Origin of the sequence: Hyphomicrobium sp. DY-1 (genome assembly GCF_047497105.1) — a bacterium.
Classification (GTDB): Bacteria; Pseudomonadota; Alphaproteobacteria; order Rhizobiales; family Hyphomicrobiaceae; genus Hyphomicrobium_B.
This window is the reverse complement of sequence record NZ_CP134870.1, coordinates 4,317,408-4,371,211: the sequence shown is the minus strand read 5'-3', so window position 1 is coordinate 4,371,211 and position 53,804 is coordinate 4,317,408. Positions and strand designations below refer to the sequence as shown.

The following is a 53,804-nucleotide window of genomic DNA, read 5'->3' as shown; positions in this document are numbered from 1 at the left end:
GCGCATCGCGCGGATCTCCCATCCGCGCAGCTTAACCTCTTTGAGGCAGCGAATAACAGCGGTCGTGGCCATCAGATTGGGGATCTTCGGCACCTCCACGCTTGCTTCCCCATCTTCTTCAACGCGTTGGATAACTGCGTCGTGGACGATAACTCGCAGACCAACAATTGCCGTCGCGTCAAACTCGTCGAGCCTGATTGGCCCCCGATTGATCGACAGTTCCACTTTTTTCTCCTGACCATTCTTGCTTTTGTCTCTTTTACGCATGGCTTCCTCCAACCCTGCGAATAAAGCTGGCTCCCTTAGAACACGGTGATGATTTTGATCCTTGGCTCATTCGCAAATACCGCAACGACAGCCGTTATCACCCGACCGTCCAAATCCTTTCCCACCGCTCTCCATAACTGATCCTTTTTGAATTCGACCCACGTTATTTGACAATTTGTCAACATGTGTTTAATATCGGCTTGGGTACAAGGAGGTTCCATATCCCGTGACATTTCATCCAGGGCATGGAGCGTGAATACCCACCGACAAGCAGGATCCTTCGCTATTTTTCGGCAAATCAACCGCTCGGCATCAAATTTCTGTTCTGCCATATCTTTTTCCAAAACCCTGTGTCCCCCCTAAGGGGGGATTAAGGGGCAAGTTTGACATTTTGTCAAATGCTGATTTTGCAGAGCAGCGATCGCTAGTGACGGCCTTATCTAACGGAATGCCACCGTTAAACCTCGATCTTCGCGCCGAGCTTGTCAGGCCACGCTTTTACGACACGGAGCTCAATGCGGTCCGTAGTGATCTTCGTCATCACGACATGCCCCCCGACTTGGGCGACTGGCTCGCCGCGCCCAAATACTGGAGATTTGATGCCGCGAGCGCGGTCCATCACCCATTCAAGATTGGACAACCTGCCGCCGCCCGTTTCTTCACAACGCTTCTCGAACTCGTCCGCGATCTCGGGCGTGAACGGTCCAAACATCGCGTCTTCTTCGTCGATATCTTCGATCGACCAATCTAACCCGGTGGCCGATTGGGTGACGCGCATGACATATGCGCACGGTCCTCGCGTCTCGGAGATGCCAGCGACGTAGATCTCACAGTCGGGCGTGGCGCCCATAGCGGCCAGCGTGCTCGTCAAGGTGGGATGCGGATCGGTGAAAACTGGTCGCAGCGCGCTTTCCGCGTTTGCTCTGATTTCATCGAACGCCGTGCCTGCTCTCTGCAGGTTGGCAACGGCAATCCCCAGCGCCAGCGTGTGGCCACGAACTGCAATGACAAGGTTCGCGTGCGGTATAGGGCAGACTTTCGCGGTGAAATTCGACACTGTGCCGTCGTTCGCGGTCACCGCTGTATCGCTGAGGACGTGGACCTCATCTTGCCCTACATGGACGATAATCGCTGTCACGAATGGCCTCGCAAGACTGAACTGCGGTAGCTGATGCCTACAGCAAGACCGATATCGACGACTGCGGTGGCCACGGTGGTGACGGCCCCGAGACCGCCGAGCCCTGCCAGACCGACGATCGCGGCCGAAATTGGATCGGCGCAAGCCGCCGTCGTCATCGCGACTAACAGAGAAACGGCGTAGGTGAAAATACGTCCCATAATTTTCCCCTCAATGCGTAAGTGTTGCCGCGAAGATCACAACGGCGGATCCGGCGCAGATCACCCTCAGCAGGCGATTTTGTAGGAATATCCTAATGGCCGGCGGCATCAGACACCCTGTCCTATTGACGGCGCCGGCAGCGCACGAACGCCAAGCGTGATCGCATCATCGAACCAATGAGCTTGTGACTGAGGCTCAGCAACGGGGCCGAGATTTCGATATTCGCCGTCATCTGTTTCGGCGATCAAGACGCCGCTCCGATTGATCGTTATCGATGCAACGCGGCGGCTGGCAGATTTTTCCACTTTTAGCTTTGTGACGGCAGCGGCGACTTCGGACTCGATCATCGGACGAACGTCGTCAACTGTGATCGCAGGGATCGCCGCAACGGCTTCCTGAACGCGCTCATCGATGTACGGCCTCACGGCATTGATTGCGCGAGAGACGATGGCGGTTTCGTCAACGACATTTGTCACACCGCGCAAGGCGATGGCGTCAATGCGATTGTCGAGGCGATCGAAACGCTGGTCGGCACGATCAAGCCTCTCTAGGACAGGACCGAGCTTCTTCTCAACATGTGAGCGCACAGCTTTCACGATTTCTTCGCCCAGTGCTTTGCCGTCGAAGCTCATCGAAAACCGCCTCCTATGCCCCTTCGTGTTTCATGTCTAACCCCGCCGGGCGGGCCATTCGCTCAAACCCGCCCGGCGGGTAATGCCACGTCGCGATGGCTGCGACGGGCGAACCAATATCATCGGCCTCGTCTCGCACGGCGAAGATCTTCGGCGGTGAGTTTCACAACGCACCTCGTGATGCCAGTCGCTGCTCGCCGTCGTTGGGAGGCCAATTGTTCTTTCACCATAGCGATTTCCAGCTTTTCTCGCTCGGTAAGCCGTGGCGATTTCTCGCTCGATGATGGCTCGTCCAGCTTGACGATGCGCCCGTTTTTGCCTGCTGATCGCATTACATCGACGGTTCCTCGCAAGCCCAGCCTGTCGTACTTAGAAATCTCGCGTGTGGCGTCCGCCATCGATTTGGCGGAGAAAATCAACGCCTCGGCATTTGCCGGAACGCTCACGAGTGACAGCTCAAGCCACTCCCACCGCTTAAATCGCACTCCTCCGTTGGGCATGATTTCGACCCCATCTGCCAACGAACGGAAGCCGATCGATACAGCTGCGCGCAACTTGGCTTTTACTAACTCCCAAGTGCCGTCCACGAGATCTTTAGCGGGACCTGGCGTCGCTATTTTCGCGATCCGCGCGCGAAACTCGATGCCCTTGGATGTGGCGCGGGCAAACTCAACCTGTCCCACGGCCGCTCGACTATCGTGGTCGAGCAACAAAGGCAGCGGCGTCTTGAATTGGCCTCCGAGGGGCTCCACGACGTCGCCTTGCCTGTCAATCGTGGGCGTCGATGCGATACCCTCGATGATCCTCTCATCGTCGCTCACGCGCTTGATTGTCAGTGTCGAGTATGCGCGATCCATTCTAGTTGCTTCCTCCCAGCAATTCGGGCGCGACGCGCTCGATGACTGCCGCCTCTATCTCGCGCGCTAAGTTCGCGATGAAAACGCCCCGATTTTGTGGTTCGCGAAATGTTTCTGGGGTGAACCCAGCGGTCTGCCAGCGCTTCACAAGGTCATTGTGAATTCGCTCAACGTCCCTGTCAGAAAGCACCTTCCCCGCCATCTTCCGCCCCTCGGAAAGCCGTCTTCAGCAGTCATCGCACGATGTGAAATGCGGCGGCGTAACGCGTTACATGCCGGCTGCGCCATCTAGGATTGCGCCGCGCACGAACTGTTCGAGTGCTTCCCGAACGGCAGCCTTGTCGTCGGCAAGCTCTGCCGAGAGGAAGCCGAGTTCAATGAGGACGTCCTCCGTCTCGGCGGCCGGAAGCTGCAGCGTGACACAAAATTCCCCCGCATCTCGCCGCCGTCGATGACGGGTCACACGCACGCGGCTCTGCGATCGGCGAGTGTCTTCGGGCAGTGAGATCGCGGTTGGGACGAGGTCATTTGCCATCGGTTTTCTCCGGAAGGTACGCGCCTGGTACGCAGATGCGTGCGCTGCGTACTGAATTTTGATTTCGGCTCGTCTTTGGATTTTTCAAAAGGAGAAAATCTCTTTTAAATTTCGTGGCTTGGCCGTTTGATTTCACGTCGCCGTTTGATTTATTTTTCTTAGGCGGGAAAAAAATCTGTAAGTGAGAGGACCCGCGGGTCCGCTCAAATGACGGTTGCAGAATCAAGGCGCCCCCCCCCGGTCTCATCTTGGCGGCGCGCGTTCGGAGGATTGTTTCGCCGAGTCATGGCATCCCTTGCATACGCACTGCAGGTTTGATTCATCCCAGAACTTCTGCTCGTCACCACGATGCGGCTCGCGATGATCAACGACGGGACTGCGCGGGTCTGGATACTTGCGGGCGGCCATGCATCCGCACAGAGCGCACGTGTACAGGTCGCGACGCAGGACGTTCTGCCGAAGGTCTCGCCATCGCTGCGTGCGGTACCATGCGCGCCACTCGTTGCTCGCATCGCGATCCTTGAACCGCTGTCTCTCTTTCTCGACACGGCTGCGCTCCAACCGCTGCGGCATGGTCGGGATGAGCGGCTTCAACACGCCAAGGCGTGACGGCTTTCGCATATCACTGCCTCCGTAAATGGGGTGGCTCAATCAGCCGCTCGGGAACGCCGTGCCGCCGCTGTATCGAGACCCAGATCTCGTCTGCCTTTTCGTCAGGGCAATCGAAGCCGCCGGCTGCATTGATCCCGTTCCGAAGCTCGCTGGCCATTACCTTGACGACATCCGGAGCCAGGCCGGTGGCCGCGGCGACGTCTTCAAAGATGTCGTCCGCCTCGGCGGTAATCGTGCCGTCCTCCATGATTACTCTCGACATCAGTGCCTCCGAGCTGTGGGGTTGGTAAGACCGAAAAAATCGCTGATCGCAGCTGCTAGGATCAAGGCCTCGGCCTCATCGGGTGGCCTGCCGAAGTGCGCGACGAAGCGCATGAGCGCTATACGGGTCGTGGTTTCGATGGTGTCGCGGAAGTTGTTGGTGTCCATTGTGATCCTCATCAAAAGGCGATGGCGTCATCTGCTGTTGAGCGTCCGCTTCAATGCACGCGCGCGATCTTCGGCGTCTCTCTCAGCTCTTCCGTATGTCCGGGGTGCGAAGTACGTTTCGCCGTCCTCGAAATCGTATCGGTAAAACGCCTCACCCTTTGCCTCCGCTTCGGCCTTCGCTGCGATCACGACTGCAAGACGTTTGTGCGTTTCGGTCATGATTTGGTCTTCGGTCCAGTCCGCCCGGTCTTTCGAGTAGGCTAACATCGAGCGAATGGCGCGCACCTCTTCAGGAAGGGAATTGAGGTACGCTTCGTGCTCGGCTGCCTTGCGAGCGCGCTCGGCTCTGTCAGCTCGGATTTTGTGGATTTTCTCAAGCACACCTGGGGGGAATGCCTCTTCTGGCATTCGATCCAGAACGTCGTCGGGTCGCGTCAAAAGTAACGCGTCACTATAGCCTTGGCGCGTTCGATCGTCCGCCGCTTCGATATCGGGAAGTTGGCGCTCGATCTCTTCGCGAAGGTAAATGATCTGCAGATCACGAGGGACGATGCAGCCAGGCTCACTAGGATCGCCGAATTGTCGAGCTGCGGAATACCGCTCTAGCAGATCGCCGTTGTTCTTTTTTAGAAATTCATCAGTGGGCGTCTCCGCCCACTTGCCACCGAGCCAGTACCAAACAACCCAGCGCCGCCACAGTCGATCGGTTAGCGCGCAGGCTTCACGGACGTCCTGTACAGTCGGCAAACTCGCGAAGTTGCGAGTATTCCTAGGATTGTGAAAGACAAGCCAGTCCAATGTCCACAAGGCCACGGCCAAAGCGAAACCTGCGACAGCTTTGATGTAAAGACCGAGTAGTACGCGCTTGTCTGCCTCCGTCATTCCCGGCGTCGGGGACGCGGTTAAAAGCTCCACTGCGGCGCGGGTGACAGCGGCTTGCGGCCGATCAGTAGGAACGATAGCCGAACCGTTCTCGGGCATCAGCGTTACTGATTGAGGTTTGATGGCAGGCAGCGTGGTTTTTCCGAAAGCCATCAGAGATCTCCGTCAAGACCAAATTGTTCGGCAGCTATTTCAGCGAAGCCTTTGCGCCCAGCGCTACGGCTCGACCGTGGCTGAAACCGCGGGTCCCCGAGCCATTGCAGGAGCGATGCTTCCCAATCGGCACTAACGGATTTATGGATGCGCTGATGGTTATCGAAGGCGACGAGACGGTCACGGAGATGTCCGGTCGGCCAGCTACGCTCTAAGGCATAGGCCTTGCAAATCTCGCCGAGACGCTCTCTCTCGCTCTCGTGAACCCAATCCCAAGGTCGCTTTCCGGTAGATCGAGATTTGCGTTTCGTTGGCCTTCCTTCATCAATGACAAGAAGCGGAGTTTCCGGCGCGTGCGAACCTTCGTTCGCAAAAGCACTTTCTTCACTATGAGTTCTTGCTTTGAGATCTTGCAGTGAGTTCTTGCAGTCGGAAGCACTGTAGTTCCGGGGTTTATCGATTTGACTTCCGGGGTTTTCGTCTTTGACTTCCGGGGTTTTTTGATCTTCGGCGTTATACTCCGGAACATATGAGTTCCGGGGTTTTCCGTTTGATGCGGGACTATCCTCAGGAAGACATGACTTCCGGGGTTTTTCTACAGACGACGGCCGACCAGGCGAGCGCCGCGGCGGCGCAATCGCCTCAGAGATCTGCATCGGGCTGGCTGCGATGATTGCGTGCGGATATCGAAGCCAGAGTGCTGGCGTCTGTCCCGGTCTGACTTCAATATGGATGATGCCGTCATTGACCATTTGGATGATCAGAGAGCGGCATTGCCGCTCGGAGCAGCCCATATATTCGGCGTGGCGCTGAGCACCAATCGTGCATCGACCATATGGATTATCGGACCAAAGAGCGATGTGATGCAGAAGCGGACCGATCAAGCGGCTGTTTATTCGATCCGCGATCGGTTGGCGGCCAACTGAAGACATCGCGTGAGCTTCCGCGGATCTTATGGCGCTTGCCCTGGAATACCCAGGAAGTTGTCCGATTTCGTCTGGACTGTATTCAGGGGGTGCACTTTGGACATTCGATCGATTCCATGCGGCTTCGATCGCATCTATCAGTGAGATCTCGCCGGCAGCGTTGCCGCGAGCGATCACAGCATCTGCAATTTCCATCGCCATGAGCCGCTCGAATTCCTCGCCAAAATCGGAATAGTCATCGAGAACGCTCTCTCGCAGCGCCATTTCTTCCATCCTCATGGCATCACCTCGAGGAGCGCCGCGAACTCGTTTGCAAGCCGAAGGTCTTCGGCCTCTCGGGGAACAATTTCGGCGAACGTCACCGCCGCCGAGCAGAGCTTCAGCGTGCGAGCCTCATCTGCCGACAGCATAGGCAGGCATCGGTCTGAGATGCGGTCGAGCGTATCGACGGTCGATCTTCCGAACTGAAGCGCGACGGGATGACGAAGGATTTCCGCTGCGAGCGACGATTCAGTGAGCTGTTGAGAAACAGGGCGTGCCATCGGAAACCTTTACGGTTTGGATGGCTTCGCAACTTGCGAAAGAACGCGGGATCAGATAATGTCCCACCATCGACTGAGATTGAATTGAGCGATTGAAATTCGAGGCCGCGCAGCGCCAACTGCGACGGCCTTTTTCTTTGGTGCGCATGATCACGCAGCCTCGCCGTCTGACGCATCACCGCATGCGCGATCTCTCAGCGTCTTCAGCCACGCGTGCAGATCGTCGCGCATGATCAGCCGTTTCCGGCCACACTTAAGACTCGGCAAATCACCCCTGCCGATTGCTTCGTAAAGAAAGGTCTTGCCGCAGCTCGCGGCGATTTGCGCCTCAGACGGCGAATACGCCAGCTTTTCGATCATATCGTCCTCCAACGAACTTCGTTGCGTTCGTAGAGGGACGATGATGACAATATCCGGGACTTAAAACGGGGAGGGGTAATTCCTTCCCGATTTTTTATCGATTCCTACCTTTTCGAACCGATTTCTTTATTGTCTCGTCAGTGAGGCCCCTAAAGGCTTCATCGAGGTCGGGGTTCGACCTAATTGCAGCGTCGCGCGCCGCCTTCCGACTTATGCCCTTCGCTTCTTGCTCAATAACCGCATCGGCGGCGGCGGCATTACGGTCCTTTGTGGTGGCTGGTCTTCCTCGGCGCCCGGCGCCCGTCCTTAATTTTTTTAGTCCATCCGAGGTAAGCTGGCGCTCAAAAGCTTCGGCCAGGAAATGCTTGCCTTCTCGCAAGGCCGCAGTGGCGTACTCTGCCTCGCCACCGTCAAGCGCCTCTAGACCACGTCGGGCGTGCTCATTCGCCGCGCGAAATGCGACGGCGCCCGAACGAAGGTCATCAAAGGCTCGACGCTCGTCTGCTTTATCGCCGTCCATCCAGGAAGGCTCGGAGACCCTATTGTCGGAAATTGCCAACAATTTTTCGAGTTGATCTCGAAGGATTCTGAGATCGCTCATGCCGCCTCGCGAGCAATCATCACAATGCGGCCGGTGGTTTTGATCTGCTCAAGCCAGTCGCTCCACCACTGTAACATCGAGCGCCGGCCAGTAAGGTATTGGGCCGAGTTGTAAGCTCCGCGCACCTCATCACGTTCGTCGTGGGCAAGCTGCCGCTCAATCCAATCACGATCAAAGCCAGCTTCGTTGAGCAACGTCGAGGCGACGCCTCTAAATCCGTGCACGGTCGCGCGGCCGTGAAAGCCGAGGCGGTACAGGGCGAACAGCATCGTATTATTCGACATGCAACCCTCGCGCGACGGCGACGGAAACAATGGGCCGTCTCTCTCTCCGCCCGGCAACGTGCGAAGCTCTTTCAAAGCGATCAGCGCTTGACGTGAGATCGGCACGAGATGTTCGAAGCGCGCTTTCATCCGCTCCGCAGGGATGCGCCATAGCGGCTCGTCGCCGTCAAGATTTTCGAACTCTTCCCAGCGCGCCAATCGGAGCTCGGTCGTCCGCACCATGGTGTGCACGATCAAGCGAAGGGCCAAGGCGGTTCGCGGATCTCCGTCATAGCAATCGAGCGCGCGAAGAAAGCCGGGGAGTTCCTGTCGCGGCATGGTCGTATGGTGCTGCTGGCGGCCTTTAGGCTTCAGCGCGCCCTTCAATGCAGCAGACGGATCGTGCTTTGCTCGGCTCGTAACGACGGCATAGCGGAAGATTTGTCCGCACGTCTGTCGCAAGCGCTTCGCTTGCTCGATAACGCCGCGCTTCTCGACCTTGCGCAAAACGTCGAGTAGTTCCGGCGCGTCGATTTCCGCGATCGGGCGATGTCCCAGCGCAGGGAAAATGTCTCGGTCCAGCCGGCGGAGAAGTTGGTCCGCATAGTAGGGCGTGAGAGCGTGTCGGCGATCTGCAAGGTATTCGAGTGCGATTGATTTGAACGTCGCATTCGCTGAGACCTTGGCGGCGATCTTGTCACGCCGCTTCTGGGCGCCGGGGTCAATGCCATCGGCCAGCAGCCGCTTGGCCTTTTCTCGTCCTTCGCGCGCCTTTCCGAGCGTGACTGTAGGGTAAGCGCCCAGCGCCAACGTTTTCTGCTTGCCGGCGAAGCGGTAGGCCAGCCGCCAAAGCTTTGCGCCGTTGCTCTGCACGAGTAGGTGCAGGCCTCCACCATCGCTAATCTTGAAGGGTTTGTCGGCCGGCTTTGCAGCGCGGATCGCGGCATCAGTCAGTGGCATCGCGGCTTCCCCCAAAGCTGTTGGTATTTCGGGACGCAACGCCAACAAAAACGACAACAAATTTTGTGGATGTCCACGAACGTCAGGGAACGTCCACGGGCAAATAATGCCAATGTTTGCTGGGAAAATCAATGGACGTGGTGAACGTCAGGGAACGTCAGCGGACGTCTATTTGGTGGGCCCGCCAGGACTCGAACCTGGAACCAGACGGTTATGAGCCGTCAGCTCTAACCATTGAGCTACGGGCCCACGCGGTGCTTCTCATACCAGATGTTTGCCGGGCGGACAGCCTCAACGACGATTTTGTGTCAGGCATTCTGTCGCCGCTCGGCAAGCGCTAGCAAGGCTATTTCGTCCGGTTCCGCGCGCCCCGTTTGCCGTAGCGTTCATCGTACGTCTGCCCCGTCGCGATCCGGTAGGCCGTGTTCCGCCCCGCCCGGAAATAGCGCTGCACCCCCCGCCGCAATGTCCAGGCCGGACGCGTCTGATCGTGAATGCTGTCGTGCACGACGACGGCGTCGGTCGGCGCGTCATGCAACTCAATTCCGGCATACTTGAGCGGGAGCGTGCCGACGGCATAGCGTTCGGGGCTGTCGCCCATCACCTCGATCAGGATTGCTTCCGCGGAGTCTCCCTTGCCTGCGTACTGGGTTCCGGCCTCCCAGGCGGCAATGAACGCATCTGCGCCGGCCGTGGGGCGAAGCAGCAGCACGCGCGTCGTCGGCTTCAAGGCGCGCCGCGTTGTGCCAAGCGCCGTGCCCTTTGTCCGCATGGCAAGATCGCCGGGCGATTGCAGGATGCCGCTAATGTCGCCGCGCACGGTGCAATCGACGTCCATGAAAATTAGCGGCCGGTCCGGATAGTCGCGGCGTGCATCCGCCATGACCGTCGGCTTCTGTCGCGTCTGCGAATACCAACTGTCGCCGAGAACAGGGCGCGCGTAGAGATGGTGCGAGATGCGATGCTGGATAAGATTTTTCGAGAATGCAGCCGCCGCCGGTTCGTAATTCGGCGTGAAAAAACCAATGACCACGAAATCCGCACCGAACGATTGGCGAATATCGTTTCCATGGTTTCTGCTGTCACTGTCTGCGCGCGGCTTCGTATCGACCATTCTGACCGTCTCGGTATCCTTGGGAAGCCATGACGCCGCCCGGTCCGGCCCCAATAGCTGCAAATGCTATAGCAGGAGATCCGGGCGTCGCAAGGCGGCGAGCCCCGCTTTGCAACGGCCCGCGACGTGTCATTCATCCGAACGACAGTATTTCGCCCTCATTTGTCCTCGAAGCGACTATAGCCAGCGGGGAAAACTGGCGGAGACACCCATGCTTAGCGCTTTGCGTCCTCGAGATATTGTTTTGGCTCTCGCAATTGGCGGCGTAGCAGCGCTGCTGATGTTCTCGCCCGCCATGGCGCGCGCGGAGGATAGACCATTGGAACGGACAATTACCGTCTCGGCGACAGGCACGGCCGAGGCCGAGCCCGATCGCGCGCGCATCACGTCCGGCGTTTCGACGGAAGCCGAGACCGCGCGTGACGCGTTAACGAAGAACAGCGAGACGATGACGAAGATCATCGACGAGCTGAAAGGCAAAGGCATCGATCCGAAAGATATCCAGACGGCTTCGTTCAACGTCGAGCCGGTGATGGACTATAAAGAGGGCCAGCCGCCGAAGGTGCGCGGCTATCGCGTCAGCAATCAGGTGATCGTTCTGGTTCGCAAGCTCGATCAGCTCGGCGAGATCCTCGACAATGTCGTGAGCGCAGGCGCCAACCAGATTCAGGGCCTCGCCTTCGAGGTGTCGAAAGAAGATACTCTGAAGGACGACGCGCGCAAGGAAGCCGTCGCCAACGCGCTGCGCCGTGCCAAGCTGCTCGCCGCGGCTGCGGGTGCCGAAGTCGGCGACGTGATCCAGATTTCGGAAGAGACGTCGTCGAACGGCCCGGTGATGTATGCGCCGCGGCTCGCAAAAGCTACCGCGTCCTCGGTGCCCATCGAAGCCGGTACCAGCACGCTCGAAGCGCGCGTGACGATTACCTGGGCATTGAAGTAAGAAATCGGCTTCCGGCCCGCTCCTCGGAAAGGAGTCGGAAGCCGAAACTAAATCAACTTTACGACGTCGACGTCGACCTTCGGCGTCGGAGCGCCGGGCTGAACCGACCAATCGCCGAAATTGTGCATCTCGGCCGAAACGCGCAAATGCGTAAGCCGCGCTATGTCGATCTCGGCGACGACCCACTCGGCCGCGTTGAGCGTGCCTTGCGCAAGCACGCCCGTATCGGAAATGCCATGCTCGGACGGCACGTAAATGCCCGCTGCACCGGCATTGAAGTCGACAGCCGGAGACCACGGCGCATCGCCGACGGTTGGGCTCTGCACGGCCGCAATGGTGTTTTCGAGTGCACGCGCCATCGAGCCGGTGCGCACCCGGTGATAGCCCGAGACTCGCTCGGTGCATGATGGGACGAGCAGCACTTGTGCGCCAGCTTCCGCCATTGCGCGAGAGATCAGCGGGAATTCGCTATCGTAGCAGATCGCGATGCCGAACGTGCCGATCGACGTCTCGAACACGCGGACCGTCTTGCCCGCCGTCACGCCCCAGTTCTTTTCGAACGGCGTCATGACGAGCTTTTCCTGCACGCCGACCGAACCCTTTGGCGTGACGAGCTGCGCCGAGTTGACGAACAATCCGTCTGCGGTCTTCTCAGGTCCCGAGCCGACGAGGATATGCACCTTGTACTTCTTCGCGAGATCGACGTGAAACTGAACGCGCGCGTCCTTGATCTCGGCAACCTTGGCAAGCGTCGCCTGCAGGTCGCTATAGACCTCCGGACCGAAGCACGCCGCCTGCTCGATCGCCGCGTACTCCGGAAAGACCAGAAGCTCTGCGCCCGTCGCTGCGCCATTCTTCACCCAAAGCGCAATCTTCTCTTCCCATTCGGCAAGCGTCTTCGGCTGGCCGATCGGGTACTGAGAGCTTGCAACTTTGAGTGTCTTCTTGGTCATCAGAGTTTCTTCATCCAGAATTGCATGTCGTGGGTCGTTTCGGCGGTCTGGTCGATATCCTGCCAGTCGTAGGTGGCGACGATGCCGTCGACCGGCTCATAGCCGCGCTTTCTCCAGAACGGATCAAGTGGGGCGTAATCCGCTGGTTTCAACGGATGGTCGTCAGGCCGAACGACGCGGCAGAACGACGAGTATTCAAAGCCGCCGAGCTTCTTCGCCTGCGCCTCGCGTCCGTCGAAGAATGCATGGCCGAGGCCGTGGCCGCGATGGCTTTTGAGCAGCACGCTCTCGCCGCAATAGAAGATCTTGGAGATGTCGTAGCCCGCTTTCTTGAACGGCTCGCCGAACTCGTCGGCATGCTCGATCATCGGCGCGCCGGTCGAAGCGCCCACCATCTGATCTCCGTCATAGGCGCAGACGACGACCGCGCCCTTCGCCTTGGCGAACTTTTCAAGATACTTCTGCTCGTATTCGAGCGTGCCTTCGTAGAGATAAGGCCAGTCCCGAAAGACGATCATGCGCAGGCGGCTGAGATCGGGCAGGACCGGAAGGATATCCGCTCCTGTCACCGATTTGACCTCGAGCTTCTTCTTTTCGTCAGCGGCCATTCGCTCTCTAATCCTTAGCCTGCGACCTGTGCGATCCAGTCGGTCAGATTGTAATAGGTGGTGACGCGCGCAATCTTGCCGTCGCGGATGGCGAAGAACGTGCCGGCCGGGAGAACATACTTCTGGCCGACTGCGTCGGGCAGACCTTCTTCCGTATTCTTGTAAACGCCGTGCACGTTGAATTCGGCCGAAGCGCGCAAGCCGTCCTTCGACACCATGACGACGATGTCTTTCAGCTCTTCCTTGTAGTTGTGCGTCATGCGCGCATTGAAGGCCCGGAACTTCTCGATGCCCTGACGGCGCTCGCCCTGGTTGACGTCGTGAATGACGTCGTCGGTCAGAAATTCGAGCATCGCGTCGGTGTCGCCGCGGTTGAAGGCCTCGTAATAGTCGCGGATGAGGGCGGCGGTTGCGACGCGGGCTGCAGATTCAGCGGACGTTTCGGACATCGGTCTTTCTCCGGTAGGCTTTTCGATTCGATCTGCCGGGGGTCTTAGCAGGTCGGGTCCCGGCCTTCCATGCGCAAGGATGCTGCGGTAAACGCGACATTTCACCTACCATCTCGAAGCCGGAAAGAGGCCATGGCGCGCATTCAAGAGCTTTTCGTTACCCACGTTTACCGTGAGGAGCTTCAGCGCGGCGCGACATCCGCGCTCATGGCCGAGCTTCTGGATGCCGCACACGAAATCGCTGCCGCCGACCGGGCGGGGCAGGGATGGTCGAAAGCCAATGATTATCCTGGATATACATCCTATGCCTCGCTCAACGACCTCCCCGATCGGCATCCGGCCTTTGCCGATCTCGTCGCGGTGCTGGATCGCCAGGTCGCGGCCTTTGGCCGGACGCTGGAATTTGACCTCGATGGCCGCCGCCTCGTGCTCGACAGCCTCTGGATCAACGTCCTGAAGCCCGGCGGCTATCACACGGCACACATTCACCCGCATTCGGTCATCAGCGGCACGCTCTATCTCGCGGTGCCGAAGGACGCGAGCGCCATCAAATACGAAGATCCGCGGCTGGCGATGCTGATGGCCGCCCCGCCGAAGAAGCCCTCGGCGAAGGACAAGAACAGGACGTTCGTCTCAGTCGCGCCCGCGCCGGGTACGCTGCTGCTCTGGGAAAGCTGGCTTCGCCATGAAGTACCGGTCAATCACGCCAAAGCCGAGCGCGTGTCTGTGAGCTTCAATTACCGATTGGATTGAGGACGCTCAATCCGCGGTCCCGTCGTCAGGCAACGGCACGTCGAAGCCATTGAGGATGACCGATACGGCACAATAAAGCCCGACGAGATAAATGAATTCCGCCGCTCCATCCTCACCGAACGCGCCGACGGCGCGGTTATATGTCAACGCCGGAAGCGTGCTCCCCGTCACGAGGCTCGACGCCAGATCATAGGCGACAGCTTCCTCTTCCGTCAGATCGTTCGGCCGGTTTCCCGCAATTATGGTCGTGATTTTTTCGTCGGGAAGCCCGCGCAGTTCCGCGATAAGCACATGCGCGTAGAGTTCATACGCCGCGTGAAACTCCGTGCCGGTGACGAGAATGGCGATCTCGCGCACCTGCCGCGGTAGCTTCGGCGATGCCGACATCGCCTTGGTATACTCCCACACCGCGCTGCCGAACTGCGGAAAGCGCAGCCACGGGTTCCATGGCCCGATAAGCTGGCCGGTCTCGTTGATCGCGGTGAAACCTTTGAAGTTGTTCTGGATGCCGTTCTTCATGTCGGCATAGAGCGTTTTCTGCTCGGGCGTCAGCGTATCCAGCGGGATCAGAGGCAGGCGCATCGCGGCACTCCTTTGGAGGAAGGGGAGGGGGGCAGTCTCGGCACCGTTAAGCTAGAGATGTTTCAGGCTGATGCCAAAGCGCAGACGTTAATCGCCGATCACATGCACGATGACATGTCGGTCGTGCGGATGCGCGCGATGCTCAAAAAGGTAAATGCCTTGCCACGTCCCGAGCATCAGCCGCCCGTTGGCGATCGGGATCGTCAGCGTCGTCTGCGTCAGCGCACTCTTGACATGCGCCGGCATGTCGTCGGCGCCTTCCGAACGGTGAACGAAGTGCGGATCGCCGTCCGGTACGAGGCGCTTGAAGAAGGCAATGAGATCGCGCTGCACGTCCGGATCGGCGTTCTCCTGGATCAGCAGCGACGCCGACGTGTGGCGGCAGAAAATGTGCGCCAGTCCCACCTCGATCTCCGCGTCGCTGACGATCTGCACCACGTCGAGCGTAAACTCGGACAGACCCTGTCCACGGGTGTTAAGGGTCAATGTTTGCTGGTATTGCCGCATTCTGGTACCGGCCTCGAAAAATGCTTATATTGGTTTGATGAGCAGAGCATTTGTCAGAGAATCCGATGCCGTCGAAGAGCTTCCCGAGAAGCTCGTGTCCGAGCATCGCAACCTCGTCACCCCGGAAGGCTTAGCGCTGATCCAGGCTGAGGTCGAACGCCTTCAGGATGAGTTGGCCGAGGGGCAACGCTCCGGAGATCGTGACGCCATCCAGCGGACGTCACGCGATCTGCGCTATTGGAACCAACGTCTGACGACGGCGGAAGTCCAGGCCGCACCCGCGAACGCCTCCATCGTTTCGTTCGGCTCGACCGTCACGCTTGAGCGCGACGACGGCCGCGTGCAGAAATTCCGCATTGTCGGCGAGGACGAATCCGATCCCGCCAAAGGCAAGATCTCTTACGTTTCTCCGCTCGCCCAGGCGCTGATGGAAAAAGCCGTTGGCGACACCGTCGCGGCCGGCGCGGGCGAGGCCGAGATCATCAAGATCGAGTAGTGCGATCCGCTCAGGACGCGTGGTCGGACGACGGCATGAATTTCTTCATCGCCTCTTTGATTTCGCGCTCGCTCATATCGCGTTTGTGCGTCGCGACCGACCACTTGTGCCCGAACGGATCTTCGATGATGCCGTAGCGGTCGCCCCAGAACATGTCTTCGACCGGCATGCGCAGAATCGCACCGGCCTTCACGGCACGCTCGACGAACGCATCGACGTCGGCGACGTAGAGGTGAATGGTGACCGGGCTGCCGCCAAGCGTGATCGGCGAGGATGATCCCCATTCCGGCAACTCGTCGACCAGCATGAAGCGGGCGTTACCGACGCGAACGGCAGCATGCATCAGCTTCCCGTTGGCACCCACCAGCCGCATTTCTTCTTCGGCGCCGAATGCCTTTTTGTAGAAGTCGATCGCGTCAGCCGCCCCCGCGCAGACGAGATGGGGGGTGATCGCTTGGCAATTTTCGCTTCGGATGCCGCCGGCATTCTCCTGAACTTGGGACACGGTTTCCTCCAATTCTTATGGGGCTGCCGTACAGCTCAAATCCGGGAAAAGCTGAGGTTTTTGACCTCGCCGCAGCCGATTTTCCCGGCTGTTCAGTCTCAATAACAATGACGGCGACTTAAAGAAGGGACAAGACCTCTGTTTTCGCTAGTCGCGAACGAAGTTCAGCATAGGCAGCAAATGCCCGAAAGTTCGATAAACTATTGGAAAAACATTCGAACGCGTGACGGCGTTCCGGTGCCCCGTGGAGAGTGCTCAAAACGAGAAAGGGCCGCTTTCGCGGCCCTTTGAAATTCTGGATCAGTTATCCAGGAAGCTTCTGAGCTTCCGAGACCGGCTCGGATGTTTCAGCTTCCGTAGCGCCTTGGCTTCGATCTGGCGAATACGTTCGCGCGTGACCGAGAACTGCTGGCCGACTTCTTCGAGCGTATGGTCCGTGTTCATGCCGATGCCGAAGCGCATGCGCAGCACGCGTTCTTCGCGCGGCGTGAGAGACGCGAGCACGCGCGTGGTCGTATCGCGCAGGTTCGACTGGATCGCCGCTTCGATCGGCAGCACCGCGTTGCGGTCTTCGATGAAATCGCCGAGGTGCGAATCTTCCTCGTCGCCGATCGGCGTTTCGAGCGAGATCGGCTCTTTCGCGATCTTCAGAACCTTGCGCACCTTTTCGAGCGGCATCGCGAGCTTTTCCGCCAGCTCTTCCGGCGTCGGCTCGCGACCGATTTCGTGCAGCATCTGGCGCGAGGTGCGGACGATCTTGTTGATCGTCTCGATCATGTGCACCGGAATACGGATCGTGCGCGCCTGGTCGGCGATCGAACGCGTGATCGCCTGCCGGATCCACCATGTCGCGTAGGTCGAGAACTTGTAGCCGCGGCGGTATTCGAACTTATCGACCGCCTTCATCAGACCGATGTTGCCTTCCTGGATGAGATCGAGGAACTGCAGGCCGCGGTTGGTGTATTTCTTCGCAATCGAGATGACGAGACGAAGGTTGGCTTCGACCATTTCCTTCTTGGCCTGACGGGCCTCGCGCTCGCCCTTCTGCACCGCTTTCACGATGCGGCGGTATTCCGGAATTTCCAGACCCGTTTCGGTGGCGAGCTGATGGATCTCGGCGCGGATCTGTTCGACCTGGGCGCGTTCGACTTTGACGAACTGGCCCCACTTCTTGCCATTGTTGGCGACGCGGTCGAGCCACGTCTGGTCGAGTTCGTTGCCGTAATATTCGTCGATGAAGTGCTGGCGCGGCACGCCGTAGCTGTCGGCGAGGCGCATCAGGCGGCCTTCGAGACCGATGAGACGCTTATTGATCGCGTAAAGCTGCTCGACGAGGCTTTCGATACGGTTGTTGTTGAGCGACAGCGATTTCACGTCGACGATGATCTCGTCGCGAAGCTTCTCGTAAGCTTTCTGCTGCTGGCGCGAACCCTGCTCACCGACGAGCTGCTGTTCGAGCTTTTTGTCCTGCTGCTTGCGCAGTTTTTTATAGGTGCCTGCGATCTGATCGAAGGTTTCGAGAACCTTCGGCTTGAGTTCGGCTTCCATCGCCGCGAGCGACATGGCGTTCTCGAACTCGTCGTCGTCATCGCTTTCGCCCGACTGCGATTCCTGTTCGCCCTCGGATTCCTCGCCTTCGCCGGACATCGCCGGCACTTCTTTGGCTTCCGGCCCTTCATAGGTTGCTTCGAGATCGATGATATCGCGAAGCAAAATCTTGCCGTCGTTGAGTTCGTCGCGCCAGATGATGATGGCCTGGAACGTCAGCGGGCTTTCGCAAAGACCGGCGATCATCGCTTCGCGGCCGGCCTCGATGCGCTTCGCGATGGCGATTTCGCCTTCGCGCGACAACAGCTCGACCGAACCCATCTCGCGCAGATACATACGCACCGGATCATCGGTACGCTCTGCCGGTTCGGCTTTGCCTTCCGACTTCGTCAGCGCGGAGGAGCTCTGCGTGACGAGCGAACGGCCTTCTTCCTCGTCAACGAGGTCCTCGCCGCCTTCTTCCTTCTCTTCGCCTTCCTCGTTCTCGACGACAGTGATGCCCATGTCGGAGAGGGTGGCGTAGAGATCCTCGATCTGGTCGGATGAAACTTCCTCCGACGGCAGCACCGAGTTGAGCTGATCGAGCGTAACGTAGCCCTTAGCCTTCGCCGACTTTAGAAGACGCTTGACCGCCTGGTCGGAAAGATCGAGGAGGGGGCTGTCGCGTTCTGGTGCATCGGCTGCCTGATCTTTGTCTTCTGTCTTCTGGACTGCCTGCTGGGCGCGTGCCATTTTCGTTCCTTGTCGTCTGCGCCGCTTCCGCACGGAAACGGCTCAATCCTGATTTAGGCTCCGGACCGCTGCCTGCCGCAGCGCGCCGAAGCCGGAATGCGAAATACGCGCCTATACAGCGCGCTTTACCTCAGAAGCGTCGTCGTCGGGTTGCTCGAACTCTTCGTCCATTTGATCCATCGCCGCCTCGCGGGCGATCTGGCGTTTGATGTCGAGAAGGCGCATCTCGGCCTCTTCTGTGCAATCCCGATACCAAGCCTCCTCAGCTGCTTTCAGCGCAACGCCGAGCGCAGCCTGTCGCTGATGCAACGCCAGAATATGGTGCCAGGCGGCTTCGACATCGGCGGCGGAGGCATCGGGCTCGGCAAAACGGTCGCTGGCGTGCGTAATCGTTTGCGCGACGAGGTCCACCACCTTTGCAACCCCCGATTTGCTCAATTGGGTGCGTAAAGTTGCGCTGTCAAGTGAATTTTGGCGTGCATGAACCCCTAAAATTTCGTCGCGAAGCACCGAAAGCGCTGGTGCGGCAAACTCGATCGCCGCAATCGCCTCGGAATACTCATCAATCAACCACGGATGGTTAAGAAGGGTTTTCATGATCAGAGCTTCGCGCGGAGATATGCTCTGAAAATGGCTAGTGAGCTCGGGGCTGGCAAGGGGCAGGGTGCTGACTGCGTCACGCCGGCTTGCAAAGCGCCGCTCGCTGGATGCCCCCCCGAGCCGAGTGCGGTCGCGCTGGCGCCAGTCGGGTGCCGCGACAGGCCGCGCGTAGGACCCTTGGCCCTTGCCACCGTCAAAGCGTCCCGCCGAAACTGCGCCGCCGCGCATGGGCGAGCGTTGACGCCCAAGCTGATACAACCTGTCGCGAAGCTCCCGCGCGTAATGGTTGCGGACCGCCGCATCCTGGATGGAGTTGGTCAGCGCCCCAAGCCGGGCTTCCAAGGCCGCACGCTGCTCGGGCGTCGTCGTCGGCTGGGCGTTAAGTTCCCGTTCCCACAGCACGTCGATCAGCGGTCGTGTTTTTTCCAGAACCTCCGACATGGCGGCCGCGCCCTGCTGGCGGATCAGATCGTCGGGGTCGAGACCATTCGGCAGAAAGGCAAAGGCCACGCTGTGACCAGGTTTGACCCAGGGCAGGGCGACCTCCACGGCGCGGTTAGCAGCCTTCTGCCCGGCGCTGTCGCCGTCAAAGCAAAGGATCGGTTCTGGTGCAATACGCCACAGAAGTTTCAACTGATCTTCCGTCAACGCCGTTCCCAGCGGTGCAACGCTTTCGCCGAAACCGGCCTCGCTAAGCGTCACGACGTCCATATAGCCTTCAACGACGATGACACGGTTCTTATCGTGCCCCGCCGACCGGGCGCGGGCAGCGTTGAACAGGATATGCCCCTTATGAAAAAGGGGCGTCTCGGGCGAATTGAGGTACTTGGCCGGGGCGTCCTTATCGAGCGCCCGGCCGCCGAACGCGATGACGCGCCCTTTGAGATCAAGGATTGGGAACATCACCCGGTTGCGGAACCGGTCATAAGGCTCGGGAATATCGGCCCCGGCGATCAACATTCCGGCCGTCGCCATGTCGGCGGCGGAAAAGCCTTTGCCTTTGAGAAACGCGCTCAGCGCCGTCCGCGAATTCGGAGCGAAGCCGAGCCGGAAGCTTTGGATCGTCTCGGCGGCCAGTCCGCGCTTTTCGAGATAGCGGCGCGCTTCACTGCCGGGACCTGCACGTAGCGAAGTCTCGAAGAATTCCGCCGACGCTTCGAGCAGCCGGTAAAGGCGTTCGCGCTGGTCTTCCTGCTCGATGTTGCGCTCGGGCTGCTTTGGCATCGGCACGCCCGCTTCCGCAGCGAGGCGCTCAACCGCTTCGGGAAATTCCAGCCCCTCCGTCTTCATTACGAAGGTGAAGATGTCGCCGTGCTCGCCCGACGCGAAGCAATGATAGAAACCCTTCTGGTCGTTGACGAAGAAGGACGGGCTTTTCTCTGCCTTGAACGGCGACAGCCCGCGGAATTCCCGGCCCGCTTTCTTCAGCGCAACTTTCCGGCCGACCACCTGGCTGACCGACAGCCGGGACCGGATTTCATCCAGAAAGTTTGGACTGAAGCGCATGCGCGTAATAAGGCCTCAGGAGAGCGACGGACTGCGCCGTACCATCTTGCGAAGGCCCGCAGCGGACTGATCAATAGGTGATTCGCTCAGAAGCCCGGCTATTCAACGCCTTGTTGCGTAAAGCCATACCCGCTTTCCACAGTGCCTACGCATTAGGCATTCCCGTCGCAGGTGTCGTCATCCTCGAGCTTGGCCCGAGGATGACAGGATATGTATGTCTTTTTCTAGCCGGCGATCAGCCTAGCGCCGCCTTGACTGCCGCGCTGGCCTTCTGAAAATCCATTTGCCCGGCGTACTTGGCTTTGAGCACGCCCATCACCTTGCCCATGTCCTTGGGCGACGCCGCACCCGTTTCCTTGATGGCCTCGGCAATGGCCGCAGTGACGGCAGCATCGTCCATCTGCTTCGGCAGGTACGCTTCAATAATGTCGATCTCGGCCTGCTCTGTCGCAGCCAGCTCCGGACGGCCACCGCTCGTATACTGAGCGATTGAATCCCGCCGCTGCTTCACCATCTTGGTCATGACCGCAAGGATCGCCGCGTCGTCGAGGTCTTTCTTCGCTTCGATTTCAGCGGATTGAATGGCCGCGTTGATGAGCCTGAGGGTGCCCACCTTCTGTTTTTCGCCGGCTTTCATGGCCGTTTTGATGTCTGCGTTGATCTTCGCGCGCATGGGTAGGTCTCCTTGAGGTCGAAGGGCTGGTTTACGGTCTGCGCGCAGGCCGGGGCAAGCCTTTAACAAAGCACGGACTTTCTTGCCGTGTCCGGAATTGACGTTGTAAAGCTGTTCCCCTAGGTTCCGCCGCGACGAGCGACCCGCGCTTGCAATTCCTTGAATGGACGACAGATGACCGCACCTGAACCCTGGACAGAAGTGCCTCTAACCGCGCGCCTTGTGCTTGATGACGGAACCGTCATCGCCGGACGCGGCCTTGGCGCTACGGGTACGGCCGTCGGCGAGGTCTGCTTTAATACGGCTATCACCGGTTACCAGGAAATCCTGACCGATCCGAGCTACGCCGGTCAGATCATCACCTTCACCTTTCCTCACATCGGCAACGTCGGCGCCAATCCGGAAGATACCGAGACGTCGAACCTGGCATCGCGCTCGGGCGTCCGCGGCAGCATCCTCCGCGCCGACATCACCGACCCGTCGAACTACCGCGCCGCTGAAAATCTCGATGCCTGGCTGAAGACCCGCGGCATCGTCGCAATCGCTGGTGTCGATACCCGCGCCTTGACCGCACGCATCCGTGAGCGCGGCATGCCGAACGGCGTCATCGCGCATCATCCCGACGGCAAGTTCGATATCGAAGCACTGAAGGCCGAGGCCAAGTCCTGGCACGGTCTGTTGGGGCTTGACCTCGTCCCGGAAGTGACGAGCGGCCAGAGTTATTCCTGGGACGAGCAGCGCTGGGTCTGGAACAAGGGCTACCCGCGCAACGAAAACCCCGAGTTCCATGTCGTCGCTGTCGACTATGGCTTGAAGCGAAACATTCTGCGCTGCCTCGCATCCGCCGGCTGCAAGGTCACCGTCGTTCCCGCGAAGGAAAAGGCCGAGGACATCCTGGCACGCAATCCTGACGGCGTCTTTCTGTCGAATGGTCCTGGCGATCCTGCGGCGACTGGCGAATACGCCGTGCCGGAAATCAAGAAGCTCGTCGACAGCGGCAAGCCGGTGTTCGGCATTTGCCTCGGACATCAGATGCTGGGCCTCGCGCTGGGCGCGACGACAAAGAAGATGCATCAGGGCCATCACGGTGCCAACCACCCCGTGAAGGACTTCACGACCAACAAGGTCGAGATCGTGTCGATGAACCACGGCTTCGCCGTCGATCGCGACAGCCTGCCCGATGGTGTCATTGAAACGCACATTTCTCTGTTTGACGGTTCGAACTGCGGCTTGGCCCTTGAAGGCCGTCCCGTGTTCTCCGTCCAACACCATCCCGAGGCATCGCCCGGACCGCAGGACAGCCACTATCTCTTCACGCGCTTCGTCAACATGATGCGCGAGCAGAAGGGGCTGCCGACGAGCCGCGAACGCTGAGGGGCTCGCTCCCTGGGAAAGTAATGCACGTCGTCCATCGTCTTATCGCTGCGGCCCTGCTGTTGATCGGCTGGGCCGCCGACGCGAACGCCTGTTCGTCAGCCGAACGCGGTCCCTTTTTGAAAGAGATCGCGCTGACATCGAAGTCATGCGCCCATCCGCTCTGCGGGCAAATCTACGCCACCGCCCGACCGGAGGCAGAAGATCCCAAAACGCCGTGTCCGGACGATCAATGGCAACGTCTCGATGCGGCCGTGACGGCTGCGCTCTCGGCCGGCGGCGTCCTGATCCTCGGCGAGATGCATGACAACGCCACACACCATCTCTTGCAGGCGGCAGCCATTCGTGAGTTTGCGCTGTCGGAGCCTTCGAACGAAACCGCGATCGTATTCGAGCAGCTTCGTGACGATCAGCAACCCGGCATTGACAAATTTACCGCCAAGCAGCGCAGCGGCGGGAAAGTAACCGTCGCCGACTTCAAGCTCGCCGTAGCCTGGCAGAAGTCGAACTGGCCGGACCTCTACGATCCGCTGTTCGAAACCGTGATCGCCGCCAAGAGACCGTTCTATGCAGGCGACGTGTCGCGCGCCGAAATCATGAAGGCGGCGAAAGACGGGGCAGGGGCGCTCCCGGCCGACGCTAGCAAGCGCCTTGCGCTCGACATCCCGCTGGGTGCGAAGTTCGACGCCGCGTCCATCAAGGAAATCGAGGACGCCCACTGCGGCGCGTTGCCGAAGGAAGCGTTCGACGGCATGGCGTTCGCGCAGCGGTATCGCGACGCGCATCTGGCCGATGCTGTCTTGAAAGCCTCGCAGCAGCACGGCTCCGCCATTCTAATCGCCGGAACGGGTCACGCCCGGACTGATCGCGCCGTGCCGTGGTATATCCGCAAACGGACGCCGGAGAAGAAAGTCGTGTCGGTGATGTTCGTCGAGGTCGAGACGGACAACACCGATCCAGAGACGTATGTGCCCCGCGATCCCGATGGCCTGCCGGCAGCGGACTTCATCGTCTTCACACAACCGGCCGAGCGCGGCGATCCGTGCGAGAAAATGCGCAAGAAATAGCCGGAACGCGCCGCTGCTCATTTTTATGGCGCACACTCATCAACCTTGCTGAACTTTAAGGTCGCGTCTGCGGCAAATTTGCTTATAACCCAGGGAAAAAATCTGGGAGGAATTTGATGCGCCTTTTCTTTGTCGCCGTCGCGGCACTCGCGGTTGCGACCCCGGCAGCCGCCGCCGGAACGGATTGCTCGGCTGACGTTCTTACCGCCATCAGGAAGCAGCTATCGTTGAAAGCTTTCCGGGTCGAATTTTCGCAGGAAACCGCCGAGGGCGAGGCCCACATGCGGATCGACTACATGCCGCCGCTGCGGATGCTCCAGACCGTGACGTCGCCTGCCATGCCGGGTGAGCAGCAGACGATGCTGGTCGACAACCGGGCATTCTCGGGTTCGGGTGGCAGCTTCGAGGAACTGCAGCCGCAGTTCACCCAGTCGATCGTCGCCGAAGTGGCGGAAGCTTTGGCGCGGCCGAGCAAGCTCGAAGGTTACGACTGCATCGGCACGGTGAAGTACGAGAACCAGGACCTTGTCGGCTACCGCTTCGAGGACAAGACGCATCCGCAAACGGATCGCGCGAAGATCATGACGCGCACGATCTACGTCGATCCAAAGACCGGGCTGCCGGCTTATAATGTCATCGCCACCCTGGCCGAAAACGCCAAGCCGCTGCGCGAGGTCAAATATTCGTATCCGACAGACATCAACATCGTTGCGCCTCAAAACGCGCCGGTGCAAAAGCTCCGTTAACGCCGCTTATCCGGCTTCGTTTGGGATATTTCCATGCGCCGCAGTGCATTTGCTCTTATTTTAGTTGCCGTTTTCGCGGGTGACGCGGCGGCGCAAGTCCCGCCGACGGCGCCTGCAAAGCCGAACGCCAATCCATGTCGCGACGAAGTTTCGGCCGCGCTCCAGAAGCTGCGCAAATCATCGTGGTTCCGTATGGACACCCAGATGATCACGGAGAACGGTCCGACGTCGATGCAGGTCGATTACGTCCTGCCTGACCGGATGCGTCAGACAGTGACCGACAAGCTCACCAACAAGACCACGCAACTCATCCTGGTTGGTGACCACGCCTGGGCGGACCAAGGAAGCGGTTGGCGGCCGGTACCGCAACAGATTGCAGCGCAGCTCCGCGAGCAGATGGACGACACCGTCGTCAGACAGCAGACCGACGTCGGCGATTACTCCTGCAAAGGCCGCGCGCAGATCGATGGCCGCGATGTGCTCTCCTACAAGCTCGAAAGCGAGCCGGAGAAAGGTTCAAGCTCGCCGCAGAACCAAGCCTTCCGTATGTTCTACGTCGACGCGCTGACGGGTCTGCCGGCAAGCAATGCGCTGCTTGCGCCGGGCCACGAAGACAAGCCGATCTTCAAGACGACCTATTCGTTCCCGATCGACATGAAAATCGAGCCGCCGAAGGATGCTTTGCCGGACAAGGCACCAGAGCCTGCGACACCGGCGCCTGCTGAAGGCAAGTAGCGGTATTTTCCGCGCTTTTCAGAACGATGTGCACGCCCATGCGTGGCCGGATGGCTGCCATGCCGGCGTGCGCGATGTGTTTCGCGTGCTCCGGCGTTAGAAGCCCGACCGGAGATTCCCATGACCGTCATCGATTCATCCCGCGCCGCGCTTCGCGCGCCGGTCGCCAGCGCCTCTCTCGCTGTCCTGCTCGCCGTGAGCTTCAGTCATATGCTCAACGACGTGATGCAGTCGCTGCTCGTCGCCATTTATCCGATGCTGAAAGCCACCTACCGGCTTGATTTCTGGCAGATCGGCCTGCTCACGATGGCGTTCCAGATCACAGGCTCGCTGCTGCAGCCGTTTATTGGTCATTTCACGGACAAACGCCCGGTTCCCTATTCGACCAGCGTCGGCATGGGCTCGACGTTTGCGGGTCTCATATTGCTCGCTTTCACAACCAGCTACCTCGGTTTGCTGATCGGCGCTGCGCTGGTGGGTGTCGGCTCGGCGATTTTCCATCCCGAGTCCTCGCGCATCGCCCGGCTCGCATCGGGCGGACGCCACGGCTTCGCTCAGTCGCTGTTTCAGCTCGGCGGCAACTTCGGCACCGCGATCGGCCCCTTGGCGGCGGCATTCATCGTCGTCCCGCGCGGACAGCCGAGCATCGCCTGGTTCGCAGCCATCGCGCTGGTCGCCATGGTGATTTTGTGGAAGGTCGGCGAATGGGCATCAAGCGCCGCGCCGAAGCGCAAGGGCGCATCGCTCGGCCCTGGCCTCATTCATTCCCGCGGCCGCACGGCCGTCGCGCTGGCGGTGCTCGCTGCACTGATGTTCTCGAAGAATATCTACACCGCGAGCTTTGCGAGCTTCTACACCTTCTATGCCATCCATCAGTTCGGCGTCTCCGTGCAGACGTCACAGCTCATGCTATTCGCGTTTCTGGGAGCGTCCGCCGTCGGCACGATCCTCGGCGGCGTGTTTGGCGACCGCTTCGGCCCGAAGATGGTGATGTGGTTCTCTATCCTGGGATCGCTGCCATTTTCTCTGGCGCTGCCCTACGCGGATCTCACCTGGACCGTGATTCTGTCAATCATCATCGGCCTGATCATGTCGTCGGCTTTTCCGGCCATCGTGGTGTTCGCGCAGGAGCTTATCCCCGGGCGAGTCGGCATGATCTCCGGCATTTTCTTCGGCGCAGCGTTCGGTATCGCAGGCATCGCCGCAGCGGTGCTTGGCCTTGTCGCGGACGCCAAAGGGGTCGGCTACGTCTACGAGATTTGCTCGTACCTGCCATTGCTCGGACTTTTGACCGTGTTCCTGCCCGGCGAACGGACGGAATATGACAAAGTAAAAACAGCTTAAATTGCTTTTGAGGCGAAGAACGTCGCAGCGCGGTATTTTCGGGGGTTCCCCCGGCACGATGCTTTGCCTATAAGGCCCCCTTAGCCCGTCGTTCCATCCACCCCTGAGCCGACCGCGTCACCACGCGAGCCTCGGCCAAATTTTTGCGCCGCATGCCAAAACGCACTGACATCAAATCCATTCTTATCATCGGCGCAGGCCCGATCGTCATCGGCCAGGCGTGCGAGTTCGACTATTCCGGCACGCAGGCCTGCAAGGCGCTGCGCGACGAGGGCTATCGGATCATCTTGGTCAACTCCAATCCGGCGACCATCATGACCGATCCGGACCTCGCTGATGCAACCTACATCGAGCCGATCACGCCCGAAGTCGTGGCCAAGATCATCGCCAAGGAAAAGCCCGACGCCATCTTGCCGACGATGGGTGGCCAGACCGCGCTCAACACCGCGCTGGCGCTGCACAAGCAAGGCATTCTGCATCGTTATGGCGTCGAGTTGATCGGTGCCAAGGCCGAGGCCATCGACAAGGCCGAGGACCGCAAGCTATTCCGCGAGGCGATGGAAGAGATCGGGCTCGAAACGCCGCGCTCGCGCCTAGTGCATAACCGCGACGAGGCGGCGTCGGCCATTGAGCACGTCGGCCTGCCGGCGATCATCCGTCCGTCGTTCACGCTCGGCGGTACGGGCGGCGGCATCGCCTACAATCGCGAAGAATATTTCGAGATTATCGACCGCGGCCTTGATGCCTCGCCGACGTCCCAGGTCCTCGTCGAGGAAAGCGTCATCGGCTGGAAAGAGTACGAGATGGAAGTCGTCCGCGACAAGGCGGACAACTGCATCATCATCTGCTCGATCGAAAACATCGACCCGATGGGCGTGCACACCGGCGACAGCATCACCGTCGCACCGGCACTGACGCTGACGGACAAAGAATACCAGATCATGCGCGACGCCTCGATTGCCGTCCTGCGCGAGATCGGCGTCGAGACGGGGGGCTCGAACGTTCAGTTCGCGGTCAATCCGGCCGACGGCCGTCTGATCGTCATCGAGATGAACCCGCGCGTGTCGCGCTCGTCCGCGTTGGCTTCGAAGGCGACGGGCTTCCCGATCGCGAAGGTCGCGGCGAAGCTCGCCGTCGGCTACACGCTCGACGAAATTCAGAACGAGATCACCGGCGGCGCGACGCCCGCGTCGTTCGAGCCGACGATTGATTACGTCGTCACGAAAATTCCCCGCTTCGCGTTCGAGAAATTCCTCGGTGCCGACACGACGCTGACCACGTCGATGAAGTCGGTCGGCGAAGCGATGGCCATCGGCCGGACGTTCGCCGAGAGCATGCAGAAAGCGCTGCGTTCGATGGAAACGGGCCTGACCGGCTTCGACGACATCCAGCTCGAAGGCCTGGGGCAGGGCGACGACAAGAACGTCGTCCGCGCCGCCGTCTCGCGCCCCACCTCCGATCGCATTCTGAAAGTCGCGCAGGCCTTCCGCGAAGGCTTCTCGCTCGACGAGATCCATCAGTATTGCAAGATCGACCCGTGGTTCCTCAGCCAGATCAAGGCGATTACCGACACCGAAGCGCGCATCATCGCGCACGGCCTACCGAAGACTGCGCCGCAACTGCGTGCGCTGAAGGCCCAAGGATTCTCCGATGCGCGCTTGGCGAAGCTCGGAAAGGTCAGCGAGACCGATGTCCGCAAGCTGCGCAAGGATCTGGGCGTCACGCCCGTATTCAAGCGCATTGATACGTGTGCTGCCGAATTTGCGTCGCCCACGGCCTATATGTATTCGACCTACGAAACCGGCCTCAGCGGCGATCCCGTATGCGAAGCCGATCCGAGCGCAAAGGATAAAGTCGTCATCCTTGGCGGAGGCCCGAACCGCATCGGCCAAGGTATCGAGTTCGACTACTGCTGCTGCCACGCCTGCTTCGCGCTGACGGCCGCTGGCTTCGAAACAATCATGGTCAACTGCAACCCCGAGACCGTTTCGACCGACTACGACACGTCCGACCGGCTGTTCTTCGAACCGCTGACCGCCGAAGACGTGCTCGAAATCATCCGCGTCGAAAGCCAAAAGGGCTCTCTAAAGGGCGTCATCGTGCAGTTCGGCGGCCAGACGCCGCTGAAGCTTGCCAGCGCGCTGGAAGAGGCAGGCGTTCCGATCCTCGGCACGTCGCCCGACGCCATCGATCTCGCCGAAGACCGCGACCGGTTCAAAGCGCTGATCGATAAGCTCAACCTCAAGCAGCCCAAGAGCGGCATCGCCAAGACGCCGGAAGCCGCCCGCGGCATTGCCGAAGAAATCGGCTATCCCGTCGTCATCCGTCCGTCCTACGTGCTCGGCGGCCGCGCGATGGAGATCGTGCACGACGGCGCCGAAGTCGACCGTTACGTCGCGCGCCTCTCCGCAACGCTCGACAGGCCGTCCGAACTCGTCGTTTCCGAAAAGCGCCCGTTGCTGATCGACAGCTATCTGACCGACGCTGTCGAAGTCGACGTCGACTGCTTGTCGGACGGCAAGGATACGTTCGTCGCCGGTATCATGGAGCATATCGAGGAAGCGGGCATTCACTCGGGCGACAGCGCCTGCTCGCTGCCACCGCACTCGCTCTCGACGACCATCGTCGCCGAGCTTGAACGCCAAGCCCGCGAGCTCGCTCTGGCGCTCCGCGTTGTGGGTCTGATGAACGTGCAGTTCGCCATCAAGGACGAACAGGTCTTTATTCTCGAGGTGAATCCGCGCGCGTCTCGCACGGTGCCGTTCGTTGCGAAAGTCATCGGCCTGCCGATCGCCTCGATCGCGGCCGAAGTCATGGCTGGCAAACCGCTCGCAGATTTCAACCTCGCGAAACCGACCTACACGCACATTGCGGTCAAAGAGGCGGTCTTCCCGTTCGCGCGTTTCCTCGGTGTGGATCCTATTTTGGGACCCGAGATGCGCTCGACAGGCGAAGTCATGGGCATCGACCACGACTTCGCGATGGCCTTCGGCAAGAGCCAGCTCGGCGCCGGGCAGAAACTCCCGTCCAAGGGCACGGTGTTCGTCTCGGTCAAAGAAAGCGATAAATCCCGCGTCGTGGCCCCGGTCCGGGAGCTGGCCGCCATGGGCTTCAAGGTCGTCGCGACCCGCGGAACCAAGCGCTTCCTGGAAGCGAACGGCATCCAGTGTGATGCCATCAACAAGGTTCTGGAAGGCCGTCCCCACATCGTGGACGCCATCAAAAATGGCGATATCAACCTCGTTTTTAATACAACCGAGGGTTCGAAAGCTCTGAGCGATAGCAAGGACATCCGGCGCACGGCCTTGCTTCACCACATCCCCTACTATACAACATTGGCGGGGGCGGTAGCGGTTACACGGGCTATCAAAGCACTGGCATCGGACACCCTGGACGTGGCTCCGTTGCAGGCTTTCGCGCATCGCTAAGCCGTTTGCCGACCAGACGGGGCACCCGAGATCGGCTGCCCCTTCATTGCTTTCCTAATTGCCAAGCTTACTGTTAGCGTGTGTCGGGGCCATCCCCGCAATTGATTGAGACGTTGAAGACGTTGGAGAAGATGATGGAACGGGTGCCGATGACGCTTGAGGGCTACAAGAGCCTTGAGGAGGAATTGCAGCGGCTGAAAGCCGTCGAGCGCCCGCGTATCATTGCGGCCATTTCGGAAGCCCGCGCACATGGCGATCTTTCCGAAAACGCGGAATACCACGCCGCCAAGGAGCAGCAGGGACTGAACGAAGCTCGCGTCGCCGAGATCGAAGATAAGATCAACCGTGCAGAGATTATCGACGTCACCAAGCTGTCGGGCGATACCGTCAAGTTCGGTGCGACCGTGACACTGGAAGACGAGGATTCCGGCGAGAAGGTCAGCTACATGATCGTCGGCGACACTGAAGCCAATCTGCGCGACCGCAAGATTTCCATCTCCTCGCCCATCGCCCGCGCGCTGATCGGCAAGTCGAAGGGCGAAAGCGTCGACGTCACCACGCCGAAGGGCGTCCGCACGTTTGAGATCCTGCAGGTGAAGTGGGGCTCAAGCCCGCCTGCCTGAAGCTAAGCAGACGTTCGAGGGCGGCTAGTCGTTGCCGCCTTCGAAAAACGCCGCGGCGTCCTGGCATTCCTCTTTTGACGGCACAAGGTCGAACGTCTTGTCGATGCCGTCCTTGCCGGACAGCTCGACTTCGGAATCGCCATCATCAACCGAAATGCCGTCGTCGCCGGTCACGAGTTTCAGACCGGTTTTCTGAGGGCTGAGCCGGAAAATGCCGCCGTCGCTTTCGAGATAGCATTCGAAATCGTCGTCGTTGGTTTGACAGTTTGCTCGCTGGCCGAACCAGTCTGATCCCGACGCCAGCATGACGGCGAACCCGAGCGTGAAGCGATCCGGCGTATTCGGCGTGCCGTCGGAGTTCGTCTTGGCAAGATCGATCTCGATCTTGCGCACGCGCTGCTGCGGATTAGCGTTCAGCGCCCTATCGTCGAACGTTTGGGCGAAGCAGGGGAGTCCGCCGAGCACATTGCCGAAATAAGTATTGAACAGTTCGTCAGACGTCGCTGCGACGGCAACTGAGGTGCTTGGAATTATCGAAAGGAGGACAGCTTTTGCCGTCCAAGACGTCCATTCAGAAAAGGTCCGCATCAACCCTCCAAAATACGCCGCGCCGGGTTACGTCCCCTCAGGCCCCGCGACGCTGATCGGAACGCCGGGTTCGCGCTTGGCACGCCGGATCGTAAGGTATGTCTTGACGCTTGCGACATTCGGCGCAGCCGTCAATTCTTCCAGCACGAAGTTCTGAAACCCCTGCAGATCGCGTGCGATGCATTTCAGTATAAAGTCGCTCTCGCCGGACAGCATGTAGGCTTCACGGACGAGGGGCCAGCCGAGAATGCGGTTCTCAAAGGCGTGAAGGTCCGCTTCGGCCTGATTGTGCAGTCGGACCATGGCGAAGGCCGTCAGCCCGTATCCGAGCCTAACTTCGTCCACCAACGCGGTATAACGTGTGATAAGCCCGGCTTCTTCGAGCGCCCGGACGCGGCGCAGGCAGGGCGGAGCTGAAAGACCGATGCGATTGGCAAGCGCAATGTTGGTGATGCGGCCGTCGGCTTGCAGCTCTCGCAAAATTCGCCAGTCTGTTTCGTCGAGTTCTAATGCCATGGACCGCGCCGTCGCAGGAAACGTTAGAGTAATATCAGGAATGGTCCCCAGCGCGCAAAGTTTCGCAAATTTCTTTAAATGCCGTTCCGGCATAAGCGCGATGGCGATGAGCGGGAATGGTAGTCGTGTCTGACCCAATCCAAGCCGATAGCGATCCCGCGGTGATTACCGGCCGATCCGCGTGGATTTTTTCGGACGGCAAGGCTGGCCACGAAGCTCAGTGTCAGGGCGTCGTTGAAGCGCTCGGCCTGAACGCCATCGTCAAGCACAGCAATCTTTCGGGCATATACAAGCTGGCGGCTCCGTGGGGACCGCTTCCGGCCGGGGAGCAAATGGGCGCGAGTGGCGGCCCGCTCGGTCCGCCGTGGCCAGCGTTCGCGTTTGCAACGGGCCGGACGACCATTCCCTACATCCGCGCGCTGCGGCTTCACGCCGGGCTGCAGACATACACCGTCATTCTGATGGACCCGAAGACCGGTCCGAATAGCGCCGATCTCATCTGGGTGCCGCAGCATGACCGCCGCCGCGGTCCGAACGTCGTCACGACGCTGACCTCGCCGCACCGCTTTTCTCCGGCTCGGCTCGAAGCGCTGAGGGCCAATATCCCGGCCGCGATCGCCGCGCTGCCGACGCCGCGGATTGCCTGCCTCATCGGCGGTCCGAACGGCGATTACCACTACACGGACGCTGACGAAGAGCGCCTCGTGGCTTCCCTCGGCGCGCTTATCGACAACGGCGCCGGTTTGATGCTGACCACCTCGCGGCGGACGCCGGAACGCTTGGCCAAGCGCCTTCAACAGACCATCGCCGGTAAACCCGCCATCTTCTGGAACGGGAACGGTCCCAACCCTTATCCGGACTTCCTCGCGCAAGCGGATGCTTTCGTCATCACCGCCGACAGCGTCAGCATGATCTGCGAGGCCGCCGCCACCGGCCGTCCGATCTTCCTGTTCTCACCGACGGGCGGCAGTCCGAAGTTCGACCGTTTCCATGCAGCCCTTGCGGCCTACGGAGCAACCCGGGCGCTGCCCGCTGCCGGCGGGCCATTATCGCCGTGGAGCTACAAGCCGCTTCACTCCGCTGACACGATCGCCGACGAAATTCGCAGGCGCTGGCAGAAGCGCGCCGCGATGCTGCCGGGGCTCGTCAACGCCACCCGATCCTAAGCCGTTCAGCGCGGGAGTTTGGATGACAGCCTCTTTCTCAACAAAAGACGTCATCGGAGCCACCGGCGGGATAACAGCGGCCGGAACTGTCGATGATGGCGCCGCCATTCCGCCGCTCTCCGACGCGCGTCGATTGCAGCTGTGGCTGGAATTCGGGCTCATCTACATCGGCCTACCGCTGCTGATGCGCATCGCCGTGTTCGATTACCGTGTGCCGCTGTTCTATGCGCTCCCGCCCGTGCTAGCCGGTTTCGTCGCGTTTCTCTATTTCGACAAAAGCTACAGCCTGAAACAGGAACTGGCACGCTGGCCCGATCGCGCCACGCTTCTTTCGATCTTCCTGATCTTCGCAATTGGAAGTCTCATTGTGGCCGGGCTCGTCGCGGCGATCATGCCCGACAGGTTGTTCTCCCTCGCAGCTGAGCGCCCAGGCCTTTGGCTGAAGATCATGGTGCTTTATCCGTTCACGTCGGTCTTAGCGCAGGAGTTCGCGTATCGCGTCTTCTTCTTTCATCGCTACGGCGCGCTGTTCAACTCACGCTGGACGCTCATTCTCGCAAACGCATTGGCGTTCGGCTTCGGCCATATCCTGTTCCGCAACTGGATCGCCGTCGGCGGAACGTTCGTCGTCGGATTGCTGCTGGCGTGGCGCTACGAACGCACGCGCTCGTTCTGGGCCGTCTATATCGAGCACGTCCTGTGGGGCTGGCTTGTTTTTACGATCGGCCTCGGCGTCTACTTCTTCACCGGCGTGAAGAACCCGGCGTGGTGACAATGTGCTGGCGGCCGGCTCCCCGTAGGGGAGTCGCCAGCACAAAATCAAAAGTGTGCTGGCGGCCGGCTCCCCCTAGGGGAGTCTCCTGCACCCAAAAAAGCCATGCGGGAGGTGGGCTCGCGGACTGTCAGTCGCCAGGCCCCAACCAAAGAGCCCGCTACTTTCTACGCTCCGCCAATTTGTCGAGCTGCAACGACTGAATCTCTGCCAGCCGCTGCCATTGTTTATTGATCAGATGATCGATCTTTTCGTGCAGATGCCGGATCTCTAGCTCGGCCTTGAGATTGACGCGGTAGTCGTTCAGCGACCGCAGCCGGTCTTTCTCTTCTTGGCGCCGCTGGCTCATCATGATGATCGGCGCCTGAACGGCCGCGATCGTTGAAAGAATAAGATTCAGCAGAATATAGGGGTAAGGATCGAACGCGGCTCCTGCGCGATAGGAATTGTAAAGCATCCATATGCCGAGGAACGCGGCAAACACGATGAGAAACGTCCAGCTGCCGCCGAACTGAGCCAAGCCGTCCGATAAGATCTCGCCCACAGAACGCTTGGCCGAAAATTCTTCTTCGACGTTCTCGGCAAGCGTTTCATGCGTTGCAAGACTTTCCGCAACTTGCTTCTCGATCTCGCTGACATCGCCAGATTCATCCCGAAGGAGTTCCGTCACATAGAGCGTGCGATAGCGATCAAGTTCCTTGCGCGAAACGAACGCATCGTCTTTCAGATCGGGGTAATCTTTACGTATGCGCTCGACCAGCGAGGGCATAACCGTCGCAATACTGACCACGGCGCCGCGCGAATATTCCTTGCCCGTCAAGGAGCAGACGATTTTTGGCTTCGATGCCTTGCCATTTTCGGGCACTTTACCGTTTTCGGGGATCTGATCCGCCATCCCTGTCCTCTTTTGGAAACGCGTTCCTATATATCCGGGGTACCCGGCCGCGGCACGTCGCGCACGGGCTCAATGATACAATTGAGCAAGCCGCCGCAATCGGCTAGAAGGCCGATTAAATCCCTCGAACTTAAGGTCATAGAGGCGCCGTTCATGGCTGCACATCAGTACGTTTATCATATGCATAAGCTTTCCAAGACCTATCCGGGCGGGAAGCAGGTGCTGAAGGACATTTCGCTATCGTTCTTGCCGGGCGCCAAAATTGGCGTCGTCGGCCTCAACGGCGCTGGGAAATCGACGCTGCTGAAGATCATGGCGGGCCGGATCGACGATTTCACGGGCGAGGCCTGGGCCGCCGACGGCATCAAGGTCGGCTATCTGCCGCAGGAGCCGGAACTCGATCCCGAAAAGGATGTGCTCGGCAATGCCATGGAAGGCGTCGCGGAGAAAAAGGCCATCCTCGATCGCTACAACGAGATTGCGGCGAACTATTCCGAAGAGACCGCCGACGAGATGACGGCGCTTCAGGACCAGATCGACGCCCAGGATCTCTGGGACCTCGACGCCCAGGTCGAACAGGCACTCGATGCTTTGCGCTCGCCGCCGGGCGACGCCGACGTCACGAAGCTGTCGGGCGGCGAAAAGCGTCGCGTTGCGCTGACGAAGCTCCTGCTGTCGAAGCCCGATATTCTGCTTCTCGACGAGCCGACCAACCATCTCGACGCCGAAAGCGTCGCTTGGCTCGAACGCTACCTGAAGGAATACGCGGGCTGCGTGATCCTCGTCACCCATGACCGCTACTTCCTCGACAACATCACCGAATGGACGCTCGAACTTGACCGCGGGCAGGGCGTGCCGTGGAAGGGCAACTACTCAGGCTGGCTCGAACAGAAAGCCAAGCGCGAAGCGACCGAGAAGGCTCAGGAAGAAAGCAAGCAGAAGGCGCTATCCCGCGAGTTGGAATGGATCCGCTCGTCGCCGAAGGCCCGCCAGGCCAAGTCGAAGGCCCGTATCACAGCTTATGAGAAGCTGGCTGACGAAGCCGGCCGCGAGGAGAACGGCCGCGCCTCGATCCAGATCGCGACCGGCCCGCGGCTTGGCGGCGTTGTGATCGAAGCCGACGGCCTGACGAAGGGCTTCGGCGATCGCCTGCTGATCGATGGTCTCTCGTTCAAGCTGCCGCCCGGCGGCATCGTCGGCGTCATTGGTCCGAACGGCGCCGGTAAGACGACGCTGTTCAAGATGCTGACGGGGGCGGAACAGCCCGACAGCGGAACGATCCGCCTCGGCGACACGGTGAAGATTGCCTACGTCGACCAGTCGCGTGCCCATCTGGACGACAAGAAGACCGTCTGGGAGGAGATCTCCGGCGGCCTCGACCAGATGCTGCTCGGTGGCAAGAAAGAAGTTCCAAGCCGTGCCTACTGCGGCTGGTTCAACTTCAAGGGTGCCGACCAGCAGAAGAAGGTCGGCATGCTGTCAGGCGGCGAACGCAACCGCGTGCATCTCGCGAAGCTCCTGAAAGAGGGCGGCAACCTGCTGCTGCTCGACGAGCCGACGAACGACCTCGACACCGAGACGCTCGGCGCGCTCGAAGCGGCACTCGAAGATTTCCCCGGCTGCGCCGTGGTGATCTCGCATGACCGCTTCTTCCTCGACCGCCTTGCCACGCACATCCTCGCCTTCGAAGGCGATAGCCACGTCGAATGGTTCGAAGGCAACTTCGCCGACTACGAAGAAGACAAGAAGCGCCGCCTTGGCGACCAGGCCGTTGAACCGCACCGCATCAAGTTCAAGCGGTTCGAGCGATAGGGCAGAGGGGAAATGTGGCTTCCGACCGGCTCGACGAAGGAGAGTCGGAAGCCACACTCAAAAGCTTCACCCGTTGCTGTTGTCGATGATCGGAAGCTGCTTGGCTTCCTCCGAGGTCAGCGACAGCTTCACGCCGTCCGCGACGCTCGTGATCTTATCGGCCGGAACTTCGAAGACTTTGGCGTTGATGCCCGCGGGCATGCCATCGGTAACGAGAATTTCCTGCACCTTGCCGCTGTCGTCGGACTTCACGCCGTTGACTTCGCCGATCTTGGCGCCATCTGAGCCGAACACTGCCGCGCCGATCTGAATTTGACTGGCGTTGATTGCAGCACCGCCTTCTGCAGGCGCGCCTTCGGTTGCCGTTGGTTGCTCTGGCTGAGCCGGCGCCTCTGTTGCGCCGCTGTCGGCAGGCGGCGCTTCCGTCCCGCTATCCGCAGGAGCTTGCTCCGACGGCGCGGCTGATGGTTCTGCACCGTCGTCGCTGGGCTGCGCTGCGGCACCGTCGTCTGCCGGAGCGGTCTGCTCGGGCGCTGGCTGCTGCTCGCCCTCGGCGGGAGCCTGCTGTTCCTGTTCCTGGCTCCAGACCGGCTGCGTTTGAGACACGCAAAAACAAGACATCGAGACGACGAGAGCCATTCCCGGCGCCAAACGCAATTTCGAAAACGTCATAACCCTGGACCCCAATTCCATCCCCACCACCAAAACGTAACCCGCGTTTCATATAGAACGTATGCGGGCTTTTTGCTCCCCTATGCTCGGCGGCGATGCAAGGGTGCGGCGCTTTGTCGATGCAAAGCTGGACGTAAATGGGGCGAACAGCGCCGATGTCGATAAAGAACAGGCGTCGCCCGAAGAGCGACGCCTGAAAGGCACACTTCCGGGCAATTGGCGCAATGTCAGATGCCAAAGCTGCCCGAATGGAACGGTATCGTCTTAGCGGCTCAGCGCCAGGACGAGTGCCCGCGGATTATTGCCATTCTCGGTGATGTAATTCTGGAAGAGGTCATCCAGGAAGGTCGTCATCCAAAAGCCGACAACCTGCGCGTCACGAACCTTGTAGCCCTCTTTGGTCTTCATCACGAGCCAGCGAATATCGTAGCCCGAGCCGTCGGACAGTGTGATGTGGCTGTCGACGTTCGTGCCGCCCGCATCGCCCGGACCCTGTCCGGTGACGACGGCGCTGGTGACGATGTATTTCGGGCCCTGCGTGGCGGCGTACTTCGCGATGAAGTTGATCATGCCGTTGTAGTAGGCGGGCCGATCGGCCTTCGGCAGCGTCCGCGCGTGCGGGCCGAGCGCCGTCAGGCCGATGTTCGGAACATCCATGTGTCGGCGCAGCACGTTGGCGTAAGCGGAAATGCCGCCCTGACGCTGCGCGTACATGAGCTCATTCTGAACACGCTGCATATAAACGGCGGGCGACTCGGCGCGAGCACCGGTCGCGGAAACGCCTGCAAAACAGGCAAACAAAACAGCCAGCCAACTGGCGGAGCGAATTCGCTGTGAAATTGCCCACCCCATGTCAAACCCTCGCATTCGTCGTCCCCAAAACCATCGCGAAGTAGCAGGGGCTCTTGGCCGATTCTGCTACTGTCGCCCTATCGAAACAAGCCTCTCGTCACGCTACAGAGGCAACAATCACGTCAAAACAATGCTGGATGGCTATGCGGCCACAGCATTTTGTCGTTCGCGAGGCTTATCGCCGAGATCGTAGAGCCGCCCCGCCGACACGACGGGAAGGCTCAACGCCAGACAAAGCCTATCGAATTCCGTTCCACCGATTCGATCTGCCGCCATCAGAATGATGCTGCGATTTTTGTTCGGGTGCACCAATACAGCTTCCTGGTGAACGCCCGACAGCGACGTCCGCGTGTGCAGCGCGACACCCTCGAAACTCGCCAACGGCATATCCCAGAGCGTCGTCGAAAACGGCGTCCGGTCGATGACCTTCACGCTTCCATCGCGGATATCGACCAGACGGCTGGAAATCAACGCGATCAATATGTTGCGCAGCGGCCAAATGATCAGGCCGACCCAGAAGACCAGCGCCAGCGCCAACTCGATGGCCACAACCGGGTTCGAAACCAGGGCGCGGCGCACATCCGCGGAGGTAAGTGCGTAAACCGCAAACCCGAGCTGGGGCAGCACGATCAAGGCCGCCAGCGCAGTCATCAGCAAGAGGCCGGGAAGTTTTGCCATTTTCGAATTGGTCTGCCGGATCGTGATCGGAAGGCAACCGGGATCGCCTGAGACTTCAATGACTTCAAAACCACGACGCTGCATGACGCAACTCAACCCCCGCGCGAGCACTGTCGGCGACCTTATGGTAAATTTCTCTAAAAGGCGGTTAAGCACCGTACTGTTTTCGCGACCGCCAAACGCCCCTTGACATATAAACATATCTTTATATCTTCCCGCGCATGTCCAGCTCAGAGGAAATGCGAACGGCTGACTTGGTGGCGGCGCTGAAGGCGGCCGCCGAGCCGACGCGCCTGCGCATTCTCCTGCTGCTTGCTGGCGGCGAACTGAACGTCAAGGATCTGACCCTGATCCTCGGGCAAAGCCAGCCGCGCATCAGCCGCCACTTGAAGCTGCTATGCGAGGCGGGGCTGATCGAGCGCTTCCGCGACGGCAGCTGGGTCTACTTTCATATCTCGGATCGCCAGCCTGGCGGGCGCTTGGCGCTGCGCCTCGTGGCCGATGTTGATCCCTCGGAAGCCTCCGTCCGCCGTGACCGCGAGCGCGCCGAGACCTTGAAGCGCGAACGCGAGTCGGTCGCGCAGACCTTCTTCGAAGAACATGCCGCCGACTGGGACCGCATCCGCACCCTACACGTCGCGGAAAATGACGTCGAAGCAGCGATGCGCCGGGCGCTAGGCGACGGGACTTTCGATTTCTTCGTCGATCTCGGCACCGGCACCGGACGCACGCTCGAACTCTTCGCCGATCGTTTCGAGCGCGGCCTGGGTCTGGATGTCAATCAAACCATGTTGACCTACGCGCGCGCCAACCTCAACGCCAAGGGCTGCGCCAAGGCGCAGGTTCGCCACGGCGATATCTATTCGCTGGCACTGGCGGATGCACAGGCCGACGCCGTCGTCATGCATCAGGTGCTGCACTTTCTGTCCGATCCGGCGCTCGCCATTCGCGAAGCGGCGCGCGTGCTGACGCCGGGCGGCAAACTGCTGATCGTCGACTTCGCACCGCATGAGCTCGAATTCTTGCGCACGCGCGAGGCTCACGAACGCCTCGGCTTTACGCACGAGCAAGTAGCAGGCTGGCTGAAAGATGCCGGCCTCGCGCCGAAATCCGTCGAGGACCTGACACCCAAAGCCGATGGCCGCGACGACATGCTGACCGTCACGGTCTGGCTTGCCGAACGTCCGGTCAGGCAAATGCCGATTACAAAGATAAGCGCACCCGTCGAAGACGTGCGCGAGGGAGCACGCTGATGGCACAAAATAGCGAACGCAAGAGCAAGCTGCTCGGCTCGGGCGACATCGTCGTCAGCTTCGAATTCTTTCCGCCGAAGACGGAGAAGATGGAAGAGACGCTGTGGTCTGCGATCTCGCGCCTTGCGCCGCTGCATCCCGAATTTGTTTCGGTGACGTACGGCGCCGGCGGTTCGACGCGTGAACGCACGCACTCCACCGTCACGCGCATCCTCAAGGAAACGGACCTGAAGCCCGCGGCGCATCTCACCTGCGTTGACGCGACGAAGGACGAGGTGGATGCCGTCGCGCGCCAGTATTGGAGCGAGGGTGTCCGCCACATCGTCGCCCTGCGCGGCGATCCGGTCCACGGCGCGGGCACGAAGTATGAGCCGCATCCCGACGGCTATCAGAACGCTGCCGATCTCGTCGCCGGATTGAAGCGCATCGCGGATTTTGAAATCTCGGTCGCGGGCTATCCGGAGAAGCATCCGGAAAGTCAATCGATCGAAGCCGATCTCGATAATCTCAAGGCCAAGGTCGATGCCGGCGCCGATCGCATCATCACGCAGTTCGGCTTCGACAATGCGTATTTCCTGCGTTATCTCGAACGGGCGCGCGCGGCAGGCATCTGGGTACCGATCTCGCCTGGGATCGTTCCGATCCACAACTTCAAGCAGGTCGCAGGCTTTGCCAAACGCGCAGGGGCGACGGTCCCGTCATGGCTCGCGCGCCGCTTCGAAGGCCTCGAAGACGACAGCGCGACGTCGCATCTCGTTGCCGCCGCCGTCGCGACCGAGCAGGTGATGGACCTCGTCGACGAGGGCATCAAGAAATTCCACTTCTATACGTTGAACCGTGCCGACCTCGTCTACGCGATCTGCCATCTTCTTGGCCTTCGCGCGGCGAGAGCGGCCAACGCCAACGCGGCGTAATCACATTCGGAAAGTCGAGGCGTGACATGAGACGGAAACCAAGTTGGGCCGCGCTGGAAAAGGCTGCGAGCGAACGCATCCTCATCATCGACGGCGCCATGGGCACGATGATCCAGCAGTACAAGCTCGGCGAAAACCACTATCGCGGCGAGCGCTTTCAGGATCATTCGAAAGACATCAAAGGCAATAACGATCTGCTCGTGTTGACCCAGCCGGAGATCATCGAAGAGATCCACGGCAAGTATCTGCGCGCCAACGCCGATATCATCGAGACGAATACGTTCAACGCGCAGCGTATCTCGCTGGCCGACTATCACATGGAAGACCTGGCCTACGAGATCAACGTCGAGGCCGCGAAGATCGCGCGCCGCGCGGCGGACGAGTGGACAAAGAAGACGCTGGACAAGCCGCGCTTTGTTGCAGGCGCCGTCGGCCCGACCAACCGCACCGCGTCGATCTCGCCGGACGTCAACAATCCGGGCTTCCGCAATGTCAACTTCGATGAGTTGCGCGATGCTTATAAAGAGCAGGTGCGGGGGCTGATCGACGGCGGGTCGGACATCATCCTGATCGAGACGATCTTCGACACATTGAACGCGAAAGCTGCCGGTTTCGCGACGCTCGAAGTTTTCGAGGAAAAAGATCTCGAACTTCCGGTCATGATTTCGGGAACGATCACCGACCGCTCGGGCCGTACGCTCTCCGGGCAGACGGCGGAAGCTTTCTGGTATTCGATGCGGCATCTAAGGCCATTTTCGATCGGACTCAACTGCGCACTCGGCGCCGAGTTGATGCGCCCCTACATCGCTGAGCTTTCGCATGTCGCCGACGTTCGCATCTCGGCCTATCCGAATGCAGGTCTTCCCAACGCCATGGGCGAATATGACGAGAACCCGCACGACATGGCCTGCAAGATCGAGCCATGGCTGGCGGATGGCTTGATTAACGTCGTCGGCGGCTGCTGCGGCTCGACGCCCGATCACATCGCCCACATCGCGAGCCACGCGAAAGGCTACAAGCCGCGCACGATCACAAAGACCGAACCGCGCCTTCGGCTCTCCGGCCTCGAACCGTTCGTTCATGGATGATGCAATGACAGCGTTGAAATTCGAAGATCAGAAGCTGCCCGATCTCGATGACTACGCGAAGCTGGCCGAGCAATTCATTCCCGGTCGGCAAGCCATCTTCGCGATTGTCGAATCCGCGCTTCTTGAACTCATTCCGCAAGGGCCGGCCAAAATCTTGATCGTCGGCGCGGGTGGGGGCGAAGAAATTTTGCGCCTTGGACTGAACAATCCGGATTGGTCGTTCGTCGGCGTCGATACCTATGAGCCGATGGTCGAATTGGCGCACAAGCGTCTTGGCCGAACGCCCGTCGGTTTGCGCAGTAAGGTGCATGCGACGACCATCGACAATCTCGCAGAAAAAAACTTCGACGCTGCGACGTGCATATTGACCGCCCATTTTGTTCCGGACGACGGCGCGAAACTGGCCTTCTTCGAGGCCATTTATAAGCGGCTGAAGCCGGGCGCGCCGTTTACCGTCGTTGACGGCGTGGGTGTTGCCGGCGATGACCAAACCGAGTTGCTTCGCCGCATCTGGAAGCGCCATGCCATTCGCAACGGCATATCAGCCGAAGTTGCTGCGAGCAATGCCGAGAACTTCAAGAAAGTTTCGGTCGTGTCTGAGCAGCGCGAAGAGGAGCTGCTTGTGAGCGCCGGTTTCAAGCGCCTGACGCCGATCTTCCGCGGACTTGCCATCAAGGGTTGGCTGGCATTCGCATGAAAGCCGTTAACACATTTATCTTCTGCCAATTCAAAATGGAATTCGACTGATGACCACAGCCAACGCCGCGCAATCGTTCATCAACGTCGGTGAGCGCACAAACGTCACGGGCTCCGCGAAGTTTCGCAAGCTGATCGAGCAGAACGACTATGCTGGCGCACTCGCCGTTGCGCGCCAACAGGTCGAGGCAGGCGCGCAGGTTATCGACGTCAACATGGACGAAGGCCTGCTCGATTCCGAAAAAGCGATGGAGACGTTCCTCAACCTTATCGCCTCCGAGCCCGACATCAGCCGCGTACCGATAATGATCGACAGCTCGAAATGGAGCGTCATCGAAGCAGGCCTGAAGTGTGTGCAGGGCAAGCCGATCGTCAATTCGATCTCGCTGAAGGAAGGTGAGGGGCCGTTCTTGGAGCATGCGCGCAAGGTCCTGCGCTACGGCGCGGCCGTTGTCGTCATGGCGTTTGATGAAGCCGGACAGGCCGACACGATCGAGCGCAAGGTTTCGATCTGCGAACGCGCTTACAAAATTTTGACCGAGAAAGTTGGGTTCCCGGCGGAAGACATCATCTTCGATCCGAACATCTTCGCCGTCGCAACCGGCATCGAAGAGCACAACGGTTACGGCATTGCCTTCATTGAAGCAGCGCGCCAGATCAAAGAGAAGATGCCACTGACGCACATTTCGGGCGGCGTCTCGAACTTGTCGTTCGCCTTCCGCGGCAACGAGCCGGTGCGCCAGGCGATGCACTCTGTGTTTCTCTACTATGCCATTCAAGCCGGGATGGACATGGGCATCGTCAACGCCGGTCAGCTGACGGTTTACGACGATATTCCCGCCGAGCTGCGCGAGCTTTGCGAGGACGTGATCCTCAACAAACGTCCGGACGCAACCGATCGCTTGCTCGAAGCCGCGCCGAAGTTCAAAGGCGATGGTTCGGGCGCGAAGGCGAAAGAGAAAGACTTGTCCTGGCGCGAGGCGCCGGTCGAAGCGCGCCTCACGCACGCGCTCGTGCATGGCATCACAGACTTTATCGAGATCGACACGGAAGAAGCTCGCGCGAAAGCCGACAAGCCGTTGCACGTTATCGAAGGCCCGTTGATGGCGGGCATGAACGTTGTCGGCGATCTCTTCGGCGCCGGCAAAATGTTCCTGCCGCAGGTGGTGAAGTCCGCGCGCGTGATGAAACAGGCCGTCGCCTATCTGCAGCCATTCCTGGAAGCCGAGAAGAAAGCTTCCGGCCTTGAAGCCAAGCCCGCCGCCGGGAAAATCCTGATGGCGACGGTGAAGGGCGACGTCCACGACATCGGCAAGAACATCGTCGGCGTCGTTCTTCAGTGCAACAACTATGAGGTCATCGACCTCGGCGTTATGGTGCCCGCCGCGAAAATTCTCGAGACGGCGAAGAAAGAGAAGGTCGACATGATCGGCCTTTCGGGCCTCATCACGCCGTCGCTCGACGAGATGTGCTTCGTTGCGGCCGAGATGGAACGCGAAGGCTTCTCCGTGCCGCTGCTGATCGGCGGCGCGACGACGAGCAAGGTGCACACGGCCGTCAAGATCAATCCGAACTATCATCGCGGGCAGGCCGTCTACGTGCTTGACGCCAGCCGCGCCGTCGGTGTCGTCTCGAACCTGTTGTCGGACACGGAGAAGACGCCGTTCGTCCAGAACATCAAGTCGGAATACGCCAAGGTTCGCGAAGCGCACCTTGCGAACGAAGCGAGGAAGCAACGCATCACGCTGAAAGCGGCGCGCGATAACAAGTTCAAGATCGACTGGAGCGCGTACAAGCCCGTACAGCCGAGCTTCCTTGGCGCACGCACGTTCGCCGATTATCCGCTCGCGTCGCTCGTGCCCTATATCGACTGGACGCCCTTCTTCCAGACGTGGGAGCTTGCAGGCCGCTATCCGCAGATCCTGACCGACAACAAAGTCGGCTCTGAAGCGAAGAAACTCTTCGATGATGCGCAGGCGTTACTGAAGCGCATCGTCGCCGAGAAATGGGTGAAGGCGTCCGCCGTCGTCGGCTTCTGGCCTGCGAACAGCATCGGCGACGACATCGCGCTCTACCAGGATGATACGCGCGCTGCGCAGATGGCGACGCTCTATACGCTCCGCCAGCAGATCGCGCGCGATCCTTCGCGCAATCGTGCGCACACCGCGCTGTCCGACTTCATCGCGCCGAGAGAGACGGGGCTCGCCGATTATATCGGTGGCTTTGCCGTCACCGCAGGACTTAGCGAGGAAGAAGCGATCGAGCGCCACGTTAAGAAGACCGACGATTACACGCGCATCATGGCGAAGGCCTTGTGCGATCGCCTTGCCGAAGCATTTGCCGAAGCGATGCACGCGAAGGTGCGCCGCGAGTTGTGGGGCTACGCCAAGAGCGAAACGCTCTCGAACGACGATCTGATCCTTGAAAAATACCAAGGTATCCGCCCGGCACCTGGCTATCCGGCGCAGCCTGATCACACCGAGAAGGCAACGCTTTGGACGCTGATGGACGTCGAAAAGCAAACCGGTATCACGCTGACGGAAAGCTACGCGATGTGGCCGGGCGCGTCCGTTTCCGGCCTCTACTTCGCAAATCCGGAAAGCCATTACTTCGGCGTCGGCAAGGTCGAGCGCGACCAGGTCGAAGACTATGCCGCGCGTAAAGGCTGGACGGTCGAAGAGGCGGAGCGCTGGCTGGCGCCGGTCCTGAATTACGAAAGAACAGGTTCTGTCAACGCCGCCGCCTGATTTGCTTGGACGTTGCGTTCGTCAAAAAAATCGGCGCGGTGTGTACCCGCGCCGTATGGTCGTTTGGCTCGCGCCAGACATCCCAGAAATAGTCCCCCGTCTCGTTGGCTCCTTGGAGCATCGTGCGTGGGATTACTGTTTCAGGCATTTCCTCCAGACGGTCGCTCTCAAAAGGTCCCGAGCACGACCAAAATCACGAATCCAAACGACATTCCTACGGCAAGAACGTTAAGACCGCCTTGCAGACTCATGTCACACCTCCGAGGTCGAGATGCTTCTGAATTCGCCTCGCTTCCCTCTTCGAAGCGCAGGCCGGACGCTACCGAGCAGTCCACGTCGCTGACAAGAAAAAAGCATTTTGCGGCGCAGAGCGTTTGACCGTCGCGAAACTGTCACTGCTGTTGCATCGCTCCGAACGCAAACCGCCGGAAGCAAAAGCGGTTCCCGCCTGCGATTTGGGAGTTAACAAAAATGCAGCTAAAATCGCCGTTTTTAGCGAAGCGGCGCCGAACGCGGTAACCAATTGTGATCGAAGAATGACGCCTAGACGTCAGCGCCCCCGCCAACGCAACGCACAAAAATAATCCCAAAATATTTTGCTTGCATCCTACCGGAGCCTGATGCGAAGCGCGCTGCGGTGCTTTCGGAATGCCGTTCGACTCGCCGTCTATGCAACGCATCGACGGCTTCGGATCAACCGATTATTAGCCGTTTTCTCAAAAGAACTTCGTCGGTGCCTTCCGCAACGAGCCCTTCGAGTGTCGCGATGCGGACGAACCCGAACCGTTCGTAAAAGGCGATGGCTCGGACGTTGAAGTCGGAAGCGCTGACCCAGATGTTCCGAGCCTGCAGTCTATTTCCCTCCGCTTCGAACCATGACAGCACGGCATTGCCCACGCCGCTATTTTGAAACGGCGGAAGGATGCCGAGAAACTGAAGGTACGGCCCGCGCAACCACGTTCGGCGAATACTGAAGCCTCCGGCAAGGGTGCCGTCGACGAGAATTTCCAAACGCGGAGCGTCATCTTCGTCGGCCCGCAAAAACGTCGTGAGGGCCTCGGGCGTATAGCGATAATGCGCCCAGGGATTAATAGCGGCGAGAGGTGCGCCAAGCAACTCGGCGCTCTCCGATGTCATTGGCCGAAACGCGATAGTAGCTGTCATGTCAATTCACTGATTGCCCTGCCGCGCGAGCAACCGGCTTGGTATTCTTTTTGGCCACGGCTTTCTTCGCTGCGAGCGGCGTGTAGGCGACTTTCGCCCCGGTCTTCGGGCTGGCGTTCAGCGGCTTTTTCAGTGCCCACAGGAAGTCATAGCGATTGACGTCGCCGGGCTTGCGATCATAGCACTCCGATTTGATGACCGGCTTGCCCATCGTCATCAGTTCGCTGACGGTTACGAACTTGTAGCCCTTGGCTTTGAGCTTCGGGATCGCGATGCGCAAAGCATCTGCCGTATGCCATCCACGCCCGTTCGCGTGGTTGACGACGATCGAACCGGGTTTCGCTTCGTTCACCATCGCCGCCGCGATACGCTCGGCCGATTCATGCGGATCGGGATCGCCCGTCGCGACGTCCCACTGAATGGCGAGCATCCCGGCGTCGTTCACAGCCTTGAGCGAGGCGGGATTGCACGTGCCGTAGGGGAAGCGGAAGAGCGTCGGCTGCGCGGGGATGCTGCGCATGTCCTCGGGAGACGCCGCCACGCATTGTTTCGAGGCGAGATCAGCGCGCGCATCCTCATAGGCTTTCTGCGGCGCGAGCACCTGCTGGCGGATGGCCGCTTCGTTTAGCAGCCGGAGGTTCGCGTGTGTTTCAGTATGATTGCCGACCTCGAACAACGGATCGGTCATCAGCTGTTCGGTGCGCGCGCGATGGGAGACCATCCATTTTCCGCCAGCAAAAAAGGTGGCTTTTACGCCCTGTTCGCGCAGATAATCGAAAATGCGGCCGTCGTAGCCTGCAATCTCGCCGCGCTGCTCACACAGGTCGAACGTCAGTGCGATGACTTTTTCGCCCTTCGGAACGTCGACGCGCCGGATCGATCCGCGCAGGGCTTCGGGGACCGGCGCAGCCTGAGTGAAACCGGCGATCTTGATCGGCGCATCGTAGGTGTGGACGCCGCGCGAGACTTTCTCCTCGCCCGGCACGCCTGCGAGCAGCGCCGGCGAATAGCACGCGTGTTGCAAGACATCGTCGCGCGCGAAGGCCGCCGTCGCATGTGCGGAAACGGTGAGCGACGCAACGATGAGAGCCGACAGTCTGATGCACATTGTCAAAGTCATTTGCCCTTGAACTGGGGTTTGCGCTTTTCAAGAAAAGCGCGGCGTCCCTCGGCGTAGTCTTCACTTGCAAAACATGCGGCGATAGCGGCGTCGAGAGTTGCCATGTCGGGATGCTCCGGATGGCGCGAGATCTCGTCGATCACTTTCTTCGCCGCGGCGACCGACAGCGGTGCGTTTGCGGCGATCTCCGCGGCCAATGCTTTCACCGTCGTCTCCAGCTCCGCCTTCGGCACGAGTTGCGAGATAAGCCCCATAGCCTCCGCATCGGCCGAACGGAAGCGCCGTCCGGTAAACAGCAGCTCCTTGGCGCGCGCTGCCGGTACGGCCGCCAGAATGGGCCGCACCCAGCGCGCATTATAGCCGATGCCGAGCTTGGCTGCCGGAATGGCGAACTGGCTTGCATCGTCGGCAATGCGCATGTCGCAGCAGAGCGCGAGACCGAGACCGCCGCCAAGACAAAAGCCATGGATCATTGCAATGGTCGGCTTCGGGCATCCGACCAGCGCGTTGAAGGCGTCGTCGTTCAAGGTGTCGTAAATCCTGGCGGCATCCCCGGTGCGTGAGGTTTCGAACTCCGAAATATCCGCGCCGGCCGAGAAGGCCTTATCGCCCGCGCCGCGCACGATAATGACGCGCACCTCCGGATCGTCGACGGCCGCACCCACTGCGTCAGGGATGGACTTCCACATCGCAGCCGTCAGGGCGTTCATCCGTGCCGGATTGTCGGCCGTGATCCAGGCGATCGCGCCGTCCTTGGCGTATCGCAATGTCGGGTTGGCGACTTCGGCCGCATCTGCCATAAACGGGGTATCCTTTCGATCTTTGCGGCCATTTAATTGGCATTTGCAGGCGTCGCAAACGGCCTCCGCGGCGGCAGATGCACGCGGCGGCCGGAAAGTGTATAAGTTTTACGGCGAGGTCGATTGACCGCCGTCGGTGTGGACGCTAATCGCCTGCGGTAACATATTGCTAACGGACCTGATTTCGAGCCAGAGGCTGCCCGTGTCGAATACCAAAACAGCGATCTCAAAGGTCCAAGTCGTCGACCCAATTTGGGCGCAGATCCGCACCGAGGCCGAGGCCGCGATGAAAGCCGAGCCCGCGCTCGGCAGCTTCATCTTTGCGACCGTGCTCAGCCATCAGGCTCTGGAGGACGCGGTGTGCCATCGCCTGGCGCAGCGGCTGAACCACACGGACGTAGACGCCGGTCTCATTTCGCAGACGTTTCTGAGCGTGCTGGCCGAGCAACCCGAGCTTGGCACGATCTTCCGTGCCGATCTCCAGGCTGTCTATGACCGCGACCCGGCATGCACGCGCTATCTCGACCCGCTTCTCTATTTCAAAGGCTTCCACGCGCTGGTGACGCATCGCTTTGCGCACGCACTCTGGAAAAGCCGTCGTCGCGACTTTGCCCTTTACCTGCAAAGCCAGTCGTCGCGCATGTTCGGCGTGGACATTCACCCCGCGGCGCGCTTCGGCAAGGGCATCATGCTCGATCACGCCACTGGCTTCGTCGTCGGCGAGACGGCGGTGGTCGGCGACAACTGCTCGTTCCTGCATGCCGTCACGCTCGGCGGCAGCGGCAAGGAGACGGGAGACCGCCATCCTAAGATCGGCGACAACGTCTTGATTGGCGCCGGCGCCAAGGTGCTCGGCAACATCAAGGTCGGGCATTGCTCACGCGTCGCCGCCGGGTCGGTTGTCCTCTCTGAGGTTCCGCCGAACGTGACCGTTGCCGGCGTGCCCGCCAAAATTGTCGGCAGCGCCGGCTGTGCCGAACCGGCCCGCTCGATGGAGCAAGGCTGGGTTGATGATTTCGGCGGACTTTAAAAAGATCATTCAGGAGACAAGACATTGAAAAAGGAAGAGCTCGCTCGCCTGCAGGCTTACTTGCGTAAAACGCTTGGAGCCGCATCGCTTGAAGTGAAGGCGCAGCCAAAGAAAGACGACATGGCTGAGGTCTTCGTCAACGGCGAGTTCATCGCCACGCTGTACCGCGAGGTCGAGGAGGGCGAGACGTCCTACCAGTTCCAGATGGCGATCCTGGACATGGATCTGGAAGGCGTCTGAGGCCGAACCGTCCAATGCCGCTTTACACGCTCGATGGCCAAGGTGTCGTAACGCCTCCAATCGGCTCGTTCTGGGTCGCGCCAAACGCCGTCCTACTTGGCAAGGTCAAGCTCGAGGAAGAGTCGAGCGTCTGGTTCGGCGCGGTTCTGCGCGGCGATAACGAGCTGATCACCGTCGGCGCGCGCTCGAACGTGCAGGACGGCTCCGTGCTGCATACCGATCCGGGCTTTCCGCTGACGATCGGCGAGGACTGCACGGTCGGCCACATGGCGATGCTGCATGGCTGCACAATCGGCCGCGGCAGCCTCATCGGCATCGGCAGCATCATCATGAACGGCGCTAAGATCGGCGAGGAGTGTGTGATCGGCGCCAAGACGCTGATCGCCGAGGGCAAGGAAATTCCGCCACGCTCGCTCGTGATGGGATCGCCAGGCAAAATCGTCCGCGAGTTGACCGACGAGGAAGTCGCGCGTTTCGGCGGCGCCGCCCGCCGTTATGTCAAAAATTGGCGCCGCTACGCTGAAGGCCTGACGCTTCAGAACTGAGCCCGGACAATCGCACAAAAAAATGCGGACCGGCGTCTGGGGAAGCGCGCGGCCCGCTGAACAGGTCCGGTTTGGGTCGGGGGACGGCTGGGGCCGGGCCTGTAAGTGTTTCTGAGGATTTTGAAGGGGATTACCTCAGGGGAAATCCGGCGTGCCGTCGAACATTGACGGATCGACGGACTGCACGCCCGACAGCGCCGGCGGCGTGACCGCATCGTTCGGATCGAGCGACACCCAGACCTTCGGGTTGAGGTACGATTGCCGCATCACGTAGTGATAGGGCGTCTGGTTCCAGAGCCGCACGACGTCGATCTTGTTGTCGAGAATGAAGTCGCCCTGCGTTGTCCGCGCGGTCAGCACGGCATGGCCTTCGTTCTTCTCGTCACGCACGACTGTCATGAGCAAGGTGCCGGAAGGCCAGCCGCTGGCGATCAGGCGATGGCGCTTCAAGAGCGCGTAATCTTCGCAGTCGCCGCGCGTCTTCGGGATCGTCCAGTATTCGGTGACGCCGTAGACTTCCTGATCCGTCGCCGGTTCGATCTCATGGTTGACCGAACGGTTGATTTCGTCGAGCTCGCTCAACGCCTGCGGCGTCGCCCGGAACCGGGCGTCGTCGGAAGAGGTGACGACGCATTCCTGAGGCATCCGTTCGCAGAAGGCCACAAACCCATAAGGGGGTTGCGAACTGCCATAAATCCGCATGAACTCTGGTGCACGCACCGCGGGACTGATAACCGCAACCTGTTGCGCCGCCGCCGGCAACGCCGCACCACACAACCACACTGCCACCGAGATGGCTACGCTACCGTACTTCATGAAACGCCCTCGAACACGGTACGATACAGTACGCGACACAGCTGGTTTTAGCATGAATGCCCACCGCAGCATTCGAGCTAAATTCGTATAAAAATTTAACTTAACGATTTTGGCAACTCGGCGAGCAATTTGCGGCATCACACAACCAACGCAAAAACGTCAAGGGAACCTGTCGCGCATCGCCTCCGGCGACAGCAGCGACAAAAACTGCAAACCAATTCCATGCTCGTGGTGACGCCGGACGATCGCCCGGGTCTTTCCGGCAACCACGAAGCTGCCGATAGGCGGCCGCGCAGGCGTGGCAATCGAAGCGCCGGATGCTGAAAGATCGAGCAATTCCACGTCGATAACGACCCCGTCTTCGACCCTCAACGTCGTACGACGCCCGCGAGTTCCGACACGTTCATGGCTACGACCGGCGGCCCCGGGAAAATCATCCTTATTGATGAGCCACGTAATCTGCGCGGCGAGCTTTTCGCGCTTGTGTTCCGTGACTTTGAAAACGAATGCGAAACCATCCGACGTAATTCTTGCGACGACACCCTCAAATCCGCCCAGATGATCGAAGTAGACGACCACGCGCTCACCGACTTCAGGTAGATGCGCGGTCGTAACGGCTGCACCGCCGACGGAAACGTTTTTCAATTGGCAGGTGTATTCGCTGCGGTCTGCGCGCATGAAGCGGCCACTAAGCGAAAGCGGAACACGGCGATGTTTGCGCATGTCGCCAGCCAAGATGGCATCGGTCGGATGCAGGACGTCACGGATGATGCTCGTATGCACGGCCATGGCCGACCTTTGAACTGCGGTCAGAAATTGCTGCCGGGCGTGCTCTCGAACATTGCGAAATGAGCGAAAACCACCCGCATGAACTATGCGGGTGGGGTCCTTAATGAAGTTCTAATCGGCGCACCAAATTCGACGGGTGCGGGCAGGGGAAGATTATGTATTGAAAGAAGATTACCGCTCGTCGCCGGAAAGGCTGAGCCCACCGTCGAAGACGCGGAACTGCCGCCGCGCCGAGCGCACGATGCGTGCTTCCCGCCGGGTGTGGAGGATGGGTGCCTGATATTGAAAGTCGCTCTCGTCCTCAGGGGCGGCGCGGCTCGGCCAGACGATCTCGTGATGAACGAGCTTCCGCCTTGTCAGCGGCACGGAGCCGAGCCATTCCGGCTTCTCTCGAGAGGCAACAGAGCCGAGAAAGCGTTCGACCGTATCACTCGTGTGCGTCAGCGGCAGGATCAGCACCTCGAATGTCGTCGACTTCCCGTCGGCGCTTTCGGCGGACATATGGAACAGACCGACCGCGCAGCGCGACGCGATCAGCTCCATCTGGTTCTGCAAAGTCCGCCGATCGCCGATATCGAACATCTCAAACAGGTTCCTGCCGCGCAGCTCCATGCCGAGCGCATCGGTGATCCGTGTGCCCGCGAGCCGGAAACGCGCATTGGTATAGTTGACGCGCTCCAGAATGAACGTATCGGGAAGATTATTCGCGATGCGCGACGGCTCGATCTCGAAACGCTTCGGCGCCGGGCGATTGCCCCGGAGAGCGTCCCAATATGAATAGAGCGACTGACTGACGGCTTCTTGCATGCTCACGCGTTACGACCCTGAATTTTCGTTGGGTGGCGGACATCCCAGACCTCCGCCGTTCCATTTCGGAGCGCGCAGGCTCCCTGGCAGTCGAATGAGCATCGTTCATGCCAGCGCACGTCGAAGCCGCGAAAAACGCGTTTCGCCTGTCCAGTTGCCCGCTTTTGCGTGAACCGGTAACAACGGCCGTTCAGTTGCTGCGGACTGGATCGCCTCAAAGTGGGACGAAGTCGTGAACCGAGAACCAATGTTTAACGTGCCGGGCGCCGTGCTCGGCATCCTAGCCGTGTTGATTGCGGTGCACGTCGCGCTGTCCATACTGCCGCCCGAGCAATATTCGTGGTGGGTGCTGGCGCTCGCATTCATTCCGGCGCGGTACTCAGGCTTCGCCGATCAGATCCCCGGAGGCAGCGTCGCCGAGGTGACGTCATTCGTGACGCACTTGCTCGTGCACGCCGACATCACGCACATCGCTTTCAACGGCCTTTGGCTGTTGGCCTTCGGCTCTGTGCTGTGCGCCCGTCTCGGCGGTTTGCGGTTCATTGTTTTTTCGGTCTGCGGCGGCATCTGTGGTGCATTGCTGTTTCTACTTTTCAATCCAGGATTGGCAGCGCCGGTCATTGGTGCGTCGGGTGCTGTGTCGGCGATGATGGGTGGCGTGATGCGGTTTCTCTTTAACGCTCTCGATCGCGGCGAGGGCTATCTGTTGCGCCACAACCCGTCGGCCATTCCAGCCGTGACGATCATGGGAGCGCTGCGAGACAGCCGCATCGTTCTGTCGTCGATCGTGTTCGTCGCCATCAATCTTCTGGCGATCATCGGCTTCGGAAAAATGGGCGAGGCCGGTGCGATCGCGTGGGAGGCGCATATCGGCGGCTATCTGTTCGGACTTTTTGCATTTGGTTTATTTGACCGTTCAGATAATCCCGCGATGCAAAATGATTTACCGCCTGCTGCAGATCTCGAATGAAAGCTTGCAATCCTGTAAGAATTGCCTCAGCCTTCCTGCATTAATCCGCCGTCAGAGCGGATCTTATTGGGTGTGAAACGCAGCGGAATGCCGGCGGGAGACCGCGCTAGCTTGCGGGCCTCTAAGTGACGCGCAAGCGCGCGACCACGTTTCCAGTTCGGAACAGCGTTCCGCAAACGGAGGCTGATTTTATGATTATCGGACAGATATTGAAGTCCAAGGGCAGAAGCGTC

General features: G+C 59.9%; 61 protein-coding genes, 1 tRNA gene and 1 pseudogene (2 of these 63 cut by a window edge). 24 read left to right on the top strand and 39 right to left on the bottom strand.

Going from position 1 to position 53,804, the window contains the following annotated elements; all coding sequences use genetic code 11:
* The 8 genes from RLW41_RS21305 to RLW41_RS21270 form a co-directional block, all read right to left on the bottom strand.
* Positions 1-267 carry the 5' portion of a helix-turn-helix domain-containing protein gene (locus RLW41_RS21305; RefSeq protein WP_414462783.1) on the bottom strand. The gene continues 327 nt to the left of window position 1, outside the view, so 267 of the gene's 594 nt are visible here — the first part of the coding sequence; it begins with the start codon at positions 265-267; its stop codon lies off the left edge, out of view.
* A 35-nt stretch (positions 268-302) separates the two neighbouring features.
* Positions 303-599: a DUF4258 domain-containing protein gene (locus tag RLW41_RS21300; protein WP_414462782.1), complete on the bottom strand. Its 297-nt coding sequence runs from the start codon at positions 597-599 to the stop codon at positions 303-305.
* A 125-nt stretch (positions 600-724) separates the two neighbouring features.
* Positions 725-1,405, bottom strand: coding sequence for a hypothetical protein (locus RLW41_RS21295; protein WP_414462781.1), 681 nt, complete (start codon positions 1,403-1,405; stop codon positions 725-727).
* Positions 1,402-1,605, bottom strand: coding sequence for a hypothetical protein (locus RLW41_RS21290; RefSeq protein ID WP_414462780.1), 204 nt, complete (start codon positions 1,603-1,605; stop codon positions 1,402-1,404). The genes RLW41_RS21295 and RLW41_RS21290 overlap by 4 nt, the downstream gene beginning before the upstream one ends.
* A gap of 108 nt (positions 1,606-1,713) precedes the next feature.
* The gene (locus tag RLW41_RS21285) at positions 1,714-2,238 is read right to left on the bottom strand and encodes a hypothetical protein (protein WP_414462779.1); all 525 of its coding nucleotides are present in this window, start codon (positions 2,236-2,238) and stop codon (positions 1,714-1,716) included.
* A gap of 119 nt (positions 2,239-2,357) precedes the next feature.
* Positions 2,358-3,095 (bottom strand): HK97 family phage prohead protease, encoded by a 738-nt coding sequence (locus RLW41_RS21280; RefSeq protein ID WP_414462778.1) that lies wholly within the window; start codon positions 3,093-3,095, stop codon positions 2,358-2,360.
* 1 nt (position 3,096) lies between these two features.
* The gene (locus RLW41_RS21275) at positions 3,097-3,297 is read right to left on the bottom strand and encodes a hypothetical protein (RefSeq protein WP_414462777.1); all 201 of its coding nucleotides are present in this window, start codon (positions 3,295-3,297) and stop codon (positions 3,097-3,099) included.
* Between the two features lie 66 nt (positions 3,298-3,363).
* Positions 3,364-3,630 (bottom strand): hypothetical protein, encoded by a 267-nt coding sequence (locus RLW41_RS21270; RefSeq protein WP_414462776.1) that lies wholly within the window; start codon positions 3,628-3,630, stop codon positions 3,364-3,366.
* 360 nt (positions 3,631-3,990) lie between these two features.
* On the opposite strand from RLW41_RS21270, the gene RLW41_RS21265 reads away from it, so the two are divergent.
* A complete protein-coding gene (locus RLW41_RS21265; RefSeq protein ID WP_414462775.1) occupies positions 3,991-4,239 on the top strand; it encodes a hypothetical protein in 249 nt (82 codons plus the stop codon).
* A 13-nt stretch (positions 4,240-4,252) separates the two neighbouring features.
* Here RLW41_RS21265 and RLW41_RS21260 read toward each other — a convergent pair whose 3' ends face one another.
* The 10 genes from RLW41_RS21260 to RLW41_RS21215 all read right to left on the bottom strand — a co-directional run bounded on the left by RLW41_RS21260 (position 4,253) and on the right by RLW41_RS21215 (position 10,472).
* Positions 4,253-4,504 carry a hypothetical protein gene (locus RLW41_RS21260; RefSeq protein WP_414462774.1) on the bottom strand — a complete coding sequence of 84 codons (252 nt, stop codon included), beginning with the start codon at positions 4,502-4,504 and terminating at the stop codon, positions 4,253-4,255.
* Positions 4,504-4,671 (bottom strand): hypothetical protein, encoded by a 168-nt coding sequence (locus RLW41_RS21255; RefSeq protein ID WP_414462773.1) that lies wholly within the window; start codon positions 4,669-4,671, stop codon positions 4,504-4,506. The genes RLW41_RS21260 and RLW41_RS21255 overlap by 1 nt, the downstream gene beginning before the upstream one ends.
* A gap of 27 nt (positions 4,672-4,698) precedes the next feature.
* On the bottom strand, positions 4,699-5,706 hold the full coding sequence (locus RLW41_RS21250; protein WP_414462772.1) for a hypothetical protein: 1,008 nt from the start codon (positions 5,704-5,706) through the stop codon (positions 4,699-4,701).
* A complete protein-coding gene (locus RLW41_RS21245; protein WP_414462771.1) occupies positions 5,706-6,911 on the bottom strand; it encodes a hypothetical protein in 1,206 nt (401 codons plus the stop codon). Before RLW41_RS21245 ends, RLW41_RS21250 begins: the two co-directional genes overlap by 1 nt.
* Positions 6,908-7,174 (bottom strand): hypothetical protein, encoded by a 267-nt coding sequence (locus RLW41_RS21240; protein WP_414462770.1) that lies wholly within the window; start codon positions 7,172-7,174, stop codon positions 6,908-6,910. Before RLW41_RS21240 ends, RLW41_RS21245 begins: the two co-directional genes overlap by 4 nt.
* 150 nt (positions 7,175-7,324) lie before the next feature.
* Positions 7,325-7,534 (bottom strand): excisionase family DNA-binding protein, encoded by a 210-nt coding sequence (locus RLW41_RS21235; RefSeq protein ID WP_414462769.1) that lies wholly within the window; start codon positions 7,532-7,534, stop codon positions 7,325-7,327.
* Between the two features lie 94 nt (positions 7,535-7,628).
* A complete protein-coding gene (locus tag RLW41_RS21230) occupies positions 7,629-8,135 on the bottom strand; it encodes a hypothetical protein (RefSeq protein ID WP_414462768.1) in 507 nt (168 codons plus the stop codon).
* Entirely contained in the window at positions 8,132-9,358 is a 1,227-nt protein-coding gene (locus tag RLW41_RS21225) for a tyrosine-type recombinase/integrase (RefSeq protein WP_414462767.1), read from the bottom strand. Before RLW41_RS21225 ends, RLW41_RS21230 begins: the two co-directional genes overlap by 4 nt.
* A 173-nt stretch (positions 9,359-9,531) precedes the next feature.
* Positions 9,532-9,607: transfer RNA gene (locus tag RLW41_RS21220), tRNA-Ile, on the bottom strand.
* 97 nt (positions 9,608-9,704) lie between these two features.
* Positions 9,705-10,472, bottom strand: coding sequence for a hypothetical protein (locus RLW41_RS21215; RefSeq protein WP_414462766.1), 768 nt, complete (start codon positions 10,470-10,472; stop codon positions 9,705-9,707).
* Positions 10,473-10,683: 211 nt separating this feature from the next.
* On the opposite strand from RLW41_RS21215, the gene RLW41_RS21210 reads away from it, so the two are divergent.
* The gene (locus tag RLW41_RS21210; protein ID WP_414462765.1) at positions 10,684-11,412 is read left to right on the top strand and encodes an SIMPL domain-containing protein; all 729 of its coding nucleotides are present in this window, start codon (positions 10,684-10,686) and stop codon (positions 11,410-11,412) included.
* A gap of 47 nt (positions 11,413-11,459) precedes the next feature.
* Here RLW41_RS21210 and RLW41_RS21205 read toward each other — a convergent pair whose 3' ends face one another.
* The 3 genes from RLW41_RS21205 to RLW41_RS21195 are packed head-to-tail and all read right to left on the bottom strand — an operon-like array spanning position 11,460 to position 13,422.
* Positions 11,460-12,365: a carbon-nitrogen hydrolase family protein gene (locus RLW41_RS21205; protein ID WP_414462764.1), complete on the bottom strand. Its 906-nt coding sequence runs from the start codon at positions 12,363-12,365 to the stop codon at positions 11,460-11,462.
* Positions 12,365-12,973: a GNAT family N-acetyltransferase gene (locus tag RLW41_RS21200; RefSeq protein ID WP_409559979.1), complete on the bottom strand. Its 609-nt coding sequence runs from the start codon at positions 12,971-12,973 to the stop codon at positions 12,365-12,367. Before RLW41_RS21200 ends, RLW41_RS21205 begins: the two co-directional genes overlap by 1 nt.
* Positions 12,974-12,987: 14 nt before the next feature.
* Positions 12,988-13,422, bottom strand: coding sequence for a ketosteroid isomerase-related protein (locus tag RLW41_RS21195; RefSeq protein ID WP_409559978.1), 435 nt, complete (start codon positions 13,420-13,422; stop codon positions 12,988-12,990).
* 132 nt (positions 13,423-13,554) lie between these two features.
* Between RLW41_RS21195 and RLW41_RS21190 the strand changes: the two genes are divergently transcribed.
* Positions 13,555-14,175, top strand: a complete 621-nt coding sequence (locus RLW41_RS21190; protein WP_414462763.1) for a TIGR02466 family protein — start codon at positions 13,555-13,557, stop codon at positions 14,173-14,175.
* 6 nt (positions 14,176-14,181) lie between these two features.
* Here RLW41_RS21190 and RLW41_RS21185 read toward each other — a convergent pair whose 3' ends face one another.
* Together RLW41_RS21185 and RLW41_RS21180 are read right to left on the bottom strand one after the other, a co-directional pair.
* On the bottom strand, positions 14,182-14,757 hold the full coding sequence (locus RLW41_RS21185) for a carboxymuconolactone decarboxylase family protein (RefSeq protein ID WP_414462762.1): 576 nt from the start codon (positions 14,755-14,757) through the stop codon (positions 14,182-14,184).
* 87 nt (positions 14,758-14,844) lie between these two features.
* Entirely contained in the window at positions 14,845-15,264 is a 420-nt protein-coding gene (locus tag RLW41_RS21180) for a secondary thiamine-phosphate synthase enzyme YjbQ (protein WP_414462761.1), read from the bottom strand.
* Positions 15,265-15,301: 37 nt separating this feature from the next.
* Here RLW41_RS21180 and greA (RLW41_RS21175) point away from each other — a divergent pair, with 37 nt between their 5' ends.
* The gene (gene greA / locus RLW41_RS21175) at positions 15,302-15,760 is read left to right on the top strand and encodes a transcription elongation factor GreA (protein ID WP_414462760.1); all 459 of its coding nucleotides are present in this window, start codon (positions 15,302-15,304) and stop codon (positions 15,758-15,760) included.
* 10 nt (positions 15,761-15,770) lie between these two features.
* On the opposite strand, the gene RLW41_RS21170 is transcribed toward greA (RLW41_RS21175), so the two are convergent.
* The 4 genes from RLW41_RS21170 to RLW41_RS21155 form a co-directional block, all read right to left on the bottom strand.
* Entirely contained in the window at positions 15,771-16,265 is a 495-nt protein-coding gene (locus RLW41_RS21170; RefSeq protein WP_013947764.1) for a VOC family protein, read from the bottom strand.
* A gap of 300 nt (positions 16,266-16,565) precedes the next feature.
* Positions 16,566-18,545, bottom strand: coding sequence for an RNA polymerase sigma factor RpoD (rpoD, locus tag RLW41_RS21165; RefSeq protein ID WP_414462759.1), 1,980 nt, complete (start codon positions 18,543-18,545; stop codon positions 16,566-16,568).
* Positions 18,546-18,656: 111 nt separating this feature from the next.
* Entirely contained in the window at positions 18,657-20,651 is a 1,995-nt protein-coding gene (dnaG, locus tag RLW41_RS21160; RefSeq protein ID WP_414462758.1) for a DNA primase, read from the bottom strand.
* A gap of 235 nt (positions 20,652-20,886) precedes the next feature.
* A complete protein-coding gene (locus RLW41_RS21155; protein WP_414462757.1) occupies positions 20,887-21,324 on the bottom strand; it encodes a GatB/YqeY domain-containing protein in 438 nt (145 codons plus the stop codon).
* Between the two features lie 174 nt (positions 21,325-21,498).
* Between RLW41_RS21155 and carA the strand changes: the two genes are divergently transcribed.
* The 7 genes from carA (at position 21,499) to greA (RLW41_RS21120) (ending at position 30,641) form a co-directional block, all read left to right on the top strand.
* Positions 21,499-22,698, top strand: coding sequence for a glutamine-hydrolyzing carbamoyl-phosphate synthase small subunit (carA, locus tag RLW41_RS21150; RefSeq protein ID WP_414462756.1), 1,200 nt, complete (start codon positions 21,499-21,501; stop codon positions 22,696-22,698).
* A gap of 23 nt (positions 22,699-22,721) precedes the next feature.
* Entirely contained in the window at positions 22,722-23,765 is a 1,044-nt protein-coding gene (locus RLW41_RS21145) for a ChaN family lipoprotein (protein ID WP_414462755.1), read from the top strand.
* A 116-nt stretch (positions 23,766-23,881) separates the two neighbouring features.
* Positions 23,882-24,511, top strand: coding sequence for a hypothetical protein (locus RLW41_RS21140; RefSeq protein WP_414462754.1), 630 nt, complete (start codon positions 23,882-23,884; stop codon positions 24,509-24,511).
* A 33-nt stretch (positions 24,512-24,544) separates the two neighbouring features.
* Positions 24,545-25,246, top strand: a complete 702-nt coding sequence (locus RLW41_RS21135; protein WP_013947757.1) for a hypothetical protein — start codon at positions 24,545-24,547, stop codon at positions 25,244-25,246.
* Between the two features lie 120 nt (positions 25,247-25,366).
* Positions 25,367-26,590 carry an MFS transporter gene (locus RLW41_RS21130; protein WP_414462753.1) on the top strand — a complete coding sequence of 408 codons (1,224 nt, stop codon included), beginning with the start codon at positions 25,367-25,369 and terminating at the stop codon, positions 26,588-26,590.
* Positions 26,591-26,742: 152 nt separating this feature from the next.
* The gene (gene carB / locus RLW41_RS21125; RefSeq protein WP_409559967.1) at positions 26,743-30,018 is read left to right on the top strand and encodes a carbamoyl-phosphate synthase large subunit; all 3,276 of its coding nucleotides are present in this window, start codon (positions 26,743-26,745) and stop codon (positions 30,016-30,018) included.
* Between the two features lie 134 nt (positions 30,019-30,152).
* Positions 30,153-30,641 carry a transcription elongation factor GreA gene (greA, locus tag RLW41_RS21120; RefSeq protein ID WP_409559966.1) on the top strand — a complete coding sequence of 163 codons (489 nt, stop codon included), beginning with the start codon at positions 30,153-30,155 and terminating at the stop codon, positions 30,639-30,641.
* Positions 30,642-30,665: 24 nt separating this feature from the next.
* Here the strand turns inward: greA (RLW41_RS21120) and RLW41_RS21115 are convergent, their stop codons facing one another.
* Positions 30,666-31,229 carry a hypothetical protein gene (locus RLW41_RS21115; RefSeq protein ID WP_409559965.1) on the bottom strand — a complete coding sequence of 188 codons (564 nt, stop codon included), beginning with the start codon at positions 31,227-31,229 and terminating at the stop codon, positions 30,666-30,668.
* Between the two features lie 27 nt (positions 31,230-31,256).
* Positions 31,257-31,745 carry an Lrp/AsnC family transcriptional regulator gene (locus RLW41_RS21110; protein ID WP_013947752.1) on the bottom strand — a complete coding sequence of 163 codons (489 nt, stop codon included), beginning with the start codon at positions 31,743-31,745 and terminating at the stop codon, positions 31,257-31,259.
* Between the two features lie 116 nt (positions 31,746-31,861).
* On the opposite strand from RLW41_RS21110, the gene RLW41_RS21105 reads away from it, so the two are divergent.
* Both RLW41_RS21105 and RLW41_RS21100 read left to right on the top strand, forming a co-directional pair.
* Positions 31,862-32,911 carry a mitochondrial fission ELM1 family protein gene (locus RLW41_RS21105; protein ID WP_414462752.1) on the top strand — a complete coding sequence of 350 codons (1,050 nt, stop codon included), beginning with the start codon at positions 31,862-31,864 and terminating at the stop codon, positions 32,909-32,911.
* 22 nt (positions 32,912-32,933) lie between these two features.
* Positions 32,934-33,683: a CPBP family intramembrane glutamic endopeptidase gene (locus tag RLW41_RS21100; protein WP_414462751.1), complete on the top strand. Its 750-nt coding sequence runs from the start codon at positions 32,934-32,936 to the stop codon at positions 33,681-33,683.
* A 160-nt stretch (positions 33,684-33,843) separates the two neighbouring features.
* Here the strand turns inward: RLW41_RS21100 and RLW41_RS21095 are convergent, their stop codons facing one another.
* Positions 33,844-34,578: a DUF1003 domain-containing protein gene (locus RLW41_RS21095; RefSeq protein ID WP_013947749.1), complete on the bottom strand. Its 735-nt coding sequence runs from the start codon at positions 34,576-34,578 to the stop codon at positions 33,844-33,846.
* Positions 34,579-34,731: 153 nt separating this feature from the next.
* On the opposite strand from RLW41_RS21095, the gene ettA reads away from it, so the two are divergent.
* On the top strand, positions 34,732-36,390 hold the full coding sequence (gene ettA, locus RLW41_RS21090) for an energy-dependent translational throttle protein EttA (RefSeq protein ID WP_013947747.1): 1,659 nt from the start codon (positions 34,732-34,734) through the stop codon (positions 36,388-36,390).
* A 66-nt stretch (positions 36,391-36,456) separates the two neighbouring features.
* Here ettA and RLW41_RS21085 read toward each other — a convergent pair whose 3' ends face one another.
* The 3 genes from RLW41_RS21085 to RLW41_RS21075 all read right to left on the bottom strand — a co-directional run bounded on the left by RLW41_RS21085 (position 36,457) and on the right by RLW41_RS21075 (position 38,676).
* Positions 36,457-37,062 (bottom strand): PRC-barrel domain-containing protein, encoded by a 606-nt coding sequence (locus tag RLW41_RS21085; protein WP_414462750.1) that lies wholly within the window; start codon positions 37,060-37,062, stop codon positions 36,457-36,459.
* Positions 37,063-37,326: 264 nt separating this feature from the next.
* Positions 37,327-37,914 carry an ABC transporter substrate-binding protein gene (locus RLW41_RS21080; protein ID WP_409559960.1) on the bottom strand — a complete coding sequence of 196 codons (588 nt, stop codon included), beginning with the start codon at positions 37,912-37,914 and terminating at the stop codon, positions 37,327-37,329.
* 141 nt (positions 37,915-38,055) lie between these two features.
* Positions 38,056-38,676: a hypothetical protein gene (locus RLW41_RS21075; RefSeq protein WP_409559959.1), complete on the bottom strand. Its 621-nt coding sequence runs from the start codon at positions 38,674-38,676 to the stop codon at positions 38,056-38,058.
* A 155-nt stretch (positions 38,677-38,831) separates the two neighbouring features.
* Here RLW41_RS21075 and RLW41_RS21070 point away from each other — a divergent pair, with 155 nt between their 5' ends.
* The 5 genes and pseudogenes from RLW41_RS21070 to metH all read left to right on the top strand — a co-directional run bounded on the left by RLW41_RS21070 (position 38,832) and on the right by metH (position 45,290).
* Positions 38,832-39,845: an ArsR/SmtB family transcription factor gene (locus RLW41_RS21070; protein WP_414462749.1), complete on the top strand. Its 1,014-nt coding sequence runs from the start codon at positions 38,832-38,834 to the stop codon at positions 39,843-39,845.
* Positions 39,845-40,759, top strand: a complete 915-nt coding sequence (gene metF, locus RLW41_RS21065; protein ID WP_013947741.1) for a methylenetetrahydrofolate reductase [NAD(P)H] — start codon at positions 39,845-39,847, stop codon at positions 40,757-40,759. Before RLW41_RS21070 ends, metF begins: the two co-directional genes overlap by 1 nt.
* 26 nt (positions 40,760-40,785) lie before the next feature.
* Positions 40,786-41,835, top strand: a pseudogene (locus RLW41_RS21060) (homocysteine S-methyltransferase family protein); the annotation flags it as partial.
* Between the two features lie 16 nt (positions 41,836-41,851).
* Positions 41,852-42,544 carry a class I SAM-dependent methyltransferase gene (locus RLW41_RS21055; protein ID WP_414462748.1) on the top strand — a complete coding sequence of 231 codons (693 nt, stop codon included), beginning with the start codon at positions 41,852-41,854 and terminating at the stop codon, positions 42,542-42,544.
* A 13-nt stretch (positions 42,545-42,557) separates the two neighbouring features.
* Positions 42,558-45,290 carry a methionine synthase gene (metH, locus tag RLW41_RS21050; RefSeq protein WP_414464627.1) on the top strand — a complete coding sequence of 911 codons (2,733 nt, stop codon included), beginning with the start codon at positions 42,558-42,560 and terminating at the stop codon, positions 45,288-45,290.
* A 693-nt stretch (positions 45,291-45,983) separates the two neighbouring features.
* Here metH and RLW41_RS21045 read toward each other — a convergent pair.
* From RLW41_RS21045 to RLW41_RS21035, 3 genes are read right to left on the bottom strand one after another with little or no spacing between them, the layout of a single operon-like run.
* Positions 45,984-46,427: a GNAT family N-acetyltransferase gene (locus RLW41_RS21045; protein ID WP_409559953.1), complete on the bottom strand. Its 444-nt coding sequence runs from the start codon at positions 46,425-46,427 to the stop codon at positions 45,984-45,986.
* 28 nt (positions 46,428-46,455) lie between these two features.
* Positions 46,456-47,574 carry a polysaccharide deacetylase family protein gene (locus RLW41_RS21040; RefSeq protein ID WP_414462747.1) on the bottom strand — a complete coding sequence of 373 codons (1,119 nt, stop codon included), beginning with the start codon at positions 47,572-47,574 and terminating at the stop codon, positions 46,456-46,458.
* The gene (locus RLW41_RS21035) at positions 47,571-48,374 is read right to left on the bottom strand and encodes an enoyl-CoA hydratase (RefSeq protein WP_414462746.1); all 804 of its coding nucleotides are present in this window, start codon (positions 48,372-48,374) and stop codon (positions 47,571-47,573) included. The genes RLW41_RS21040 and RLW41_RS21035 overlap by 4 nt, the downstream gene beginning before the upstream one ends.
* Positions 48,375-48,576: 202 nt before the next feature.
* On the opposite strand from RLW41_RS21035, the gene cysE reads away from it, so the two are divergent.
* From cysE to RLW41_RS21020, 3 genes are read left to right on the top strand one after another with little or no spacing between them, the layout of a single operon-like run.
* Positions 48,577-49,404: a serine O-acetyltransferase gene (gene cysE / locus RLW41_RS21030; protein ID WP_414462745.1), complete on the top strand. Its 828-nt coding sequence runs from the start codon at positions 48,577-48,579 to the stop codon at positions 49,402-49,404.
* Positions 49,405-49,428: 24 nt separating this feature from the next.
* Positions 49,429-49,644, top strand: a complete 216-nt coding sequence (locus RLW41_RS21025) for a DUF3126 family protein (protein ID WP_013947733.1) — start codon at positions 49,429-49,431, stop codon at positions 49,642-49,644.
* Between the two features lie 14 nt (positions 49,645-49,658).
* Complete coding sequence (locus RLW41_RS21020; RefSeq protein WP_409559949.1) at positions 49,659-50,189, top strand: gamma carbonic anhydrase family protein; 531 nt, start codon at positions 49,659-49,661, stop codon at positions 50,187-50,189.
* 135 nt (positions 50,190-50,324) lie between these two features.
* Here RLW41_RS21020 and RLW41_RS21015 read toward each other — a convergent pair whose 3' ends face one another.
* From RLW41_RS21015 to RLW41_RS21005, 3 genes are all read right to left on the bottom strand, one after another.
* Complete coding sequence (locus RLW41_RS21015) at positions 50,325-51,005, bottom strand: transglutaminase-like cysteine peptidase (protein ID WP_013947731.1); 681 nt, start codon at positions 51,003-51,005, stop codon at positions 50,325-50,327.
* A 159-nt stretch (positions 51,006-51,164) separates the two neighbouring features.
* Positions 51,165-51,794, bottom strand: a complete 630-nt coding sequence (locus tag RLW41_RS21010) for a PilZ domain-containing protein (protein ID WP_414462744.1) — start codon at positions 51,792-51,794, stop codon at positions 51,165-51,167.
* Between the two features lie 171 nt (positions 51,795-51,965).
* Positions 51,966-52,601, bottom strand: a complete 636-nt coding sequence (locus tag RLW41_RS21005; protein WP_409563264.1) for a PAS domain-containing protein — start codon at positions 52,599-52,601, stop codon at positions 51,966-51,968.
* Positions 52,602-52,833: 232 nt separating this feature from the next.
* Between RLW41_RS21005 and RLW41_RS21000 the strand changes: the two genes are divergently transcribed.
* On the top strand, positions 52,834-53,571 hold the full coding sequence (locus RLW41_RS21000; protein WP_414462743.1) for a rhomboid family intramembrane serine protease: 738 nt from the start codon (positions 52,834-52,836) through the stop codon (positions 53,569-53,571).
* Positions 53,572-53,762: 191 nt separating this feature from the next.
* A protein-coding gene (locus RLW41_RS20995; protein WP_409559946.1) for a CBS domain-containing protein crosses the window boundary here: on the top strand, positions 53,763-53,804 show its 5' end (the start). It continues 387 nt past the right edge of the window; 42 of the gene's 429 nt are visible here — the first part of the coding sequence; its start codon is at positions 53,763-53,765; its stop codon lies off the right edge, out of view.

Excerpts from the sequence above, each read along its gene's own strand:
- RLW41_RS21300 (WP_414462782.1), bottom strand. The coding sequence starts at position 599 with ATGGCAGAACAGAAATTTGATGCCGAGCGGTTGATTTGCCGAAAAATA.
- RLW41_RS21290 (WP_414462780.1), bottom strand. The coding sequence starts at position 1,605 with ATGGGACGTATTTTCACCTACGCCGTTTCTCTGTTAGTCGCGATGACG.
- RLW41_RS21285 (WP_414462779.1), bottom strand. The coding sequence starts at position 2,238 with ATGAGCTTCGACGGCAAAGCACTGGGCGAAGAAATCGTGAAAGCTGTG.
- RLW41_RS21280 (WP_414462778.1), bottom strand. The coding sequence starts at position 3,095 with ATGGATCGCGCATACTCGACACTGACAATCAAGCGCGTGAGCGACGAT.
- RLW41_RS21275 (WP_414462777.1), bottom strand. The coding sequence starts at position 3,297 with ATGGCGGGGAAGGTGCTTTCTGACAGGGACGTTGAGCGAATTCACAAT.
- RLW41_RS21270 (WP_414462776.1), bottom strand. The coding sequence starts at position 3,630 with ATGGCAAATGACCTCGTCCCAACCGCGATCTCACTGCCCGAAGACACT.
- RLW41_RS21265 (WP_414462775.1), top strand. The coding sequence starts at position 3,991 with ATGATCAACGACGGGACTGCGCGGGTCTGGATACTTGCGGGCGGCCAT.
- RLW41_RS21260 (WP_414462774.1), bottom strand. The coding sequence starts at position 4,504 with ATGTCGAGAGTAATCATGGAGGACGGCACGATTACCGCCGAGGCGGAC.
- RLW41_RS21255 (WP_414462773.1), bottom strand. The coding sequence starts at position 4,671 with ATGGACACCAACAACTTCCGCGACACCATCGAAACCACGACCCGTATA.
- RLW41_RS21250 (WP_414462772.1), bottom strand. The coding sequence starts at position 5,706 with ATGGCTTTCGGAAAAACCACGCTGCCTGCCATCAAACCTCAATCAGTA.
- RLW41_RS21245 (WP_414462771.1), bottom strand. The coding sequence starts at position 6,911 with ATGAGGATGGAAGAAATGGCGCTGCGAGAGAGCGTTCTCGATGACTAT.
- RLW41_RS21240 (WP_414462770.1), bottom strand. The coding sequence starts at position 7,174 with ATGGCACGCCCTGTTTCTCAACAGCTCACTGAATCGTCGCTCGCAGCG.
- RLW41_RS21235 (WP_414462769.1), bottom strand. The coding sequence starts at position 7,534 with ATGATCGAAAAGCTGGCGTATTCGCCGTCTGAGGCGCAAATCGCCGCG.
- RLW41_RS21230 (WP_414462768.1), bottom strand. The coding sequence starts at position 8,135 with ATGAGCGATCTCAGAATCCTTCGAGATCAACTCGAAAAATTGTTGGCA.
- RLW41_RS21225 (WP_414462767.1), bottom strand. The coding sequence starts at position 9,358 with ATGCCACTGACTGATGCCGCGATCCGCGCTGCAAAGCCGGCCGACAAA.
- RLW41_RS21215 (WP_414462766.1), bottom strand. The coding sequence starts at position 10,472 with ATGGTCGATACGAAGCCGCGCGCAGACAGTGACAGCAGAAACCATGGA.
- RLW41_RS21210 (WP_414462765.1), top strand. The coding sequence starts at position 10,684 with ATGCTTAGCGCTTTGCGTCCTCGAGATATTGTTTTGGCTCTCGCAATT.
- RLW41_RS21205 (WP_414462764.1), bottom strand. The coding sequence starts at position 12,365 with ATGACCAAGAAGACACTCAAAGTTGCAAGCTCTCAGTACCCGATCGGC.
- RLW41_RS21200 (WP_409559979.1), bottom strand. The coding sequence starts at position 12,973 with ATGGCCGCTGACGAAAAGAAGAAGCTCGAGGTCAAATCGGTGACAGGA.
- RLW41_RS21195 (WP_409559978.1), bottom strand. The coding sequence starts at position 13,422 with ATGTCCGAAACGTCCGCTGAATCTGCAGCCCGCGTCGCAACCGCCGCC.
- RLW41_RS21190 (WP_414462763.1), top strand. The coding sequence starts at position 13,555 with ATGGCGCGCATTCAAGAGCTTTTCGTTACCCACGTTTACCGTGAGGAG.
- RLW41_RS21185 (WP_414462762.1), bottom strand. The coding sequence starts at position 14,757 with ATGCGCCTGCCTCTGATCCCGCTGGATACGCTGACGCCCGAGCAGAAA.
- RLW41_RS21180 (WP_414462761.1), bottom strand. The coding sequence starts at position 15,264 with ATGCGGCAATACCAGCAAACATTGACCCTTAACACCCGTGGACAGGGT.
- greA (WP_414462760.1), top strand. The coding sequence starts at position 15,302 with ATGAGCAGAGCATTTGTCAGAGAATCCGATGCCGTCGAAGAGCTTCCC.
- rpoD (WP_414462759.1), bottom strand. The coding sequence starts at position 18,545 with ATGGCACGCGCCCAGCAGGCAGTCCAGAAGACAGAAGACAAAGATCAG.
- dnaG (WP_414462758.1), bottom strand. The coding sequence starts at position 20,651 with ATGCGCTTCAGTCCAAACTTTCTGGATGAAATCCGGTCCCGGCTGTCG.
- RLW41_RS21155 (WP_414462757.1), bottom strand. The coding sequence starts at position 21,324 with ATGCGCGCGAAGATCAACGCAGACATCAAAACGGCCATGAAAGCCGGC.
- carA (WP_414462756.1), top strand. The coding sequence starts at position 21,499 with ATGACCGCACCTGAACCCTGGACAGAAGTGCCTCTAACCGCGCGCCTT.
- RLW41_RS21145 (WP_414462755.1), top strand. The coding sequence starts at position 22,722 with ATGCACGTCGTCCATCGTCTTATCGCTGCGGCCCTGCTGTTGATCGGC.
- RLW41_RS21140 (WP_414462754.1), top strand. The coding sequence starts at position 23,882 with ATGCGCCTTTTCTTTGTCGCCGTCGCGGCACTCGCGGTTGCGACCCCG.
- RLW41_RS21135 (WP_013947757.1), top strand. The coding sequence starts at position 24,545 with ATGCGCCGCAGTGCATTTGCTCTTATTTTAGTTGCCGTTTTCGCGGGT.
- RLW41_RS21130 (WP_414462753.1), top strand. The coding sequence starts at position 25,367 with ATGACCGTCATCGATTCATCCCGCGCCGCGCTTCGCGCGCCGGTCGCC.
- carB (WP_409559967.1), top strand. The coding sequence starts at position 26,743 with ATGCCAAAACGCACTGACATCAAATCCATTCTTATCATCGGCGCAGGC.
- greA (WP_409559966.1), top strand. The coding sequence starts at position 30,153 with ATGGAACGGGTGCCGATGACGCTTGAGGGCTACAAGAGCCTTGAGGAG.
- RLW41_RS21115 (WP_409559965.1), bottom strand. The coding sequence starts at position 31,229 with ATGCGGACCTTTTCTGAATGGACGTCTTGGACGGCAAAAGCTGTCCTC.
- RLW41_RS21110 (WP_013947752.1), bottom strand. The coding sequence starts at position 31,745 with ATGGCATTAGAACTCGACGAAACAGACTGGCGAATTTTGCGAGAGCTG.
- RLW41_RS21105 (WP_414462752.1), top strand. The coding sequence starts at position 31,862 with ATGGTAGTCGTGTCTGACCCAATCCAAGCCGATAGCGATCCCGCGGTG.
- RLW41_RS21100 (WP_414462751.1), top strand. The coding sequence starts at position 32,934 with ATGACAGCCTCTTTCTCAACAAAAGACGTCATCGGAGCCACCGGCGGG.
- RLW41_RS21095 (WP_013947749.1), bottom strand. The coding sequence starts at position 34,578 with ATGGCGGATCAGATCCCCGAAAACGGTAAAGTGCCCGAAAATGGCAAG.
- ettA (WP_013947747.1), top strand. The coding sequence starts at position 34,732 with ATGGCTGCACATCAGTACGTTTATCATATGCATAAGCTTTCCAAGACC.
- RLW41_RS21085 (WP_414462750.1), bottom strand. The coding sequence starts at position 37,062 with ATGACGTTTTCGAAATTGCGTTTGGCGCCGGGAATGGCTCTCGTCGTC.
- RLW41_RS21080 (WP_409559960.1), bottom strand. The coding sequence starts at position 37,914 with ATGGGGTGGGCAATTTCACAGCGAATTCGCTCCGCCAGTTGGCTGGCT.
- RLW41_RS21075 (WP_409559959.1), bottom strand. The coding sequence starts at position 38,676 with ATGCAGCGTCGTGGTTTTGAAGTCATTGAAGTCTCAGGCGATCCCGGT.
- RLW41_RS21070 (WP_414462749.1), top strand. The coding sequence starts at position 38,832 with ATGCGAACGGCTGACTTGGTGGCGGCGCTGAAGGCGGCCGCCGAGCCG.
- metF (WP_013947741.1), top strand. The coding sequence starts at position 39,845 with ATGGCACAAAATAGCGAACGCAAGAGCAAGCTGCTCGGCTCGGGCGAC.
- RLW41_RS21055 (WP_414462748.1), top strand. The coding sequence starts at position 41,852 with ATGACAGCGTTGAAATTCGAAGATCAGAAGCTGCCCGATCTCGATGAC.
- RLW41_RS21045 (WP_409559953.1), bottom strand. The coding sequence starts at position 46,427 with ATGACATCGGAGAGCGCCGAGTTGCTTGGCGCACCTCTCGCCGCTATT.
- RLW41_RS21040 (WP_414462747.1), bottom strand. The coding sequence starts at position 47,574 with ATGACTTTGACAATGTGCATCAGACTGTCGGCTCTCATCGTTGCGTCG.
- RLW41_RS21035 (WP_414462746.1), bottom strand. The coding sequence starts at position 48,374 with ATGGCAGATGCGGCCGAAGTCGCCAACCCGACATTGCGATACGCCAAG.
- RLW41_RS21020 (WP_409559949.1), top strand. The coding sequence starts at position 49,659 with ATGCCGCTTTACACGCTCGATGGCCAAGGTGTCGTAACGCCTCCAATC.
- RLW41_RS21015 (WP_013947731.1), bottom strand. The coding sequence starts at position 51,005 with ATGAAGTACGGTAGCGTAGCCATCTCGGTGGCAGTGTGGTTGTGTGGT.
- RLW41_RS21010 (WP_414462744.1), bottom strand. The coding sequence starts at position 51,794 with ATGGCCGTGCATACGAGCATCATCCGTGACGTCCTGCATCCGACCGAT.
- RLW41_RS21005 (WP_409563264.1), bottom strand. The coding sequence starts at position 52,601 with ATGCAAGAAGCCGTCAGTCAGTCGCTCTATTCATATTGGGACGCTCTC.